This is a genomic window from Hyphobacterium vulgare, assembly GCF_042643335.1.
Classification (GTDB): Bacteria; Pseudomonadota; Alphaproteobacteria; order Caulobacterales; family Maricaulaceae; genus Hyphobacterium; species Hyphobacterium vulgare.
In genome coordinates this window covers 167,994-221,702 of the sequence record NZ_JBHRSV010000001.1, presented here as the reverse complement: position 1 = coordinate 221,702, position 53,709 = coordinate 167,994, and the positions used below count along the sequence as shown (strand labels likewise).

Below are 53,709 nucleotides of genomic sequence, written 5' to 3'. Positions count from 1 at the left end.
CGCACAGGCGGGCCTTGCTGCCGGGGCGCACTGGACGATCGCGCTCCTGACCGGCGTGATGAGCGCGGCCTTTGGCGGTCTGATCCGCGACATCATCGTCAACGATGTGCCGCTGGTGCTGCGCGAAGACGTCTATGCGCTCGCGGCGCTGGCCGGAGCGGCGGCTTATGTTGCGGCGCTGGCGCTCGGCATTGGCCCCAGCTTCGCGGCGGTTGGCGGAGCGCTCATCGCCTTCGTGCTGCGCGGCTGCGCGATTCAGTTCAAATGGTCGCTGCCGCCGATTGGGAAGGTTTAGCGCTACATTCTCCCTCTCCCCTCGGGGGAGAGGGCCGGGGTGAGGGGTGAGTCTTGGAAAACCCCTCATCCGCCCTTCGGGCACCTTCTCCCCCGAGGGGAGAAGGGCTTCAATTTGATCCCTGCCTTCGCGGGAACCCCCATCTCTCACAACCGGTCCAGCACGCCCTTCAGATCCGCGATCATTTCATCGGCCGGTTCGATGCCGCAGGACAGGCGGACGAGATCGCCCGGCGTCGTGGTCTGCGGGCCTTCGACCGGGGCGCGATGCTCGATGAGGCTTTCCACGCCGCCGAGCGAGGTCGCCTGGATGAAGAGTTTCGTGCCGGCGGCCAGTTTCCGCGCGCCGTCGAACCCGCCTTTCAGCCGCAGCGAGAGCATACCGCCGAAGCCGCCGGTCATCTGCCGGGCCGCGATGGCGTGGCCGGGATGGGTGGTCAGGCCGGGATAGAGGACGGCGCTCACAGCCGGATGGCCCGTCATCGCCTCGGCCACAGCCATGGCATTGGCGCTCTGGCGCTCGAAGCGGACGAAGAGCGTGCGCAGGCCGCGCATCAACAGCCAGGATTCGAACGCGCCCGGGATGGCGCCGGTCTTGTTGTGGACCTCGCAGATTTCCGCCCAGCGGTCTCCCGTGTCGCGGGTCGCCAGAACGCCAGCGAGCACGTCGGAATGACCATTGAGATACTTGGTCGCGGAATGCATCACGATATCGGCGCCGAGATCGAGCGCGCGCGTGGTGCAGGGCGGGGCGCAGGTACCGTCAACAGCGAGCGTGGCTCCGGCGGCGTGCGCGATCTCCGCCGAAGCGGCAATATCCACCACGTCCCAGGCCGGGTTGGCGGGCGTTTCGATCCAGACGAGATCGGTGTGGCGGGCGGCGACGGCTTCCTTCAGCTCCGCCGTGTCGCCCGGTTCGACGAGGGTGAGGGCGATGCGGCCCTTCGCGGCCGCGCGCTCCATCAGCGCCTTGGCGCCGTAATACATCCGCGTCTGCGCCACGACATGGCCGCCCGCCGGGATGCTCTCCACCACTGCGGCGCCGGCCGCCATGCCGGAGGAGAAGAGGCGGGCGTCGCTCGCACCTTCGAGCGCGGCGAGCACCTCCGCGACATGCTGCTCGGTCGGCCCTTCGGGGCGGCGGTAATCAACCGCACCGATGAGGGCATTGTCCGCGCCGCGCGCATAGGTCGAGGCGGGGTGGATGGGCGGGATGACCGCGCCGGTCCCGGCGTCGATCCGGTGCATCGCCTGCACGGCCAGCGTTTCGGGGGAGGGTTTGCCTGTCATTTCATCGATCCCGATCGAAGAGTTCGGGGTCCCCATGAAAATGGGGACCTGAAGTTGGCGCCCGGTTTCGGGTCCCCGCATTCGCGGGGAACCCATGTCCTAGTTACTGAGAAGCCTCGCAGCCCTCGGCGCGAAATAGGTGACGATCCCGCTGGCCCCGGCGCGGCGGAAGGCGAGCAGGGTTTCGAGCATCACCCGTTCGCCGTCGATCCAGCCATTGGCCGCCGCCGCCTCGATCATTGCGTATTCGCCCGACACCTGGAAGGCGAGGACCGGCACCGCGAAAGTGTCGGAGACGGATTTGACGATGTCGAGATAGGGCAGGCCGGGTTTCACCATCACCATGTCGGCGCCTTCATCGAGATCGAGTTCGACCTCGCGCAGCGCCTCGGAAATATTGCCCGGGTCCATCTGGTAGGTCTTCTTGTCCCCGGTCAGCACGCCGGCTGAGCCGATCGCCTCCCGGTAGGGACCGTAAAAGCCCGAGGCGTATTTTGCTGCGTAGGACAGTATGAGTGTGTCGGTGTGGCCGTCGCCTTCCAGTGCATCGCGCACCGCGCCGATCCGCCCGTCCATCATGTCGGACGGGGCGATGACGTCGCAGCCGGCGCGGGCCTGTACCAGCGCCTGTTCGACGAGGCGTTCGACCGTTTCGTCATTAAGGATGACACCGTCCTTCAGAACGCCGTCATGGCCGTGGCTGGTGAAGGGATCGAGCGCGACATCGCAGATGATGCCGATGTCCGGCACGGCGTCCTTGATCGCCTTGATCGCGGTCGGGACGAGGCCGTCGGGATTCAGCGCCTCGGTTCCGTGCTCGTCCTTCTTCGCCGGGTCGATATGGGGAAACATGGCGATGGCGGGGATGCCGAGATCGCGGGCGATCTTCGCTTCCTTCACGAGTTCCTTGACCGAAAAGCGTTCGACGCCCGGCATGGCGCCGACCGGGTCGCGGTCCTTGCCGGAATCGGTGACGACCACCGACCAGACCAGATCGTCGGGCGTGACATGACGCTCGCGGACCAGACGCCGCGTCCAGTCCGACTGACGTAGCCGCCGCATGCGGGTTGCCGGGAATGCGCCCATGTATCAACTCCCTCTCGCAAGCTTGCCCGCGCGGGTGTGCCGCGCTAGGCCTTCGCCGCCCTTCCTAGACCAACGGAGACGTGCTTTGAACTTCGCCCTCACGGAAGACCAGAGCCTGATACAGGACGCCGCCCGAAACTTCGCCGAAGATCGGATGGCGCCGAACGCGGCGGAATGGGACGAAAAGAAGCATTTCCCGGTCGATGTGCTGCAGGAAGCCGCGGCGATGGGCTTTGCCGGCATCTATGTCGGCGAGGAGCATGGCGGCTCCGGCATGACGCGGCTCGACGCAGCGCTGATCTTCGAACAGCTGGCGCGCGGCTGCACCTCCACGGCGGCCTATATCTCCATCCACAACATGTGCGCCTGGATGATCGACACCTGGGGCGATGACGAACAGCGGGCGAGATTCCTGCCCAGCCTCATGTCGATGGAGCATTTCGCGAGCTATTGCCTGACCGAGCCGGGAGCCGGGTCCGACGCCGCATCGCTGCGCACCAAGGCGGTGCGCGACGGCGAGGATTACGTCCTCAACGGCTCGAAAGCCTTCATCTCCGGTGGCGGGCGCAGCGACATCTATGTGGTGATGGCGCGCACGGGCGGTGAAGGGCCGTCCGGCATTTCCACCTTCGTGGTCGAAAACGGCACCAAGGGCCTCTCCTTCGGCGCGAACGAGAAAAAGATGGGTTGGAATTCCCAGCCGACGGCGGTGGTCAGTTTCGAGGACTGCCGCATCCCCGCTGCCAACCGGCTGGGCGAGGAAGGCATCGGTTTCAAGATCGCGATGAAGGGCCTCAATGGCGGCCGGGTGAATATCGGCGCGTGCTCGCTCGGCGGCGCGGCCCAGGCGTTCGACGTGGCGAACGAGTACGTGAAATCGCGCACCCAGTTCGGCAAGCCGATCGCCGGCTTCCAGGTGACGCAGTTCAAGCTGGCCGACATGGCGACGGACATCGAGGCAGCGCGCCTGATGCTCTACCGCGCGGCGGCGTCGATCGATGCGAAAGACCCGTCGGCGCCGAAATATTGCGCGATGGCGAAACGCTTCGCGACTGATGCGTGTTTCGATGTGACGAACCAGGCGCTGCAGCTGCATGGCGGCTATGGCTATCTGAAGGATTATCCGATCGAGCGCATTTTGCGGGATCTCCGGGTTCACCAGATCCTTGAAGGCACGAACGAGATCATGCGCGTGATCATCGCCAAGGACGTGATGAAGTAGGGGTTCCGTTCCAGTAGAAATCTGACTATATTTATGGTCAGAAATGGGAGGCCGGAAATGCGTGAAGTCGGCGTGCTGGAAGCCAAGACGCACCTGTCGAAGCTGATCGAGGAGATCGAGGCTTCGGGCGAGGACATCGTAATTACCCGACACGGCAAGCCGGTGGTGCGGCTCTCAAGAGCAACAGGGGCTGGCCGGCCATTGAGTTCGGATGAATTGCTCGCCAAGCTGAAAGCGTTCCGGAATAGCCAAATGGCGGTTGCGGATCTTGATCAGCAAAGTTGGGAAGAGCTGAAGGAGACTATCCGGTCGTGAGGCCGGTCGTTGTCGATGCGTCTGTGGCCGCTGCCTGGCTGATCAGGTCGCAGGCCTCCGCAAATGCGGACGCATTCATGTCGTCCTCTGGAATGCGGTTGATAGCCCCAAATATTTTTGCGTGGGAAATGTGCAATCTGTTGAGGTTGTTCGCGTCACGTGGCGCGTTCGAACTCGATGCAGGGCTGGCTTCACTGGACGCTTTGGGTGTGGTCCTGGAGCCAGCTATTTCCGAGGAACGTATCAGCGAACTCACGCGGTTCGCGCATGGCGTCAGGCTGAGCCTCTTTGATGCTGCCTATCTGGCGCTGGCGTTGGAAGCCGAGGCGGAGCTGGTATCCCGAGACGGTCACCTGTTGACCGTGGCGCTGGCGAACGGCATCCCATGCCATGACCTCAGAGACCGGAGCTGACATGACAGACGAAATCTTCGCCCGGAAGATTGGCCAGGTCGGGCGGATCACGCTCAACCGCCCCAAGGCGCTGAACGCGCTGAATACGGCCATGGTCCATGCCATGACGCGCGCTTTGCTCGCCTGGAAGCACGACGACAGCGTGAAGGCGGTTGCCGTCGATGGCGAGGGCGAGAAGGGGTTCTGCGCCGGCGGGGATATCCGCATGCTGCACGACAGCGGCAAGGCGGGCACGGACGAGGCCTGGCGCTTCTGGCACGACGAATACCAGCTCAACACGCTGATCAAGCGCTACCCGAAACCCTATGTCGCGCTGATCGACGGCATCACGATGGGCGGCGGTGTCGGCATTTCGGTCCATGGTTCGCACCGCGTGGCGGGCGACCGCACCATGCTGGCCATGCCGGAGACGGGGATCGGCTTCTTCCCCGATGTCGGCGGCACCTATTTCCTGCCGCGGCTCGAGGGCGAGCTCGGCATGTGGATGGGGCTGACGGGTGCGCGTCTGAAGGCCGCGGATTCGCTCGCGGCCGGGATCGCGACGCACTACGTACCGTCCGGCAAGCATGACGATCTCGTCGGGGCGCTGGAAAGCGCCGAGTTGGACGCCGATGGCGAGGCACTGGAAGACATTCTCGACGCCCATGCCGGCGATCCGGGCCATTCCCAGCTGGCGCATACGCGCGGCCTGATCGACCGGGCCTTCGCGGGCGACGACGTGGCGGAGATGGTCTCGCGCATGGAAGATGCCCGCGACCCGTGGTCGACCGAGCAGGCGGCGATCCTCGCCAAGAAGTCCCCCACCGCGATGGTGCTGACCGCCATGGCACTTCGCAAGGGCGCGGACATGGAGTTCGAGGACGTGATGCGCCAGGAGTTGCGCATCTCTGTGCGCTGTCTCGGCGGCCATGACTTCTATGAGGGCGTGCGCGCCGTCATCATCGACAAGGACAATGCACCCGCGTGGCGTCCGGCGACGCTCGGCGGTGTCGGCGAGCTGCGCATTGAGCGCTATTTCGAACCCCTGCCGGCGGAGCAGGAACTGACGTTTCTGGATGGGTAGCTACTGGGCGATTTTCACGGAAGGCATGGCCCTGTCGTTCGAGTTTTCCGGCAGGATGAAGCGCCGCAATTATTGGCTGTTCGTGGTGATGCTACACCTCCTGATGGTCGGATTGGTGATCCTTTATGCTCCACTGGAGCAGTTGTTCGGGCCGATATCTGAGCGCGCGCTTTTAGCGGCGTTTCTGAACTCGACATCGCTTGCAATCGGTATGTGGTGGGCAATAGCCATCATAGCTGCGAGCGCGCGTCGGCTGCGCGATGCCGGTCGATCGCCCTACTGCTTGCTGTACAACTTCGTGCCCATCGCGAACCTGTATCTGCTTTACCTGCTTTCGGAGCCGTCAAAGGCTCACTTCACTTCTCACAAGGAGACCACGCCATGAGCCATATCGCATTCATCGGCCTCGGGAATATGGGTTCGGGCATGGCGGCGAACCTCGCCAAGGCCGGGCATACCGTCCACGCCTTCGACCTGTCGCCCGAAGCGGTGAAGCGCGCCGAGGCGGCGGGCGCCAGGGGCGTCGACAGTGCGGCGAATGCCGTGGCGGGGGCGGCGGCGGTCGTGACGATGCTGCCTGCGGGCAAGCATGTCCGCGCCGTCTACGAAAACGAGATCTTCCCGAACGCCAAGCCCGGCACGCTGATGATGGATTGCTCGACGATCGACGTCGCCACGGCGCGCTCGGTCGGCGAGGCCGCGGCGGCCAAGGGCTTTGATTTCGTTGATGCGCCGGTGTCGGGCGGCGTCGCGGCGGCCGAGGGCGGTACGCTGACCTTCATGGTCGGCGGGCCGGAAGCGGCGTTCGGAAAGGCCGAGGCCTATCTGTCGAAGATGGGCAAGGCCGTGATCCATGCCGGTGATGCCGGCACGGGGCAGGCGGCCAAGATCTGCAACAACATGCTGCTGGCGATCCACATGATCGGTACGTGCGAGGCCTTCGCGCTGGCCGACAAGCTGGGGCTCGACCGGCAGAAATTCTTCGACATCGCATCGAAGGCGTCGGGTCAGAACTGGTCGCTGACCAGCTATTGTCCGGTGCCGGGTCCGCTGCCGACGTCTGCGGCGAACCGCGACTACACGCCGGGCTTCGCGACCGCGATGATGCTGAAGGATCTGAAGCTGGCGATGGATGCCGCAGCGACCGCCGGGGCGTCGACGCCGCTCGGCGCGCAGGCCGAGGCACTTTACGCCATGTTCGACGGCCTGGGTGGCCGCGAGAAGGATTTCTCGGGCATTTTCAAGATGATCGACGGCAGCTGGCGGGGCTGAGCACACGCTTAAGCGGTTTCTTTACCCCTGTCTGGCATTCTGTCCGCAAACAAGAAGAAATCTTGGGTGGATTGGAGTGCGGGATATGGCAATCGCCGAAGTCCTGTCCAGTGGCGCGATAGTGCGCCCGGACTATCTGGAAATGCTGCAGCGCGTGGAGCGTCTGCACCGTCACCTGCTCGATGTCGTCAAGGACGAGCTCGACCGGGAAGGCATGGGCGACCTGACGAGCGTGCAGGCGCTGTTGCTCTTCAATATCGGTGACGCGGTGCTGACCGCCGGCGAGCTGCGCACGCGCGGTCATTATCTCGGCTCGAACGTGTCGTACAATCTCAAGAAGCTCGTTGATCTCGGCTATATCGACCAGAACCGGTCGGAAGACGACCGGCGAACGGTGCAGATTGCCCTGACCGACAAGGGGGATGCGGTGCGCAGCCTGCTGGTCGGTCTGTTTGCGCGCCAGTCGGCGGCGCTCGGTCCGTCGGGTGGTCTGGAAGAGAACAAGGTCGAGGCGACGAACCTGGCACTCGGCCGCCTGGAACGCTTCTGGACCGATCACATCCGCTTCCGGCTGTAGTTTCCGCAACCTGCGGCCATCTGTCCGTCTCGCCACGCGGCCAATGCCGTGTTTAAAAGACGGTGATGGAATCGTGACGGCTTTGCCGTTCAACGGGCAGGACGATGATGGACTACACAGCCGCCTTTACCAGCGCCGTGGCGCGTGTTCGCGCCGAAGGCCGGTACCGTGTCTTCGCCAACCTGCTGCGCCGCAAGGGTGAATTCCCGCGGGCACGCTGGCGGACGCCGGACGGCGACACGCGCGATGTGACGGTGTGGTGTTCCAACGACTATCTCGGCATGGGGCAGAGCGCCTGCGTGACGGAGTCGATGAAGAAGGCGATCGACGAGGTCGGCGCCGGCGCGGGCGGTACGCGCAACATCTCCGGCACTACGAATTACCATGTCGAGCTGGAGCGTTCGCTGGCCGACCTGCACGGCAAGGAAGCCGCGCTGCTGTTCACGTCCGGCTATATTTCCAACGAGGCGACGATCGCCACGCTCGGCAAGATATTGCCGAACCTGATCATCTATTCCGATGCGCTGAACCACGCTTCGATGATCGAGGGCGTGCGGGGCGCGAAGTGCGAAAAGCATGTCTGGCGACACAATGATGTCGCTCATCTCGAGGAATTGCTGAAGGCCGCGCCGAAGGATGCGCCGAAACTGATCGCGTTCGAGTCCGTCTACTCGATGGACGGCGATATCGGTCCGATCAAAGCGGTGTGTGATCTCGCCGACAAGTATGGCGCGATGACCTATCTCGACGAAGTGCACGCTGTCGGCCTTTACGGGCTGCGCGGCGGCGGCATTTCGGAGCGGGAAGGGCTGGCCGACCGGCTGACCATCATCGAGGGCACGCTCGGCAAGGCCTATGGCGTGATGGGCGGCTATATCGCCGCCGATGCGGTGATCGTCGACGCCATCCGGTCCTGGGCGCCCGGCTTCATCTTCACGACCTCGCTGGCCCCTGCGCTGGCGGCCGGGGCGCGGGCCAGTGTCGAATACCTGAAGTCCGACCACGCCTTGCGCGAAAAGCATCAGGAACGCGCGGCCACGCTGAAGGCGAAGCTGGCCGATGCCGGCCTGCCGGTGATGGACACGCCGACGCATATCGTGCCGGTGAAGGTTGGCGATCCGGTGCTGTGCAAGCGGCTGAGCGATGCTCTGCTCGAAGAGCACGGCATCTATGTCCAGCCGATCAACTATCCGACCGTGCCGCGCGGCACCGAGCGTCTGCGCTTCACGCCGTCGCCGCTGCACACTGACGCGATGATGGACGAACTCGTCGATGCCCTGCGCGCTGTCTATCAGCGATATTCCAACGTCAGGGTCGCATGAGCGGCGCGTCCGGCGGAAACGGGCGCGAATATCTGATCGAATTCATCGATATGGGCCACGCCGTGCGCGTGGCGGCGATCGACGTCGAAACCGGCGAGGAAGTTGTCATCCAGGCGCCGAAATCCGCGAGCGAGGCGGAAATGAAGCGCGTCGCGGTGGCCAAGCTCGACCGCAAGCTCGGCCTGTCCGGCCAGCCGAAAGCCGAAAAGAAACGGCCGGGCACAGGGCCCGGCCGCGGTATCAAGGTCTGAACCGACCGATTACTTCTTCTTGGCCGCCTTGCCGCCACGGCCGAGGCCGATCTGCTTGGCGAACTGGGAACGGCGCTTGGAATAGTTCGGCGCGACCATCGGATAGTCGGCGGGCAGGCCCCACTTGCGGCGGTAGTCTTCCGGCGACATGTCGTATTGCGAGCGCAGATAGCGCTTCAGCATTTTCAGCTTCTTGCCGTCTTCGAGACAGATGATGAAGTCGTCCGTGACGGACTTCGAAACCGGGACGGCCGGCTTTTGCTTCACTTCCGGCTTGGCTCCAGAACCGGAAATATCATTCATGGTCGCATGAACATTGCGAATCAGTTCCGGAAGCGATTCAGACGGGATCGAATTGTTCGCAACAAAGGACGCCACGATGTCGGTCGTCATGCGCAGAAGTTCTTCGTTGTCGATAACTGGGGAGGTTTCTTCGGTCATTGGTGTGCCTGCTCTTTGTAACGGTTTCAAACTCGGCAAGAAAAGCCTGACCGTGTGGTAGTCCTCCACAAAGCAGCTTTCAAGTCAGTATTTCGGTAAAATTTGATGATCTGCACTTAGCGCGTGCAGGCCGATCGATGTTCGCGTTTGCGGTGACCGCGCGTTGCCAGCGCGCCGCCGCGTCCGTATCTAGGGTGGACGGTGAAGGGAGTCACATGATGTCGGGTTCGATCGCGCAGACGCAGCAGTTTTTCACACAATCCCTGGCGGATCGGGATCCGGACCTCGCGCAGGCGATCCGGCAGGAAGTCCGGCGTCAGCAGGACCAGATCGAACTGATCGCGTCCGAGAACATCGTGTCGCGCGCCGTCCTTGAGGCCCAGGGCTCGCCGCTGACCAACAAGTATGCCGAAGGCTATCCGGGCAAACGCTATTACGGCGGCTGTGAATTCGTCGACATCGCCGAAGAACTGGCGATCGAGCGGGCCAGGCAATTGTTCGGCGCAGCCTATGTCAATGTTCAGCCCAGCTCCGGCAGCCAGGCCAATCAGGGCGTCTTCCTGGCACTGCTGCGCCCGGGCGACAGGATTCTCGGCATGGGACTCGATGCCGGCGGTCACCTGACCCACGGCGCGAAGCCGAACATGTCCGGCAAATGGTTTGAAGCCCATGCTTACGGTGTGCGCGAGGACAACGCGCTGATCGACTATGACAAGCTACGCGAACAGGCCAAGGAGGTTCAGCCGAAAATGATCATCGCGGGCGGCTCGGCCTATCCGCGGGTGATCGATTTCGAGGCCTTCCGTTCGATCGCGGACGAGGTCGGGGCCTATCTCATGGTCGACATGGCGCATTTTGCTGGTCTCGTGGCCGGCGGCGTCTACCCGAACCCCTTGCCGCATGCCGACGTCGTGACCACGACCACGCACAAGACGCTGCGCGGTCCGCGCGGCGGCATGATCCTGTCGCGTGACGTGGAGCTTGGGAAAAAATTCAATTCCGCAATCTTCCCGGGTCTGCAGGGCGGGCCGCTGATGCATGTCATCGCCGGCAAGGCGGTGGCGTTCGGCGAAGCGCTGAAGCCCGAGTTCAAGGACTACGCCAGGGCCGTTGTCGAGAATTGCAGGGTGATGGCCGATGCGGTTCAGGCTGCGGGTTATGCCGTCGTGTCCGGCGGCACGGACAGCCACCTTGCGCTCATCGATCTGCGCCCGAAGTCGCTGACCGGCGATATCGGCGAAAAGGCGCTCGAACGCGCAGGCATGACCTGCAACAAGAATGGCGTACCGTTCGACCCGGAAAAGCCGACCGTCACGTCGGGGCTGCGCGTCGGCTCGCCCGCCGGAACGACGCGTGGCTTCGGCACGGACGAATTCCGCCAGATCGGCGTGTGGATGGGTGAAGTGCTCGACGCGCTGGCGGCCAACCGGTCCGGTGATGCGGCGGTGGAAAAACGCGTGCGCGATGCGGTCACCGAACTGACCGGGCGATTCCCGATCTATCCCGAACTGACCTGAGGAGACGCAATTTGCGCTGCCCCTTCTGTTCGCATGACGACACCCAGGTGAAGGACAGCCGTCCGGCCGAAGACGGGGCGGCGATCCGCCGTCGGCGGCAATGCCCGTCCTGTGCGGCCCGCTTCACGACGTTCGAACGGGTGCAGTTGCGTGAGCTGACCGTGCTGAAGAAGGGCGGGCGGCGTGCGCCCTTCGACCGGAACAAGCTGGAACGCTCGGTCCAGCTGGCGGCGCAGAAACGCAATATCGACCCGGAACGGATCGAGCAGATGGTTTCGGGTATCGTCCGGCGGCTGGAAAGTCTCGGCGAGCCGGAAATCCCGTCCGACAAGATCGGCGAGCTGGTCATGGACGCGTTGAAGAATCTCGATCCGGTCGCCTATGTCCGTTACGCGTCAGTCTATCGCGACTTCCGCGAAGTCGGTGATTTCAGCCAGTTCATCAGCGGCGAGAAGCTGAGCCCGAAGGGCAAGGCCGCGAAGCCGAAGGATGCCGAATGACGCGTCCGCGCGTCACACTCAAACTCGCGACCTCGCTCGACGGCCGGATCGCCCTGTCCAACGGGGCGTCGAAGTGGATTACCGGGGCGGAATCGCGGGCCGAAGTGCATCGGCTTCGGGCCAGTCATGATGTGGTGATCACCGGGATCGGGACGGTTCTGGCAGACGATCCGCTGTTGTCGGCCCGGATCGCGGGTGAGATGCCGGACCAGCCGCGGCGGGTCGTGCTCGACACGCATCTCAAGATTTCTCCGGAGGCGAAGCTTCTGAACGATGTCGAGGGCGGGCCGGTGACGGTGTTCTGCGGCGGCAGTGTGCCCGTGCATCTGCGCGACCGGATTGCGGCGAAGGCGGAGGTGGTCGCGGTCAACCGGTATGACGGCCCGTCGATCCGCCTGAAGACCGTGCTTGAACACCTCGCGGGCGACGGGGTCGAGACGGTTATGATCGAGGCGGGCGGCAAGTTGGCGGGGGCGGCGATGCGGTCCGGCCTGGTCGACCGGATCGAATGGTTTCGCGCGCCGATACTGCTCGGCGGCGAGGCGCGCAGCGCGATCGACAGTCTCGGCCTTGAGCGATTGGACGATGCGCCCATCTTCACCCGCACGGACGTGCGCGACTGTGGCGGCGACCTCTGGGAATCCTACGAGCGGGCGGACGACTGAATGTTTACGGGACTGGTCAGCGCGGTCGGCGAGATCGTTTCGGTCGAAGCGGGCGACGTGCATCGCTTCGCGGTTCGCAGCCCTTATGCTGCGGGTGGCATCGAACTCGGCGCGTCGATCAGCCACGCCGGGGCCTGCCTGACGGTCACCTCGGTGAAAGCGGACGGTGAGGGCGCGATCCACACTGTCGAAGTCTCGCCGGAAACCCTGGCGCGCACGACGCTCGGCCAGTGGTGCCAAGGATCGAGGGTCAATCTCGAACGCTCGCTGAAGATGGGCGACGAACTCGGCGGTCACCTCGTGACGGGCCATGTCGACGGAATCGGCATGGTTCGCGTTGTCGAGCGCGACGGCGAGTGGACAAGAATCGGGATCGCGATGCCGGAGGCGCTCGCGCGTTTCATCGCCGAGAAGGGCTCGATCGCGGTCGACGGGGTGTCACTGACCGTAAACACGGCCAGTGCCGAGACGTTCTCCGTCATGATCATCCCACATACCGCGACTGTGACCACGCTCGGCGCGCTGAAGGCCGGGGATGCGGTCAATCTGGAAGTCGACCTGTTGGCGCGCTATGCCGCGCGCCTTGCGCAATTCGAAAAGGCCGCGAAGTGAGCCAGACCTCCGACACGCCGCTCTCGCCGATCGAGGACATCATCGAGGATGCCCGCAATGGCAGGATGTTCATCCTGGTCGACGCGGACGACCGCGAGAATGAAGGCGATCTCGTCATTCCGGCGCAGTTTGCGACGCCGGATGCGGTAAATTTCATGGCCAAGCACGGGCGCGGCCTGATCTGCCTGTCGCTCACGAGCGAACGTGCGAACACGCTCGGCCTGAAGCTGATGAGTTCGGACAATCGCTCGCGTCATCAGACCGCCTTTACCGTCTCGATCGAGGCACGCGACGGCATTTCCACCGGTATTTCCGCTCATGACCGCGCCCGGACGATTTCGGTCGCGACCGACCCGTCGAAGGGCGCGGACGACATTGTCTCACCGGGACATGTCTTTCCTCTTGTGGCGCGCGATGGCGGCGTGCTGGTGCGCGCGGGGCATACCGAGGCTGCCGTCGACGTGTCCCGTCTCGCCGGTCTCGGTCCGGCCGGTGTGATCTGCGAGATCATGAATGAGGATGGCACGATGGCCCGGATGCCGGACCTCGTGGCCTTCGCCCAGTTGCATGGGCTGAAAATCGGCACGATCGCGGACCTGATCGCGTATCGGCGCCAACATGACCGCTTCATCGAGCGGCGGCTGGAAACGCCGTTCGAGAGCCGGTGGGGCGGGACGTTCGACCTCGTCGTCTTCCGCAACACGATCGATGGCGCCGAGCATGTCGCGCTGGTCAAGGGCAAGCCGACCGCCAAGGCGCCGACGCTGGTTCGGATGCACAAGGTCAGCTTCGCGGACGACGTGATCGGCGCGGCGGGTGACCGGTCAGGCCTCGTCGAGGAGGGTATTCGCGTGCTCGCCGCGCATGACGGCCCGGCGGTGATGGTCTGCATCCGGGAAACCAACCCCAATGCGATCATCGAGCGGCTCGGTGCGGCCCCGGTCGAGCCGACCTCGCAGCGCGAGGAGCGCCGGCTGCGCGAATACGGGATCGGTGCGCAGATCCTGCTCGATCTGGGTGTGCGCGAGATGATCCTGCTCTCGACTGCGCCGCAGACGATTGTCGGCCTTGACGGGTACGGCCTGACGGTGAAGGAGGTGCGGGACATCCGCAGCGAGGCGTCATGAAACCCCGTATCCTGATCATCACCGCCGTTTTCTACCGCGATGTGGCCGACGCCCTCACCAAGGGCGCGACCGAAGCGCTGGAAGACTGCGATGTCGACACTGCCGAAGTGCCGGGTGCGCTGGAACTGCCGGGCGCGATCACGATCGCTGCGTCCTCGGGCGCGGGCTATGACGGCTATGTTGCACTCGGCTGCGTGATCCGCGGCGAGACCAGCCATTACGACTATGTCTGCGGGGAATCCGCGCGCGGCCTGATGGAATTGTCGCTGATGGGCGTGCCGGTCGGGAACGGCATTCTGACTGTGAACAGTCATCAGCAGGCGATGGAGCGCGCCGTGAAGCGCAACAAGGGCGCGGCGGCGGCACATGCGGTGCTGTCCCTGATCGCGCTCAGGGACCGGTTCGAGGCGGCCAATGACTGACCGCAAGGAAAACGACAGCGAGGAACGTGCGCGCCTCCGGGCAGCGTCGCGTCTTGCCGCGGTTCAGGCGCTCTACCAGATGGATCTGTCCGGTCGCGGCGCGAAGGCCGTCGCCGATGAGTTTCTCGAAGTCCGTTTCCGTGAGGAGGGCGCCGAACGCCCGATCGTCGAGGCCGACGAAGACCTGTTTGCCGACATTCTTTCCGGTGTCGTCGCGGTTCAGGCCGAAGTCGATGGCGCCGTCAGGGACGCGCTGGCCTCGGGCTGGACGCTGAAGCGCCTCGACGCCACCGTCCGGGCCATACTGCGCGCCGGCGCCTATGAGCTGATGAAGCGGCCGGACGTGCCGGCGCGCGTCGTGATCGACCAGTATGTCGATGTCGCGCATGCCTTCTTCGAAGGCCCGGAACCGGGCTTCGTGAATGCCGCGCTCGATACCTGCGCACGCAAGGTCCGCGCCGACGAGCTGAAGGCGAAATGACTTGAACGAATTCGGTTTCATCCGGGACAGGCTGGCGGCGCTGAGCCGCGGCTTCCCGGGTGCGCTGGATCTCAAGGACGACGCCGCGCTGCTGTCGTGCGGGCCGGACGAGGAGCTCGTCCTGACCCAGGACATGCTGGTGGCCGGCGTGCATTTCCTCGACTTCGACCCGGCCGATCTCGTGGCGCGCAAGGCGCTGCGGGTGAATCTGTCCGATCTCGCGGCGATGGGGGCGATGCCGGTGGCGGTCATGGCGTCCGTGGCGTGGCCGCGCGAGGGCGGCGAGGCGCTTCGCGAGGACTGGGTGAAGGGGCTGGCCGAGGATCTGAGCGGCGCCGAACTCCCGCTGATCGGAGGCGACACGACGGTCACACCGGGCCCGTGGACGATGACGATCACGGCGATCGGCACGACGCCGAAGGGTGCAGCGCTCAAGCGTTCCGGCGCGCGTCCGGGCGATCTGGTCTGTGTGACCGGCACGATTGGCGATGCGGGACTCGGCCTGAAACTCCTGCGAGGCGAGATCGACCTGTCTGACGGGTCTCGCGATTTCGTTGCCACGCGCTACCGCGTTCCTGCGCCGCGGCTCGAGATGGGGCTGGCGCTGCGCCGTACGGCGACGGCCTGTATCGATGTCTCGGACGGGCTGCTGGCCGATGCCGGGCATGTCGCGGCGGCGAGCGGTGTCGGACTGACGCTCAATCTGGGAGACCTGCCGCGTTCGGATGCGGTGGCGGAGTGGCTGGAAGGCGAGGCCGATCTCGACGCTGCGCTGGTCGCGCTGGCCAGTGCCGGCGACGACTACGAACTCCTCTTCACGCTCCCGCCCGGAGCGTTCGACGCGGCCTATATGGCGGCGCTGCAATCGGGTGTGCGCCTCACCCAGATCGGCGAGGTCACGGAGGGTGAGGGCGTCACCGCGCTCGGCATGACCGGTCAGACGCTTTCAATCGAATCGGGTGGCTTCACCCATTTTTGACCCCTTCATGCCTATGCTGCGCGTGGATGGAGGTGGTTCATGCGCGTTTCAGCACTGGCACTGGCGTTTGCTTCGGCTGTCTGCCTGACCGCTCCGGCGTTCGCCGGGGGCGGTGGAGGCGGCGGCGGGTCCGGTTCGGGCTCGAGCGCGGGAAACCGCATCCAGGCTGGCTTTACCATCGGCGAGGATGGCACGATCTCGACCGGCTCCGGCAATTCCGGCGGTCATGGCGCACCGGCCGGTGACGGGCACGGAGCGCCGGCGGCTGATGACGGGCATGGCGCACCGTCCGGCAGTCCGGGCGAAGGCATCGCCGACGACAATCCGCGCATGGTCTCGCTGCCGATGCTGGTCGTCCCGCTCAGCCGGGACAATCACCTGACGGGCTATGGTTTCGTTACAGTGCGGTTCGTGGTGTCCAGCGGGTTCGACCATTGGGACATCCGCGAGCACGCGCATTTCGCGCTCGACCGGCTGATCCGGGCGAGCCATCGCAATTCGATCGCGACCGCCGACGGTCTCAACATCGATGCCGCGCGCGCCGAAGAAGTCTGGCGCGAGGCGCTGTCGGAGGAATTCGGCGCCGGCGTGGTCGACACGATGAGCTTCGATGTGCCGGATATCCGCCGTGTCGGGCGGTAGAATTTCCCTCAACTGACATTCCTGCGGCGGCCCGCCACGCCTTTTGTTGCGCGGTCCAAGGCCATCGGCCATATTCCGGCCCTCTTTGGGAGGGGGTGCACTGATTCACATGTCGGTGCAGGACCGGGGAGGTGCCCTCTCTCATTCCTGAAGAACGAGCGGGGAGCATAGCTCAGGACATGACACTCATTCTGGTAATCGTCGCCGGACTGCTGGCCGTTGTTTACGGCATCTGGCAGAGCCGCGCGATCCTGTCGGCGAGCGCCGGCAACGACAAGATGAAAGAGATCGCCGCGGCGATCCAGGAAGGCGCCAACGCCTATCTGAAGCGGCAGTACATGACGATCGGCATCGTGGGTGCCGTGATCTTCGTCATCGTCTTCCTGCTTCTGGGCTGGCAGGTGGCCCTCGGCTTCCTGATCGGTGCGGTGCTGTCCGGCGCGGCCGGCTTCATCGGCATGCTGATCTCGGTACGCGCCAATGTCCGCACCACCGAAGCCGCCTCGAAATCGCTGGCCGCCGGCCTGTCAATGGCGTTCCGCTCCGGGGCCGTCACGGGCATGCTCGTGGCCGGTCTCGCCCTGCTGGGCGTGGCGGTCTATTACTACCTCCTGACCAATGTCCTGCCGGTCGAGTCCGATCGCACGGTGATCGACGCGCTCGTTGCGCTCGGTTTCGGCGCCTCGCTGATCTCGATCTTCGCCCGTCTCGGCGGCGGCATCTTCACCAAGGGTGCGGATGTCGGCGGCGACATGGTCGGCAAGGTGGAAGCCGGCATTCCGGAAGACGACCCCCGCAACGCCGCGACGATCGCGGACAATGTCGGCGACAATGTCGGCGACTGCGCGGGCATGGCGGCGGACCTGTTCGAAACCTATGCGGTGACGATCGTCGCCACGATGGTTCTGGCCTCGATCTTCTTCACCGGTGGTGAATCGACGGCGATGATGCTCCTGCCTCTCGCCATCGGCGGGGTCTGCATCGTGACCTCGATCATCGGCACCTTCTTCGTGAAGCTCGGCAAGTCGAACAACATCATGAACGCCCTGTACAAGGGTTTCGTGGTGTCGGCGGTGCTGTCGCTGTTCGCGATCGGCGGGCTGATCTATCAGACGGTCGGTTTCGACACCGTGTTCACCACGAATGCCGGGCTCGAAATCACCGGTATGGAACTCTTCCTGTGCGGCTTCATCGGTCTGGTCGTCACCGGCCTGATCATCTGGATCACCGAATACTATACCGGCGTCAGCGCGCGCCCGGTCCGCTCGGTGGCCCAGGCCTCGGTTTCCGGTCACGGCACCAACGTGATCCAGGGTCTCGCCGTGTCGCTTGAAGCGACGGCGCTTCCGGCCCTCGTGATCATCGCGGGCATCATCACCACCTATGTGCTGGCCGGCCTGTTCGGCATTGCCATCGCGGTGACGACGATGCTGGCGCTGGCGGGCATGGTCGTGGCGCTCGACGCGTTCGGCCCGGTCACCGACAATGCCGGCGGCATCGCCGAAATGGCCGGACTGCCGGAAGACGTGCGCAAGACGACTGACGCGCTCGACGCGGTGGGCAACACCACGAAGGCCGTCACCAAGGGCTATGCCATCGGGTCCGCGGGCCTCGGCGCGCTGGTGCTGTTTGCCGCCTACACCGCCGATATCGAGCATTTCATCGGGACGGCGACTGAAGGCAGCTTCTTCTCCGGCCTGATCTATGGCGGCACGGAAGTCGCGGCCAATGTCGTGAACTTCTCGCTGTCGAACCCGTATGTGGTGGTCGGCCTTCTGTTCGGCGGCCTTCTACCCTTCCTGTTCGGCGGCATGTCGATGATGGCGGTGGGCCGTGCGGCCCAGGCGGTCGTCGTTGAAGTGCGCCGTCAGTTCCGCGAGATCCCGGGCATCATGGATTTCACGGCCAAGCCCGACTATGGCAAGGCGGTTGACCTGCTGACCAAGGCAGCGATCAAGGAAATGATCATTCCGTCGCTGCTTCCCGTGGCGTCTCCGATCGTCCTGTTCTTTGCGATCCGGGGTATTGCCGGTGTCGGTCCGGCCCTGTCGGCCGTCGGTGCGATGCTGCTCGGCGTGATTGTCACCGGACTGTTCGTCGCCATCTCGATGACGTCGGGCGGCGGTGCCTGGGACAATGCCAAGAAGGCGATCGAGGACGGTTTCACCGACTCTGACGGTGTCCTTCACGAGAAGGGTTCCGACGCCCACAAGGCGGCGGTGACCGGCGATACGGTTGGCGATCCCTACAAGGATACGGCCGGTCCGGCGGTGAACCCGATGATCAAGATCACGAACATCGTGGCGCTGTTGATGCTGGCGGTTCTCGCCCGCATGGGGTGATCCGGACGACAATCCGTAACGGAAAAGCCCCGGCCTTGCGCCGGGGCTTTTTTGTTGGCCGCAGCCGGGGACAAATGAAAAGGCCCCGGTCGATGCCGGGGCCTGATCAGTCTGAAATCATGAAATTCGTCAGTCGTCACGGCGCGGGCCGCCGGCGCCGCCGGGCAGGTTCTCTTCGCCGGTGAAGGAGCCGGCCGGCAGGCGGCCGATATTGCCGAGAACCTGTTCAAGGAAGGTCAGCTCACGGCCGCGGGTCGGGGTTTCACGGCGCACCAGATTCACCCGGCGCCCGTCGTCGAGGCCGTATTCCTCGACCGCGGTCACCATGCCGGCCTCGTCAAACTCGACCGCGAGTATGCGGCGTTCGCGTGTTTGCGGCAGCTGGTAGGCCAGCGTCTCGCGCGTCGTTGAAATATAGTACCAGGTCGAGTCCTCGAAGACGCCGACGGTCGACGGATTGCCCAGACGCGATAGCAGGCTCGACTGGGTGTCCTGGCCGGGCGTGATGACCGGCGTTTCGCCATTCACATAGGCATAGCCATGGTTACGGAGCGTCGGCGTGCAGGCGGCGAGGCCGGCAGCACACAGAGCGATCGCGGCGGCAAAACGGGTAGGGGTCATACGAACTTGTCCTGTCTTCGGGGCACGCGGTGTGTCCGCGCGTTGACCTAGCCGGGCGCGACCTTAGCTTCAAGTCCCGCGATTGAGGAGAGGGGGCTGCATGTTCGGCTCACTGAAACGGCGATACGCCCAGAAAGAGCGCGCCGAGGCGCTGTACTGGGCCTGCGTGGAACAGGCCAGGTCACCCGAATTCTATGCCGAGCTGGGCATTCCCGACACGGTCGAGGGCCGGTTCGAACTGATTTCGCTTCACGTCGGGTTGCTCATTCGCCGCCTCAACGCGGAGGGCGAAACGGGCAAGGCCGTGGCACAGGACGTGTTCGACGCCATGTTCCGCGAACTTGATTCGGCGCTGCGCGAGATGGCCGTGGGCGACATGAGTGTCGGCAAGCAGATCAAGGCGATGGGCGAGGCCTTCTACGGCCGCATGAAAGCCTATGATGCGGGGCTGTCCGCCGGCGATGCGCGCCAGCTTGATGCGCCGTTCGCGCGAAATCTCCTGGCCGAGAATTCATGCGAATCCGATGCCCGGCCCCTGTCGGACTATGCGCTCGCCTCCCAGGCCGCGCTCGCGGAACAGAGCGGCGAAACTCTGATGTTCACAGGCCTGCCCCAATTCGCTGTGATCCCGGTGCGGGCGGGCGCTTGAATCCGGTCTCTCTTCGGCTAAGGTCCGCCCGACGCCGGGGGCGGTCCCCCGCCACACCGTCAACAGCCGGACCTTCCTGATGAGCCAGCCTCTAATCGTATCCGTGGACGCCATGGGCGGCGATCATGGACCGGGCATTGCCATCGCGGCGGTCGATATCGCCTTGAAAAAGCGTCCGGGTGTGAACGCCCGTTTTCTGGTCCACGGCGACGCGGCCCAGCTGACGCCGATGCTCGACAAGGTCAGCGAACGCGCCCGGGCCTCCATCGAGATCCGGCACACCGACAGCGAAGTGCGCATGACCGACAAGCCGAGCGAGGCGGTGCGCCGCGCCCGAGGCTCGTCGATGTGGAATGCGATCATGGCGGTGCGCGACGGCGAGGCCAGCATCGCTGTGTCATGCGGCAATACCGGCGCGCTGATGGCGATTTCCAAGGTCGTTCTGCGCATGAAAAAGGGCGTTCATCGCCCGGCGATCGCAGCGAGCTGGCCGACCGTGCGTGGCCATACGGTCGTGCTGGACGTTGGCGCGAACGTGGAGTGCGGACCGGCTCAGCTGGTCGAATTCGCGATCATGGGCGAAGCCTTCCATCGCGCCGTGCATGGTTCGACCGAACCGACGGTGGGTCTGCTCAATGTCGGGCAGGAAGAGCTCAAGGGCAATGACACGGTGCGCGAAGCCGACCGGCTGGTGCGCGCCGCCAATCTCGATCTGAACTATCTGGGTTTCGTCGAGGGCGACGACATTTCGCTCGGCCGGACCGATGTGGTCGTTACCGACGGTTTCAGCGGCAATATCGCGCTGAAAACCGCCGAGGGTACCGCGAAGCTCGTTGCAGCCTGGATGCGCGAATCCTTCACCAGTTCGTTGCTGGCGAAGCTGGGCGCGGCCTATATGAACGCGGTCGGGGCGCTCGACCTTCTGCGTGACCGGATGGATCCGCGGAAGATCAATGCCGGCGTCCTGTTGGGTCTCAATGGCATGGTGGTGAAAAGTCATGGCGGGGCCGACGAGGTCGGGTTCGCCACGGCGCTTTGTACCGGGCTTGATCTCGCGCCGTCGAGCTTCACGAGCGAGATCGAGAAGAATCTGGCGCGCCTGGCGCGCACCGAAGCCGCCGAAATGGAGGCAGAGCCTCAATCGTGACCGATGTCGTCACCCGCATCGCCGGGTCGGGCAGTTTCCTGCCTGGCCGGGTGCTCACAAATGACGAACTGGCCAAACGTGTCGACACGAGCGATGCCTGGATCCGTGAACGGACGGGGATCGCGCAGCGTCATATCGCGTCCGACGGCGAAACCACGGCAAGTCTCAGCGAGGCCGCGGCGCGCCGGGCGCTGGACGATGCCGGACTGACGGCGGCGGACATCGACCTGATCGTCGTGGCGACGACGACGCCCGACCTCGTCTTTCCCTCGACGGCGACGCTGATCCAGGCGCGAATCGGGATGGAGCAGGGGGCGGCATTCGACGTCCAGGCGGTCTGTTCGGGCTTCGTCTATGCGTTGTCCGTTGCCGACGCATTGCTGCGTACCGGTCAGCACCGGCGCGCGCTGGTGATCGGTGCCGAGACGATGTCGCGCATCCTGAACTGGGACGACCGGGCGACGTGCGTGCTGTTCGGTGATGGGGCCGGGGCCTGGGTCCTGGAAGCCGTCGAAGGCAAAGCCGGGCAGGGCGTACTCGGCTGCTATCTGCGCAGTGACGGCCGGTTGAAGGACCTGCTTCACACGACAGGCGGGCCGTCATCGACGCAGAGTTCCGGCTATCTCGTCATGCAGGGCAATGCCGTGTTCAAGCACGCGGTCGTGAATATCTCCGAAGCGATGACGACGCTGATGGCCCAACACGGCTTCTCGGGCGACGACATCGACTGGTTCGTCCCGCACCAGGCCAATCAGCGGATCCTCGAGGCTGTGGCCAAGCGCCTCGGAATAGCGCCGGGAAAAGTTGTCTCAACGGTGGCCTTGCACGGGAATACTTCCGCCGCGTCGGTGCCGTTGGCGTTTGATGTTGCGGTGAAGGACGGGCGCATCAAGCGCGGCGACCTGTGTCTTCTCGAAGCACTCGGCGGCGGGCTGACTTGGGGCTCGGCCCTTGTAAGATACTGATCTTGACCGCATGGTGCGTTGACGCGGGCCTGTTCACGGGACTAGCCTGCTTTCTTCTGCCGGGGGAATGACATGGCGGGTAAAACCCTAACGCGAGCCGATCTGGCCGAAGCCGTCCACCGGGATGTCGGCCTGACACGGCAAGAGTCGGCTGACATGGTCCAGGCCGTGTTTCAAACGCTCTCTGACACGCTGGCCAGCGGTGATTCGGTCAAGCTTTCCTCTTTCGGGTCGTTCCAGCTGCGCGACAAGACCGGCCGCGTCGGCCGGAATCCGAAGACCGGAGAGGAAGTGCCGATCGATCCGCGCCGGGTGCTGGTGTTCAAGCCGTCGCAGGTCCTGAAGGACCAGATCGACAAGGCCTTGTCGAAGAAGAGCTGAGCGGATGACCAAGGACAAGGGTCCGGACGCCTACCGCACGATCAGCGAGGCGGCCGAGGAACTCGATCTGCCTGCACACGTCCTTCGCTTCTGGGAAGGCAAGTTTCCGCAATTGCGCCCGGTCAAGCGGGCCGGTGGCCGCCGCTTCTACCGTCCCGGGGACATCGCGTTGCTGCGCGGGCTGAAGGCGCTGCTCTACGAGGACGGCTACACGATCAAGGGCGCGCAGAAATTCCTGCGCGAGAACGGGGCGGCATCGGCCTCGGCGCGGGGCGAGGAGGGCGTTCAGCGCCCGGTTCCGAAACCCATCGCCGAGCAATATGTGCAGCGCCGCGAAGCGGTCTCGGGTCATGCCGACCGGGGGCCGGACATGATCGCCCGGCTCGAAGCGGCGAAGGCCCGGCTCGATGCCGCGATCGCCGCCAGCCGAGCGGCGGGCTAGGCGCCGTCAAGCACGGTTGCGGGCACCGCCGCACGCCCCTATAAGCGGCTTCCCCAACGGCGCGCTTGCGCCGGAAATGTCGGAGCGTAGCGCAGCCCGGTAGCGCACTTGTCTGGGGGACAAGGGGTCGTGGGTTCGAATCCCGCCGCTCCGACCATTTTCCTTCATTCTGCGAGTTTTTTGTGCGCCGCTGCGATCCGTCCGGATGCCAGCATCAGCATGAGTGCGGCGAAGGTGAAGAACCAGACGCCCGGCTGTTCGCCGAGGCTCGACAGGCCGCCGCGTCCGATCGTGAAGACGAAAAGCGCGGCGATGAGCACGTCCATCATCGTCCACTTTCCCAGCATCTCGATCCAGTAGAGCGCCCGCTTCGAAACCCGCGCCGACGACGCGACGTGGAGCCAGATCAGTGCGAACAGCTTGGCCACGGGAAAGATCATCGAGAACACGATGACCGTACCGGCGAGGAGATAGCTGCGTCCGTCGAGCAGCGATTGCGCGACATCGAACAACGAATAGGACTCGTGGAAAAAGACGAGGCGCTGCGCCTCCAGCATCGGCAGCCAGATCCCGAGCGGCAGCGCGATTGCCGCCAGGATCAGGCAGGCGCGGGCCAAAGCCCCGCCAGCGCCGTGCGGGTCACGCATTGCGGTTGCCGAGCCCGAAGTGATCTCCGCTGGAATCGTCCTGTCCATGACGGAATGGGGCCGCTCAATTCGGGCGATTCATGGGCAGAATTCCCGCGCGGCGCGAATTTTGACCCGAAGCTAGTTTCCGCCGCGGGGACGCGGCGGCAGCGTCCTGGGTTCGGGGCGGATGGGCCGCATGCCGCCGACCATCGGGCTGCGGCGGCCGGGGACTGTGCGAGCCTCCAGCGCGGCATCCAGCATCGTTTCGAACGTGCCCGGAACACCGTCTGCCGTCAGCGCCGAGTTCTCGCGGTATGCTGTCGCACCGATAGCGGACGCGAGGGCTTCGCCTTCGGCGGTCGAGACCGGATCGGACAATGCGGCGTACGTGTTCGTGCGCAAATCGGTCTTCAGGCCGATCAGAACGATCGGCGCATCGGGCAGCGTTGCGCGGATTTCCGGAACCCAGACCGTCGAGACGTCTTCGAAGCTGCGCCGGCTGTTGACTGCGAAACACAGGCCGGCAACGTCGCTGCCGGCATAGCTGAGCGGGCGCAGCCTGGCATATTCAGACGAGCCCGGCGTGTCCCGGAGTTGCATTTCCTGAATGCCGTCTGCGCGCCGGACATTGGCCTGGTAATTGTCAAACACGCTCGGGACGTATTCGCCGGGAAAGACATTGCTTGTGTAGGCAATCAGCAAGGTGGTCTTGCCCACGGCCGAACTGCCGGCAAAGACCATCCTGACCGGAGCCGAGCCCGTCCTTCCCAGCGCGCTGCCGGGCACGACGAGTGAGAGCGCCGTTCCGCCCAGCGCGGTGAGAAGGCTCCGCCGGTTCATGCTGCCCTCCTGGGACTGACCGGCGGAACGCTAGCACGGTTTTGCGAGGCTCAATATCCGCTCGTGGTCGCGACCTTTTCGGCGTGGAACCGGTCGTCGCCCATGAATTCGCCGGCGGCGCGGGCGCGCTTGAAGAAGAAGCCGATTTCGTGCTCGTCGGTCATGCCGATGCCGCCATGCATCTGGATGGCCTCACCGGTGACGTGGCGCGAGACCTCGGTCGCCTTGGCCTTGGCTGCGGCGATCCACAGCGGAGCCTGGGACGGATTCTCGTCAAGCGTGCGCAGCGCCTTCATGACGAGGGAGTGCGCGAGTTCGATCTCGCCGAGCATGTGCGCGGCGCGGTGCTGCAGGCCCTGGAAGCTGCCGATCGGCTGGCCGAACTGGCTGCGGTCCTTGAGATAGGAGAGGGTGCGGTCGAACGCTTCCTCCGCCGTGCCGAGCTGTTCGGCCGCAAGGCAAGCGCGGCCGACATCGAGGACGTGTTCGAAGGTCGCCTGACCATCCGCCCCGCCCGACAGCATGGCGTCGCCGTCGAGTTTCACGTCGTTGAAGTCGATATCCGCCGGGACATGGCTGTCGACCGTGCGGCGCATCGTCTTCGAAACGCCCGCTGCTTTCGGGTCGACGAGGAAGAAGCCGACGCTGTCATCCTCGAGCCGGGCCGCGACGATCAGCATGTCGGCGCCGTTGCCGCAGGCGACGAAGCGCTTCGCGCCATTGAGGCGGAAGCCGTTACCGTCCTTGGTGGCCCGTGTGTCGATCGTGCCGGGGTCGTGGCGGGCCTTTTCGTCGAAGGCGAATGCGTAGACCGCTTCGCCCGCGGCGATCTTCGGCAGGTGTTCGCCTTTCTGCGCGTCCGATCCGGCGAGACGGAGAAGCGTGGCCGACAGGATGGCCGACGGGATGAAGGGCGTCGCGGCGAGGGTGCGGCCCATTTCGCGCAGCAGCACGCCCGCGGCGGTGAATCCCATGTCGACGCCGCCGAATTCTTCCTCGATGACGATGCCGTTCCAGCCCATTTCGGCCATGCTGCGCCATACCGCATGCCGGAATCCGTCCTTGCAGCCTTCGTCGCGCAGGCGGCGTAGCTCGGAGACGGGCGACTTGGCAGCGAGGAAGTCCTTCGCGGAGTCCCGCAGCATCTGTTCTTCTTCGGTGAGTACGAAGCTCATGGATCAATTCCGTGTCTTGATGCGGTCGCTCAGGCGCCCGGCAGGTTGAGAACGCGCTTGGCGAGGATGTTCAGCTGGATCTCGGACGTGCCGCCCTCGATCGAGTTGGCGCGAGACCGCAACCAGTCGCGGGCCGGTCCGCCGTCGGACGGGTCCGGTCCTTCCCAGAGCAGGCCGTCTGCCCCCATGGCCGACAGGTTCAGCTCGTGGCGGCGTTTGTTCAGTTCGGTCCCGATATATTTCAGCATCGAGGCTCGCGCGCCGACACCGTGACCGGCATCGCTTTCATCCTTCACCCGGCGCATCGTCGCCTCGAAGGCGAGCGCGTCGATCGTCAGGCGCGCCACGTCGGCGCGCAGGATCGGGTCGGCGATGCGGCCCTTCGCGTCGACCTCGCCGGACTTGTGCGCGGCGACGACCGGATTGAGCCCGCCTGACATGCCGCCGGCACCCACGATATTGGTGCGCTCATGCGACAGCAGGTATTTGGCGATGTCCCAGCCCTTGCCGGCGGTGCCGATCAGGTGGGATTTCGGAACCTTCACCTCGTCGAAGAAGGTCTCGCAGAAGGGCGATTTGCCTGAAATCAGCTTGATCGGCTTGGTCGTGACGCCTTCGGACTCCATGTCGATCAGCAGGAAGGAAATGCCTTCATGCTTCGGCTTGTCCGGTTCGGTGCGGACCAGGGCGAAGATCCAGTCTGCCTGATCGGCATAGCTGGTCCACACCTTCTGGCCGGTCACCTCGTAATGGTCGCCCTTGTCGACCCCCTTGGTGCGCAGCGATGCCAGGTCGGACCCGGCCCCCGGTTCGGAATAACCCTGGCACCAGCGGATCTCGCCGCGGGTGATCTGCGGCAGGTAGTGCCGCTTCTGCTCCTCGGTGCCGTATTTCAGAAGCGCCGGTCCGAGCATCCAGATGCCGAAGGAGGTGAGGGGATCGCGGGCACTGATCGCCTTCAGCTCTTCCTTCAACACCTGTGCCTCGTCGCCCGACAGGCCGCCACCGCCGTATTCCTTCGGCCATTGCGGCGCGGTCCAGCCCTTTTCGGCCATGCGACCCAGCCAGAGTTTCTGGTCGTCACTGGCGAATTCGAACTTCCTGCCGCCCCAGCAGACGTCTTTCTCGTCCTTCACGGGCTGGCGCATGCTGGCCGGGCAGTTGGCCTCCAGCCATTCGCGGGTTTCCTTGCGGAAGGAATCCAGATTGCTCATGTCTCTCCCCGAACAAACTCTTTGTTCGAAACATTAGCGCACTCGGCGCGATTGGCGAGAGGCAGACGCGGTGCGGCGCATCGGCGCGGGTGGCTTGCTTTAACGCGCGCCTGGGGTAAGTCCGCCTCGACATTGAACAGGACGTGCCGATGACGACTGCCCCGGAAACCAGCAAGGCCGTGTCGAACTGGCTCATCGTGGTCGCGATCATGGTCATCGCGATGATCCTCGTCGGCGGAGCCACGCGCCTGACGGACTCCGGCCTGTCCATTACTGAATGGCGGCCCGTCACCGGTGTTGTGCCGCCGCTGACCCATGAAGGCTGGCTGGATGAGTTCGAGAAATACCGGTCGAGCCCGGAATACCAGCTTCAGAATGCCGGCATGACGCTCGGAGAGTTCGAATTCATCTACTGGTGGGAGTGGGGTCACCGCTTCCTCGGCCGGATGATCGGGCTGGTCTTCGCGCTGCCGCTGTTCGTCTTCTGGGTTCGGGGCATGATCCCGGCGGGCATGAAGCCGAAACTGCTCGGCCTGCTGGCGCTTGGCGGCCTTCAGGGCTTTGTCGGCTGGTGGATGGTCGCGAGCGGTCTCGTCGACCGGGTCGATGTCAGCCAGTACCGGCTGGCTGCGCACCTCTCGCTGGCCTTTGTCATTCTCGGCGTGACGCTCTGGCTCGCCCTGTCGGCCCGTTTCGGGACGGCCCCGGGCAAGACCGGACGGCTGACGCCGCTGGCGCTCGCCTTCTGGGCTGCGGTGATGGTCCAGATTGCGCTCGGCGCCTTCGTGGCGGGGCTCGATGCCGGGCGGATCTACACCACCTGGCCGGGCATGGAGGGACGGATCATCCCGGACGGCTATCTCGCCGGTCTGCCCTGGTATCAGGCGATTTTCGAAAGCCACGCGGCGGTCCAGATGCACCATCGCTGGATGGGCTATCTGGTCGGCCTGTTCGCTTTCGTCGTGGCCTTCGCCTTCTGGCGTTCGAGCGACCGGACGCTGAAGGGGCTGTCGCACGCCATCGCGGCGATGGTCGTCATCCAGATCGCGCTCGGCATCGTGACGCTCGTGCATGCCGCGCCGCTGTCACTGTCGCTGATCCACCAGCTGGGCGCGGTCGTGCTCTTCCTGCTTGCAGGAAGCGCGGCCTGGCGCGCGCGGCGCGCGGCCTAGCCGCCGAGGCTGTCGGGTCCAGCATTCGGGGCGAGGGCGCGTGCAAACGTCTCGCGCGCGATGAAGCGGATGCGATTGTCCGCGCCGTCGACCACGGCAACGATGCCGGACTGGTAGGCCGTGCCGCCATAGGACTCCGCCGACATCGTCACGGAGGCGGGCTGTTCGACCCCCGGTGTCGACATGCCGTCAACGATCCGCACATTCTGCAGCACCGTCAGGTCGCGCCCGTCGAGAATGGCCAGTCCGCCCGTCGTGCCGCCGGCTGCGATGACGACCGGCCGGCCAAGCAGCATTCCGGCTGTCAGGCCTTCAGCGCTCGGTCCGCCGCGCGCCTCGACCGTGCCGGCGGCGCTGATGCGCGTGACCGACAGGGTCGGACCCGCGACGTAGAGTTCGTCCTGGAAGCTGGCGCAGGTGCGGGCCGGGGCGGGCAGGGTGTAGCTGCCGGTCTGTTCGGCGCCGATCAGGTCACCGCCGGTATCGCGGATGCGCCATGTGGTGACGCGCGCCTCACGGCCGAGCACGGCGATGTCGAGATGGCCGGGCGCTTCCTCGATGAAGCAGACGGCCGCTGCGCCGCCGTTCGGCTCGATCGCGGCAAGGGGGGCTTCGATCGCGGTCGGCTCGGATCGCACCAGGACGTAGCCGCGCACGCTGCCGGTCGACGGTTCGACGCCGACGATCAGCGGCAGGCTTTCACCGCGCAAGGCAAAGCCGGGGGATACGGCCAGCGAGTTCAGGCGCGGGCCCGTCACACGCTCCAGCGCTTCCCCGTCGACGTTGAAGATGTCGAGTCCGCCATCGACCGGTGCCGACACGATCAGGCCGGCCCAGGGCGTTTCCGCATTCGGCACGAAGGCCACCGCGCCGGACCCGCCGGCGACCGCGTCCATTGCTGCCGTGACAGTCACCTCGACCGCGTCGATGTCCTGTTCGGGTTGGTCGCTGACCTCGCCCGGGTCGCAGGCGGTCAGGCCGAGCGCGGCTCCGAGGAGCGCTGCTGCCAGGGCCCGCGGATGGCGAAGGTACGCGAAGGACTGGATTGCACGTTCAGGAAAAGCACCGAACCGTCGGGAGAAAAGCATGGACCGCAAAACTCGCTGTAGCTGACCTCGTCGCCTTCGGCGGACGGGACCGCAAAGGCATTGCGCGCAATGGTATAGATGCGTCCTTCCGGCGTCACGCCGCGAATGTACTGCTCGAACGGGCCGTCCTCGGCGATGATGACGTCGCCCCAAGGCGCGATCGTGAGATTGTCGCAATATTCCATCAGATTCGTGTCGCCACTCTCGACGAAGAGCTGGAGCCGCCCGCCCTCGCCATCGGGCTGGAAGCGGAAGATCTGTCCCACGCGCAGCGCGCCGCCATCGGTACAGGTGAAATAGAGCTCGTTCTCGCCCCACCAGCAGCCTTCGCCGCGGGTGAATTGCGCCGCGCCGGCAGCGACATGGCGCGGGGCGATGTCGTTGTCGGGGTTGTCGATGCCCTCGACATCGATCCACTCGCATTCATACCACTCGCCCGGCGACATCGAGGCAGCGGACCAGTTGCGGGTGTCGAAACCGGGGCGGCCCCGGATCGCCAGCGCCTGCAGGCGGCCTCCGCGCCACAACTGGCCCGGCACGTCGGGGATGAAGCGGTAGAACAGGCAGGACTCGTTGGCGTCCTCGGTCTGGTAGACGATGCCGGTCGCGGGATCGATGGCGCAGGCTTCGTGGCGGAACCGCCCGAGGCCGCGCAGCGGGATCGCCTCGACCAGTTCGTCGGCGTCTGCGGGCACTTCGAAGACATAGCCGTGGTCGCGGCTGTTGGTTTCGCCGGCGCGGACGGTGGTCTCCTCGCAGGTCAGCCAGCTGCCCCACGGGGTCGGGCCGCCGGCGCAATTGTCGTAGGTCCCGCCCAGCGACAGGAATTGGCGTTCGATCTCCAGCGTTTCGGGATCGAGGACCAGCGTCGTGGTGCCGCCATGGTGCGGTGTGCCGTCCGGCGCGACGTCATAGAGCTTGCCGGCGTCGATAAGGGAGAGGCGCGCATTGCCCGGGCCGAAAGGCGAGCGGTCCTGCTGCGTGAAGCGAAGCTCGTGATTGCGGATCAGGGCAATGCGGCCGTCGGCGCGTTCGAAGGCCGCCATGCCGTCGAAATCACCGGGGGTGAGAAGGCCGTCGGACATTTCCTCGCCCTCGGTCGAAATCACCTGGTAGGAGAAGCCGCGCGGCAGATCGAGCAGGCCGTCCGGGTCGCGGTAGAGCGGACCAAAGCCTTCCAGCTCCGCGCCGACGCCGTCGAGCGGTTCGCGGCGGCTGCAGCCAGACAGGGCCAGAAGGCCGGCGAAGGCGGTGGTCGTGGCGGCGGAAGTCCGCAGGAAATTACGGCGCGACAGCTTCATGGTCGTGGTCCTCTCTCTTGCGACCGGAGTTAAGGCAAAACCGGGCAAATGGGGAGACAGTCACGGAAATTTCGTGGATACGGTAACTAAATACCGCATGGCTAACCCCCTGTGACTGCGTTTGTTTTCGCGCCGGTGTTGACCGAAGTGCGAACTGCGTCTAGATGGCGCGCTTCCGCAGAGAGGGATCGCTCCCTCCAAGCACAAGAGACACGTCATGAAGACCTATTCCGCCAAGCCCGCGGACGTGGTGAACAACTGGATCGTCGTCGACGCGCAGGACGCTGTCGTCGGCCGTCTGGCGGCGTTCATTGCCACGCGCCTGCGCGGCAAGCATCGCCCGGACTACACGCCGCACGTCGATCTGGGCGACCACGTCATCGTCATCAATGCCGAGAAGGTCCGCTTCACCGGCCGCAAGATGGGCGACAAGCGCTACTACCGTCACACCGGTTACCCGGGCGGTATCAAGGAAACCTCCCCGGAGAAGATCCTGGGCGGCAAACACCCGGAACGCGTTGTCGAACTCGCCGTGAAGCGCATGCTGCCGAAAGACAGCCCGCTGGCGCGTGACCAGTTCTCCAAGCTGCGCGTCTATGCCGGCTCGGATCACCCCCATGAAGCGCAGAAGCCCGAAGCGATCGACTTCAAGGCGCTCAACACCAAGAATGCGCGGAGCTGATCATGGCTGAGCAAACCCGTTCCCTCGAGGACCTGAAGGACGCGCTGAAGAAGTCCGACGCCCCGGTTTCCGCCGCGGTCGCCGAAGAAGCGCTTCCCGAGCCGAAGATCGACGCGCTTGGCCGCGCCTACGCGACCGGCAAGCGCAAGAACGCCATCGCGCGCGTCTGGATCAAGCGCGGCAATGGCAAGGTCACGGTCAATGGCCGCGACCAGGAAGTCTATTTCGCCCGCCCTGTGCTGCGGATGATGATCCGCCAGCCGTTCGAGGCGGCCGAGCGCGTCAACGAGTTCGACGTGATCTGCACGGTCACCGGCGGTGGCCTGTCGGGCCAGGCCGGCGCGGTGCGTCACGGCATCTCCAAGGCGCTGACCTATTTCGAGCCGGAACTGCGCAAGCCCCTGAAGGCGCGCGGCTTCCTGACCCGCGACAGCCGCGTGGTCGAGCGCAAGAAGTACGGCCGGGCCAAGGCACGCCGCAGCTTCCAGTTCTCGAAGCGCTAAACTTCCGACGATTGTTGGAAATGGAACGGGCGGCTCCCAATGGGCCGCCCGTTTTGTTTTTGTGCGTTACCGCTATTCTGCAATTGAATGTTCGGGTTCGGTGCAGAAGAGGGACGGGCCACCGATGCAGCGAAAGCACGCCTTCTTACTGACCACGGCGTTCTTGCCAGTATCGATCTTACTGGCCGTGCTCGTCGGGGTATTTGTCGGACCCGAATGGTATCTGATCCTGTGGGCCGTGATTTTCCTAGGAGCTTGGGGACTGCGGCAGGCTTGGAAGTCGGTTGGTGACGCTGCCGCGAAAGAGATGGACGATGAGCGATGATGCCGTTCAAGCAATGACCCAAAGTCAACGTGACGCTTGGATGGCGTTTTGCGAACAGTTCAACCTCAGTTGGGAGTTTGTTGACCTTGAAGATTTTGGGGTGACGAGCAGTCAGCCGGTCCTGAAAATCAGTAGCGCGAAAAGCCCGGCCGGAATTCTCATTTTACCGCCGGGATCCAAAGTCATGCAGTTTTCGGATCGAATAATCGCTGCCGGTTATGGCTTCTCGGTAGTTGATGTCCCGATGGTTGCCGATGATCTTGAGCGGTTTCGAGGTGAGGAGATGCTTGCTGACTGGGGGCTGATCTGACAGGCACCACGACCGCTCACGTCAGAAAGTAGAGGCTCCGACCTTCCCGGCCATATCAACTCCGCACCTTCACGTATTCGCCGGGGGCATCGCAGATCGGGGGGTACTTCTTGCTGCCGGCCTGGCGGGCGGGGACGTCTTTGCCCGAGCGGGTGTAGAGCCAGTCGCGCCAGTGCATCCACCAGGAGCCGGGATGCTCCTCGGCGCCCTTGATCCAGTCCTCGACCGTTCCGGGCAGGCCGGCATTGGTCCAGTGCTGGTATTTGTTGGCGCCGGGGTGGTTGATCACGCCGGCGATGTGGCCGGAGCCGGCCATCATGAACTCGACCGGGCCGCCGAACAGCTTCGCGCCGCGATAGACGGACGGGTAGGGGGCGATGTGGTCGTCCTTGCTGGCTTGCATGAAGATCGGCGTTTTCACTTTCGACAGGTCGAGCGTGTGGCCGCCCAATTCGACCTCGCCCTTCGACAGCTTGTTGTTCCGGTACATCGTGTCGAGATACCAGAGGTGCAGCGCCTTGGGCATGCGCGTCTGGTCGGCATTCCAGAACAGCAGGTCGAAGGCCTGCGGCTGGCGGCCGAGCAGGTAGTTCGACACCACGAAGGACCAGACGAGATCGTTCGACCGGAGGAGGTTGAAGGTGTCGGCCATGGTCCGCCCGTCGAGCACGCCGCCCTGGGCGTCCATCAGCCGCTCGATCTCGGCGATCCAGGCCTCGTCGACGAAGAGAAGGAGGTCGCCGGCCAGTTCGAAATCGGTCTGGGCGGCGAAGAAGGTCGCGGTCTCGATCCGGTCCGCTTCGCCGCGCGCTTCCAGCAAAGCGAGGGCGGAGGCGAGCATCGTCCCGCCGATGCAATAGCCCACCGTGTGGGCGCTTTTCTCGCCGGTAATCTCCTCGACCACGTCGAGGGCGGTGAACAGGCCCTCATGGATATAGTCGGCGAAAGTCTTGTCCTTCAGGCTGGCGTCGGGATTGACCCAGGAAATGAGGAAGACGGTGAAGCCCTGCTCGGTGAGCCATTTCACCATCGAACTCTTCTCGCGCATGTCGAGAATGTAGAATTTGTTGATCCAGGGCGGCGCGAACAGGATGGGGCGCTGCTTCACCGTTTCGGTGACCGGCGCGTACTGGATCAGCTCCATCACCGCGTTGCGGAAGACAACCTTGCCCGGCGTCGTGGCGAGATCCTCGCCGATGCGGAAGCCTTCCAGATCGGTCTGGCTGAGCGCCAGGCGGCCGCCGCCGCGTTCGAGGTCCGCCATCAGATTGGCGAGGCCCTTGGTGAGGTTCTCGCCCTTCGACTGCATCGTCTCGCGCAGCACATCGGGATTGGTCAGCGCGAAATTGGTCGGCGCCATCGCATCGGTCATCTGCTTGGTCAGGAATTCGACCTTGCGTTTGGTCGCGTCGTCGACGCCGTCCACCCCGTGGACGAGGCCCATCATGAAATTCTGGTTCAGGAGGTAGGACTGCTTGATGGCGTCAAAGACGGGATGCGAGGTCCAGTCGGCGCTGCGCCAGCGCTTGTCGGACGGGTCGGGTTTGACGACATCCTCGGCCTCGCCGGAGACCATCTTCTTCGTGGTCGAGGTCCACAAGTCGAGATAGCCCTTGAGGAGGCCGGCCTGGGCCTGCATCAGCTTGTTTGGATCGGAGACGATCTGGCTCCAGACCTCGCTGAATTCAGGGGCGTTGTTGAACGCGTCCGCGCGCGGCATCGAGACTTCGCCAGAGAGCGCCTGACGCATCACGTCCGTCACCAGTTTCTGCGACTTCAGCGAGGCCTGCATCAGATTGCGCGACATGTGGTCGAGCGCTTCGAGATCGGCTTCCGACAGCGATTCCCAATTGGGCAGGGGCGGCACGGCGGCTTCGGCTTCGGGGGCCGGTTTCGCCCTGGCTGCGGTTTCGGGCTTCGGGGCGGCCTTGGCTTTCGGCGCGGCCTTCTTCACGGACTTCGCAGCCGGTTTGCGGGCCGGGTTGGCCTTTGCGGGCTTCTTGGCGGGCTTGCGGGCCATGTGGACTTGTCCCTCATGTCTGCCGGGCGCAAGCGGCGGGTGACAGCGCGGTTCCAGAGCGTATAGATAGCACCGCGCGCGTCCAGCGCCGGAGAGGCCGCATGACCCGATTCTTCCTGCTTTCGTCAGCCCTGCTTGTTGCAGCGTGCGCGACGCCGGACCTGCCTGACGGGCCGGACGGCGCGCCGCAATGGTATGACGAACAGCTGGAAACCGCCGACCGCACCGCCACCGCGCCGCAGACCATCCCGTCGCGCAGCCTCGACCCGGCCGAGGATTCGCGCCGCGCCGCGTCGATGGAAGACGTGCTCGACGCGCGCGACGCGCTGAACGAGGCCGATCGCGCCCAGCCTGTGGATGCGCAGACCGAGGCCTATGCGAACGCGCAGCGTCCGCTTACGACGCCGCCGGACCGCGACGACTGATTCCCGCCCCTGACGGAGACGCCCTGACGATGAGCGACGCCTACGCCCTGCAATCCCTTGCCTTTGCCGCTGCCCGCGCGGCCGAGTCCGCGGCCATCGCCGCCCACGCACTTGTCGGCCGCGGCGACAAGGAAGCCGCCGATCAGGCGGCCGTCGATGCGCTGCGCACCGGACTGAATGCCATGCCGATGCGCGGCCGGATCGTGATCGGCGAGGGCGAACGCGACGAAGCGCCAATGCTCTATATCGGCGAGGAAGTCGGCACGGGTCAGGGGCCGGAGATCGACATTGCGCTCGATCCGCTGGAAGGCACGTCGCTGACCGCCAAGGGCCAGCCGAATGCGCTGGCCGTGCTGTCGCTCAGCCCGCGCGGCGGCCTCCTGCACGCGCCGGACACCTATATGGACAAGATTGCGGTCGGGCCGGGCCTGCCGCGCGGCGTCGTCGATCTCGACAATTCGGTCGAGGACAATATCCGCTCGCTCGCCAAGGCGAAGGATTGCGACGTGACCGAGATCACCGCCTGCGTCCTCGAGCGCGAACGCCATGCGAAAATCCTGTCGGAACTGAAGCGGCTCGGTTGCCGCGTCATCCTGATTCCGGACGGCGATGTGGCGGGCGTGATCGCGACGACCGATCCCGATACCGGCATCGACATCTATATGGGCCAGGGCGGCGCGCCCGAAGGCGTGCTCGCCGCGTCGGCGCTGCGCTGTGTCGGCGGTCAGATGCAGACGCGTCTCTTCTTCCGCAATGACGACGAACGCGCACGCGCCGCCAAGCACGGCGTTTCGGATCTCAATCGCAAGTATTCGCTCAACGATCTGGCGTCGAAGGACTGCATGTTCATCGCGACCGGCGTGACCGATGGTTCGCTGCTCGACGGCGTGCATTTCACCGGCGAATTCGTCGAGACCGAGACGCTGATCATGCAAAGCTCCGACAAGTCGGTGCGGCGCCTCTTCTCGCGCAAGCCGAAGGGCTGATGGCGGCGGAGACGATAACCGCCCCCCACGGCGCCTTTCTCGGCGTCGAAACCTCGCTCGCCGGTCAGGCCTGGCGGCTGCGCATCGCGGACGAGGCGCAGGTGCGCGACATCGCCCGTATGGCCGGCGTCAGCGACCTTGTCGCCCGGGTGCTGGCGGCGCGCGGCGTCGCGCCCGATGCCGCCGCCCGCCATCTTGATCCGCGCCTGCGCGACTTCTTCCCCGATCCGTCCAGCTTTCAGGACATGGATCTCGCCGCGGCAAAGATCTGGGACGCGGTGGAGGCCGGACGGTCGATCACCGTGTTTGCCGACTACGACGTCGATGGCGGCACCTCGGCGGCACAGCTGATCCGCTGGTTCCGCCAGGTTGGCGTCGATGCCGGCATCTATGTTCCAGACCGGATCAATGAAGGCTACGGCCCGTCCGCCGAAGCGTTCGAGACGCTCAAAGCGCACGGGACGGATTTCGTCATCACGGTGGATTGCGGGGCCACGGCCGGTGCCGCGCTTGATGCCGCACGCGCGCTCGGGCTCGGCGTCGTGGTGGTCGATCACCACCTGATGGGGGCGGACCTTCCCGTCGCCGATGCGGTGGTCAATCCGAACCGGCTGGACTGCGCCTCCGGGCAGGGGCATCTGGCCGCCGCCGGTGTCGTGTTCGTCCTGCTCGCCGCGCTCAACCGGGAGGGCCGCAAGCGCGGCAGTTTCGAAGGACACAGCGAGCCGGACATTCTGGCGCTATCGGATCTCGCCGCGCTCGGCACGGTCTGCGACGTGGTCGCGCTCAGCGGGTTCAATCGCTCGGTGGTCACGCAGGGCCTGAAAGTCATGGGCTGTTGGGCCAATCCCGGCCTGCGCGCGCTGGCTGAAGTGTCCGGCGTCAAGACGGCGCCCGGCGTCTACCACGCCGGATTCCTGCTTGGCCCGCGGATCAATGCCGGCGGCCGGGTCGGGCGTTCCGATCTCGGCGCACGCCTGCTCTCGACCGACGATTTCGACGAAGCGATGGAAATCGCGGTCGAGCTCGACCGGCTGAACGCCGAACGCAAGGCCATCGAGGCCGATGTGATCGAACAGGCCACGGCGCAGATCGAACGCAGCGGGCACAATGCCGGTCCGGTCCTGGTCGTCGACGGGCCGGGCTGGCATCCCGGCGTGATCGGAATCGCGGCAGGCCGGATCAAGGATCGCTATGGCCGGCCGACAGTGGTGATCGGGGTCGAGAACGGCCTCGGAAAGGGATCGGGACGGTCGGTACCCGGCGTCGATCTGGGCCGGGCCGTGTCCGAAGCGCGGGCTGACGGGCTGCTGGTCGCCGGCGGGGGGCACCCGATGGCGGCCGGCCTGACCATCGAGGAAGGCCGGATCGCCGATTTCACCGAATTCCTGAATGCCTGTCTGGCGCCGGAATGGGACAAGGCGGCCGATGCGCGTGCGCTGAAGCTCGACGGGCTGATGTCTCCGGCCGGAGCGACGCAGGCCTTCGTGGATGAACTCCAGCGCGCAGGGCCCTTCGGACAAGGCTATTCCGAGCCGCGATTCGCGATCGGACCGGTTCGCGTGGCCTATGCCGAACGGGTTGGCGGAGCGCATGTGCGCTTCTCGCTGGCGGGCGAAAGCGGGGACCGGGTTTCCGGCGTGGCATTCCGTTCGGCCGACACGCCGATCGGTGAGGCATTGCTGGGCGGTGATGGTCAGCGCTGGTATGCGGCCGGGCGTATCAAGCTCGATGAATGGCGGGGCCGGAAGCGGGTCGAATTCCACCTCGAAGACCTCGCTGCAACGGAGTGAAAATCGGCCGGACTGGGTGCTTGCATCCGAAAAACTGCCGCTATATAGAAACGCCTCTCGTGACCGCGGGCCCTTCGTCTATCGGTTAGGACGCTAGGTTTTCAACCTGGAAAGAGGGGTTCGATTCCCCTAGGGCCTGCCACGCGACCCCCCGAGACAAATCCATGCCGGACCCCATTTGCCGGGGTCGGTCCGGTGACGAGATCCATGCACCCGTGAGCAGCCGGCATTCGCCGCGCTTGTGCCGCATAACCTTCCGTTCCCGGAAGGTCTTCCCGTATTTGGTTAATTCATGTTAAGACTTCCCCTGTGAGTTGTGCGGGGGAGTTGATCATGGCGCTTGAAACACTGGTCTGCGGTGAAAACGCTGGACCGCAGCGTGTGGCTGGTACGGTGAAATGGTTCGATCCGGCCCGGGGCTACGGGTTCCTCGAATCGGACGATGGCGAAGGCGACGTCCTGCTGCACGCGACGCGTCTGCGCGCGGCCGGACATGCCTATGCGCCGGAAGGCGCGCGGGTCGACTGCCTCGCCGTTAAAGGCCCCAAGGGGCGGCAGGCGCTGCAGATCCTGCACATGACGGGCGGCACGGCGGAACCGCCGCGGCCGCGCCGTTTTCATCCCGATTCCGAGGGGCATGATCCGCTGGTCGCCGCCACGGTGAAATGGTTCGACAACGGCAAGGGTTACGGCTTCCTGACCTGTGACGGGGTCGAGGGCGACGTGTTCGTCCATGCCGTGACCCTGCACCGGGCCGGCTTCGACGATGTGCGTGCCGGCGACAATCTGCAGGCCCGCTGCACGAATGGGCCGAAGGGATTGCTGGCGTCCGAGATCCGGCCGGCGGCGAGCGCCTGACACCGCCGAAGCACCGTCATCGCCGATTGCGCGGAAGACCTGTCGCGGCTAGCGTGCGCGCCATGCTGAAACACGCCCTTACCGCACTCGTTCTGCTGACCAGCGCGCCTGCGCTGGCGCAGCTGCCCGACGCCCGCCTGGAGGCCCAGCCGGGCGATCCGGCGCATCCCGAAACCGTCATCGATTTCGGCGACCCCCAGCCGCTGACGATCGTTACCGACGAGGCGGAAATCGCGATGTCGGTGCTGTTCGCCGACACCGATCCCGAGCGTGCGCGCGGACTGATGTTCCGCGAGGAACTCGCCGACGATTCCGGCATGCTTTTCGACTTCGAGACCGTCCGCCCGGTGTCGATGTGGATGCGCAACACGCTGATTCCGCTGGATATCGTCTTCCTGTCGGAAGAGGGCGTGATCGTGAAGATTGTCGCCAATGCGCGGCCGCACTCGCTGCGCCAGCTGTTGTCGGATTTCCCGGTTCGCGCCGTGCTGGAAGTACGCGGCGGTCTGACCGGTGAACTCGGCGTCATGCCGGGCGACCGGGTCGAACACGCCATGTTCCCGATGCCGGAGACGGATGAGACCCCTGAAGAGGAGGCGCCGGCTGACGACGCCGGAACCGACGCGCCAGCCGAGACCGAGCCCGGGGCAGCGGAAGAGGAATGAGCGGCTTGCGCCCCGGCGCGGTGCTTTCTAAGAAGCGGACAGTTCGGGGCGTGGCGCAGTCTGGTAGCGCATCTGCTTTGGGAGCAGAGGGTCGTTGGTTCGAATCCAGCCGCCCCGACCAATAACAGGCGAGGCAACGGGCATGTTCGCGACCATCTACAGACCGTCCAGAAACGCGATGCAGTCGGGCCAGGCGAAGATCCGCCACTGGGTGCTCGATTTTCCGCAAGGCGCGGCGCGCCGTCCGGACCCGTTGATGGGCTGGACCAGTTCGACCGACACCAAGGCGCAGCTGAAGCTGAAATTCGACACCAAGGAAGAAGCCATCGCCTATGCGAAGAAGCATGGCATTCCCTTCCGGGTGACCGAGAAGCCGGAGACCAAGCGCGTCGGGAAATCCTACGCCGCGAATTTCTCGGCCGATCGCCGCGAGCCCTGGTCGCACTAGACGCCCTGGCGCGATTTCGCGTTGGCCCCGTCGCCCGGCGGGGCTAGACCTTTGCCCACGCCTCCGTAGCTCAACCGGATAGAGCACCCGCCTTCTAAGCGGACGGTTGCAGGTTCGAGTCCTGCCGGGGGCGCCAGGACTTTTGGCATGCGGTGGTTATGGTCATGGCCCAGCTCGTTTATGCATTGAACCAGTCGCTCGACGGTGTGGTCGATCACACGGCGTTCGCGCCCGGCCCGCTCATGTTCCGCCATTTCATCGAAGAGGTGCGCACTCTGTCCGGAAGCCTTTACGGCCGCACGATGTATGAGGTCATGCGCTACTGGGACGAGACGCAGGCGGATTGGGATCAGGACGAGAGGGAATACGCGACGGCCTGGCGAAAACAGTCCAAATGGGTCGTTTCGCAATCTCTTGAAGCCGTCGGTCCGAATGCCACGCTTGTCAAAGGCGATCTGGGGGCTGCGGTGCGCCGGCTGAAAGCGGAAAGACCAGGCGAGATCGAAGTGGCCGGCCCAACTCTGGCGGGCAGTCTGTCCCGGCTCGGCCTGATCGACGAATACCGGATCTATCTCCATCCGGTCGTGGCCGGTGAGGGCAAACGGTATTTCGATAACACCCGGCCAACTTTGCGGCTGACCTCGCATGAGGAAATCGCTGAAGGCGTTGTGCGGCTGACCTACGCGCCAGCCTAGGCCTTGACCGCCGCAAACGCCGCTTCGATGTCCGCGATCAGGTCGCCCGGGTCTTCGAGGCCGATGGCAAAGCGGATGAGCGTGCCCACCGGCTTGCCGTGATTGCGTTTGATCTGCGGGTCGCAGTGAATGGCGAGGCTTTCAAATCCCCCCCATGAGAATCCGAGGCCGAAAAGTTTAAGAGCGTCGAGGAAGGCCTCGGTGCGCGCCCGGTCGAAATTCTTCAGCGTGACAGCGAAGAGGCCGCTGGCGCCGGTGAAGTCGCGCTGGAAGAGGGCGTGATCGGGATGGTCGCGCCGGGCTGGATGGATCACCGAGGAAACTTCCGGGCGATCCGCGAGCCAGTCGGCAATCTTCAAGGCACTCTCGCCCGAACGGGCGAGGCGGACACCCAGCGTGCGCAGGCCGCGCAGGGCGAGCCAGGCATCGTCCGGCGAGACGTGGCAACCGATCGTGCGCTCGTAATCCTTCAGCTTCTCCGCCGTTTCGCCGCGTGCCAGCGCGGCGCCCAGCAGGATGTCGGAATGTCCGCCGACATATTTGGTCAGGGCCTGGGCCGCGATCCCGGCCCCGAGGTCGAGCGGGTTCATCAACAGGCCCGCGCTCCAGGTGTCGTCGGCGATGACGACGGCGCCTACCTTTGCGGCAGCCTTTGAGATGGCGGGAATGTCCTGAAGCTCGAAGCTGAGTGATCCGGGCGATTCCACGAAGACGGCCTGAGTCTTCTCGTCGATCAGATCGGCAATGCCTGCGCCGATGCCGGGCGCGAAGAAGTCCGCTTGGACGCCATGGCGCGGCAGGATTTCGGTGATGAATTTCCGGGTCGGTCCGTAGACGCAGTCGGCAGCCAGAACGCGTCCGCCGGTCGAGGTGCAGGCCAGGAGGGGCAGGGTCATCGCCGACAGGCCGGATGGCGTCAGCATGCACCAGTCGGCGCCGTAGAGTTCGCACAGGGCTTCGCGCAGCGCGGTCTGCGAGGACAGTCCCATGCGCCCGTAATGCGGTTTCCCCGGCGGGGCGTCGTAGAGCGAGGCGGCACTTTCGGCGAGTACGGTCGAGCCGCGTTCCACGGACGGATTGACGAGACCACGGCCATCATGCGGCCGTCCGATGCGGGTAAGTCGGGTCTCCGGCTTCATTTTGCCCTCGCAGGTCTGTAGTAGTGGTGCGACAGCCTTAGAAGGCTCTGTGCCGTGACGCCAGTCTCACTCCTGTTTCCGGGCAAGCTGCGCCGGATCGTGTCTTTCATGACCGGCGCCCTCGCGGGCTTCGCGATGGACGCGCAGGAAGTCGCGAATTCCGGGGAGACGCTGCGGCTCATAGAATCGCGCGGCTATCTGCGCTGTGGTGTCGATGTCGGTCTCAGCGGCTTTGCCGAACGCGGCGCGGACGGGGTCTGGCGCGGTTTCGATGTCGATCTCTGCCATGCTTATGCCGCGGCAATCCTGGGCCGGGAAAGTGCGGTGCGCTTCGTGCCCCTGACGACGGCTGAGCGCTTCGACGCTTTGGCGGCCGAAGAGGTCGACATCCTGATCCGGAATACGAGCTGGACGTTCGAACGCGATGTGGGCATGGGCTTCGACTTTGCCGGCATCGCCTATTTCGACGGGCAGGGCTTCATGGCCCCCGCGGACCTCGGAATTACCAGCGCGCGCGATCTGCACGGCGCGCGTGTCTGCGTGCAGGGCGCGACGACAAGCGCACTCAATCTTGCCGACTATTCCGCGACGCACAGCCTCGACATGCAGACGTTGGAATATCCGACGGCGACCGCCGGCCTTGAGGCCTATGCGGCAGGCGAATGCGATGTCTACACCAATGATTTGTCGTCGCTGGCCGGGTTGCGCGCGAGCCTCGAAAACCGCGACGACCACATCCTTTTGCCCGACGTGATCTCGAAGGAGCCACTCGGCCCGGTGATCCGCGAAGGCGATGCCGCGTTCGAGGACGTCGCCCGCTGGATTCTCATCTCGCTGATCGCCGCCGAGGAATTGGGCGTGACGGCGGAGAATGCCCGCGCGCAGGCCGAGAACAATCCGAACCGGGAAATCCGCCGCCTGCTCGGCGCTGAAGGGAATTTCGGCGACCGCCTCGGGCTCGACAACCGTTTCGCGTTGCGGGCCATCGAAGCAGGCGGCAATTACGGGCAGATATTCGACCGCAATCTCGGGTCGGCATCACCGTTGCAGCTGCGCCGTGGTCTGAATGCGCAATGGACCGAAGGCGGTCTGCTTTACGCGCCGCCCTTCCGCTGAGGCCCGGTCTCGACCGGCGTATCGGGGCGCGATCCCCACTCCGCCCATGACCCGTCATAGACCGCCGCAATTATCCCCTCGCGCTCCAGCGCCAGAGCCAGAAGGCTCGCCGTCACACCCGATCCGCAGGTCGTGATCACCGGCTTGCCGGGTTCGAATCCCGGTGTCTGCGAAACCTTGCGGTCGCGCCGCATTGCCCTTTCCGGGGTCCAGAGGTCGAGGAAGGCGTGGCAGATGGCGCCGGGTATATGCCCGCTGCGCATGCCCTCGCGAGGCTCTGGAGACGCACCCTCGAACCGGGCGCGGGGCCGGGCATCGATGATGTTGGCACTGTCGGACTGGCTGGCGGCCAGGACAGCAATTCGATCCGCGACCCGTTCCGGGCGGAAAGTCGCAACATAGCCGGAAGAGGGGGTGGCTACTCCCGGTTCATCGGTGACCGGCCCACCGGCTGCGAGCCAGGCGTGAAGGCCGCCGTCGAGTACGCGGATGTCGTCATGCCCCATGACCTTGAACATCCACCAGACGCGCGGCGCGCTGAACAGGCCGATCCAGTCATACACGATGACCGGTGTGTCATTGGTGATGCCCAGCGCGTCCATGTGTGCCGCGAAGACTCCCGTCGAAGGCAGCATGTGGGGCAGGGGATTGCCCGTGTCCTTCACCGTGTCGATGTCGAGCGGAACAGCGCCGGGGATGTATCCGTCGTGAGCCGGTTGCGGCCCGGCCGGGAAGGTCCAGGTCGCGTCGATGAAGACGGTCCGGCCGTCGCCGTGACGGTCGAGCGCTTCCTCGGCGGCGACAAGAGGATCAGTCATTGAGCCAGTCCGGAACCGGCATTCCCTTTTCCTTCAGGAATTCCGGGTTGTAGAGCTTCGACTGATAGCGCGAGCCGTGGTCACACAGTATGGTCACGATGGTGTGGCCCGGCCCCATATCCTTCGCCAGCCGCATCGCTCCGGCGATGTTCACGCCCGAAGAACCGCCCAGGCACAGGCCTTCCTCCTTCACCAGGTTGAACAGGATGGGCAGGGCTTCCTCGTCCGGGATGCGGAAGGCGGTGTCGACCTCCACGCCTTCGAGATTCTTCGTGATCCGGCTCTGACCGATGCCCTCGGTGATCGAATTGCCCGAGGCGCACAACTCGCCTTCGGCATAATAGCCGTAGAGCGCCGCGCCTCCCGGGTCGGCCAGACCGATCCGGATATCCCTGTTCTTCGCCTTGAGCGCCATTGAGACACCGCCCAGCGTGCCGCCGGACCCCACCGCGCAGATGAAGCCGTCGACCTTGCCTTCGGTCTGGTTCCAGATTTCCGGAGCGGTGGTCTCGGCGTGGGCGGCGCGGTTGTCGGTGTTGTCGAACTGGTTGGCCCAGATCGCACCATGGGGTTCGGTCCTGTTCAGCTCCTCGGCCAGCGTGCCGGAATAGCGGGCGTAGTGGTTCGGGTTGGCATAGGGGACGGCGTCCACCTCGATCAGTTCCGCGCCGAGCAGCCGGATCGCGTCCTTCTTTTCCTTCGACTGGGTGCGGGGAAAGACGATGACGGTGCGGTAGCCCAACGCGCCGGCCACCAGCGCCAGTCCGATGCCGGTATTGCCGGCCGTGCCCTCAACGATCGTACCGCCTGGTTTGAGCGCACCCGAAGCTTCCGCCTTGCGGATGATGCCGAGCGCGGCGCGGTCCTTCACCGAGCCCCCTGGGTTGAGGAATTCGCACTTGCCGAGAATGGTGCAGCCGGTCTCTTCCGAGGCCCGCTTCAATTTGAGAAGCGGCGTGTTTCCGATGAGATCGATGACGCTTTCGGCCGGTGCGGTCATGGCAAAATTCCTCGCTGTCTGTTCGGCAAGCTAGGGAGCGGTTTGGCCTGCCGCAATGCGCGCCTGGCGAATTGATCCAATTCACCCCCTGCTGCGTAAACCCTGCAGACAGCATGGAGACTGCCTGCGTGACCGCCATACCTGATGATAGCTGGTTCGCGGATTACGCCGCCGGAGCGGGTCCGGCGGCGGTTCGCACGCTGATATCCGCCCAGATCGAGATCAATTCTGCCGCGGCGCGACGCGCCGCCTTCTTTGAAGCTGTTGCCAGCGAATTCGCCTTCCGAGACACAGTCACGACCGAAGCCGTACCGGACCTGCTCGACGAGCATCTCCGCATTCCCGAGCCGCAGCCCGATCCGATCTATCCCGCCGCCTTGGCGCGTTATGGCTTCACGAGCGACCGAAAGCCCTGGCGCAGCCATCTGGGCGGGGTCAGTGCACGCAAGATCAAGCGATTGTGCCAACCGGGCGTCGATGCCCGGCTGTTCCGGTTTGCGCCGGGGGCGGCAATTCCGCAGCACGATCACGGCGGTGAGGAACTGACCCTCGTCCTCACCGGCGGCTTTGCCGACGAGAAGGGCGTGTATCACCGCGGCGACGTCGCCATCGGCCGGGCCGGCGAGGCACACACGCCCATGGGGCTGCCCGGCGAGCCCTGCGTCTGTTTCGCGGTCTCCGTCGGTGGATACCGTTTCCGCAACCCGATCATGTCGCTCGCCGCACGCTGGCTGGAGTAGTCCGATGACCACGTTGATCTTCGGCGCCACCGGCGGAGTTGGCGCGGCTCTCGCCCGGCGCTTGTCTGCGCGCGGCAAGCGTCTCCACCTGGCGGGCCGCGACGGCGCGAAGCTATCGGCGCTTGCATCGGAACTGGGGACCCAGGGGACGGTCTGCGACGTTCTCGACGACGATGAGCTCGCCGCTGCGGCCGATGCCGCCGGACCGGATCTGTCGGGTCTGGCCTTCTGCGTCGGATCGATCGATCTGGCGCCGCTGCGCCGGGTCGAACGCGAGCTGATGCGCAAGAGTGTCGAACTGAACGCCATCAGCGCAGCGATGGCCCTGAAAGCGGCTGAGGGCGTCCTGAAGAAGAATGGAGGCTCTGCCGTATTGTTCTCTTCGGTCGCCGTGGCACAGGGCTTTGCCCAGCACGCCGCGATCTCCGCGGCCAAGGGGGCGGTCGAGGGTCTCGTGCGCGCCGTTGCCGCGGAATGGGCGCCCAAGGCACGGATCAACGCCATCGCGCCAAGCCTGATGAAGACCGGGATTGCCGAACCGATGACCGCGAACGCGGCGGTCGCGGAGGGTATTGCGAAAATGCATCCGATGGCACGGCTGGGTGAGGCTGACGACGCCGCCGCGCTGGCGGATTTCCTGCTGTCGGAGGACGCAGGATGGATTTGCGGTGAAGTGTTTGCCGTCGACGGGGGACGTGGACGGGTCAGAAGCAGAGGATGACCTGATGAAACGCCTGATGATTTCCGCGGCGATGCTGCCATTCCTGGCCGCTCCCGCCCTGAGTGCCGACTACGCCCCGCGCGCGGGCTCCGTGATTGCCTTCGACGTCATGCGCGGCGACAGCCCGATGGGCACGCACACGATCACGTTTGAACGCGAGGGCGAGCGCCTGGTGGCCACCACCGACGTGGACCTGCGCGTCAGTTTCGGTCCCGTCACCTTCTTTCGATACGCGCACGAAGCCCGCGAAGTCTGGATCGGAGACCGCCTTGTCTCGTTTCGTTCCGAGACGTTCAAGGACGGCAACGACCTTGATGTCGAAGCCGAACGCACCGGTGACCAGCTCGCCATCGACGGCATGACCTATGACGAGGAGCCGGTGTCACTGACGCTGCCCGCAACGCTTGCGCTGTCGAGCCACTGGCGCGGCTATGACCCGTCCGCCGACGTGATCTTCAACACCGAAACCGGCCAGGAAATGGAGGTCGAGATCGAAGAGCTCGGCACCGAAACGGTCACGGTGATGGGGCGGGAAATCGAAGCCAGGCGCATTCGCATGGCCGGCTCGCTGACGGTCGATCTGTGGTACGGGCCAGACGGAGAGTGGGTCAGGTGCGCGTTCGAGGCGCGCGGCGAAACCATCACCTATGTCCGCCGGGATGCCTGATCCGTGGCCGTGCTGCGGCTGATCCTCGGTGATCAGCTCGATCCCCATGTCGCCGCGCTGAAGGACACGGACAAAGACGCCGACCTGATCCTCATCGCGGAGGTGATGGAAGAGGCGAGCTATGTCCGTCATCACAAGAAGAAGATTGCCTTCCTCTTCTCCGCAATGCGCCATTTCGCGGCCGAACTCGAACACACGGGACATGACGTCCGCTATGTGACGCTCGATGCCAAGGGCAATTCCGGTTCGCTCAAGGGCGAGGTCGCGCGGGCGCTGACATGCGGATCTTTCGACAGGCTGGTCGTGACCGAGCCGGGCGAATACCGGCTCAGGGCCGATATGGAGACCTGGTCAGACGCGCTCGGCCTGCCGGTCGAGATCCGCGAGGATGATCGTTTCATCTGTCCGCACGAGGACTTCCGCAACTGGGCGCGGGGCCGCCAGCGCCTGACAATGGAGTATTTCTATCGCGAGATGCGGCGCAAAACCGGCCTGCTGATGGACGGCGACCAACCGGTGGGCGGGCAGTGGAATTACGACCGGGAAAACCGCAAACCGCCGAAGAAGGGGCTGAGCTATCCCCGGCGTGCCGCTTGCCGCATCGACGACAAAACGGCGGAGGTGCTTGCCCTCGTCGCCGAGCGGTTTGCTGATCATCCGGGCGACCTCGAGCCCTTCGGCTTCGCAGTGACGCGCGAGGAAGCGATGCGCGAGCGCGATGCCTTTATGGAGAAGGCGCTGCCGCATTTCGGCGATTATCAGGACGCGATGGTGGCTGGGGAGCCTTGGCTCTACCACTCGGTCCTGGCGCTCTACATGAATTGCGGACTGCTCGACCCGCGCGATGTCTGCGAGCGCGCCGAGCAGGCCTGGCGAGACGGGCATGCGCCGCTCAATGCGGTCGAGGGCTTCATCCGGCAGGTTCTCGGCTGGCGGGAATATGTCCGCGGCCTCTACTGGCTGAAAATGCCGGACTATGCCGAGAGCAATTTCCTCGATGCCCAACGCACGTTGCCGGACTTCTACTGGACGGGTGAAACGGATATGGCGTGCCTGGCCGATGCGATCGGTACGACGCTGAAACATGCCTATGCGCACCACATCCAGCGGCTGACGATCACCGGAGCTTTCGCGCTGATGGCAGGCATTCGCCCCAGCGCGGTCGAGGCGTGGTATCTCCTGATCTATGCCGACGCCTATGAATGGGTCGAATTGCCGAACACGCACGGCATGGCGCTGTTCGCTGATGGCGGGCTGATGGCGACGAAGCCCTATGCGGTGTCCGGCAGCTACATCAACAAGATGAGCGACTATTGCGGGTCATGCGCCTACAATGTGAAGGACAAGACCGGCAAAAAGGCGTGTCCGTTCAATTATCTCTACTGGGATTTTCTGTCGCGAAATGAGGAGCGCCTGAGGGACAATCACCGGCTGGCAATGCCCTACAGGACGCTCGAAAAGATGGATCCGGCACTGGTCGCGGCGATGCGCGCCGAGGCGGCACGCTTTCTCGACGCTCTATGACTTCGCCAGTGCGTATTGCGCGACGTCGATCCGGCCCGTCCTGAAGCCGGCCTCGCAATAGCTGAGGTAGAATTTCCACATCCGGCGGAAGCGTTCGTCGAACCCCATCGGCTGGATCGACTCCCACCGAGCCTCGAAGCGCTCATGCCATTCTGCCAGCGTGCGGGCATAGTCGAGTGCGAAGCTCTCGACCGTCTTCAGCGCCAGCTTCGCCCGGTCGAATTCCTCGTTCAGCTTGTCCTTTGACGGCAGAATGCCGCCCGGGAAAATATAGCGCTGGATGAAGTCGGCGCGCCTGGAATAGGCCTCGAAGATGTCGTCGCGGATCGAGATGATCTGAAGGCCGGCCTTTCCGCCCGGCTTCAGCACTTCGGAGACCTTCGCGAAGAAGGACGGCCAGTATTCCTGGCCAACCGCTTCGAACATCTCGATTGACGCAACCCGGTCGTAAGTGCCGGTTTCGTCGCGGTAATCCTGAAGCTTGATCTCGACCCGGTCGGAAAGCTGCAACCGCTCCATCCGTTCGATCGCGTATTCGCGCTGCGAGGGGGAGAGGGTGAGGCAGGTGACCCGGGCGCCGACATCACGCGCGGCGTATTCGGCGAAACCGCCCCAGCCGCAACCGATCTCGAGCACGTGGTGGTCTTTCTCAAGCCCGATCATCTCGGCGAGCTGGCGGTATTTCGACCGCTGCGCGTCCTCCAGTGACTGGCTGTCGCTTTCAAATCGCGCCGAGGAATAGGTCATCGTCGGGTCGAGCCACTGCTCGTAGAAATCATTCCCGAGGTCGTAGTGCGCCTCGATATTCTTCCTGGCACCCTTGCGCGTGTTCGGCCGCATGCGGTGGTAGATCCAGTGCACGAAGCGCTGCACCGGCCCGCCCTTGGCGAGATTCGGTTCGTTGTCGAGATTGGACGAGAAGAGTTCGAGGAGGGCGGTCAGGTCGGGTGTGTCCCACTGATTGGCCATATAACCTTCGGCGAAGCCGATATCACCGCCGGCGGCTGCGCGGCCGATGCAGCGATAGTCGTGAATGACGAATTCGGCGTCGGGGCCGGGTTGCCCGCCCTCGAACATCAGCGCCTTGCCGTTCGGCAATGTGACCGTCAGCGTCCCGATGCGGATTTTCAGCAGCATCCGGAAGGCGATCCGGGCGGTCGCCGGGACTTGTCTGAGACGCGAAAGAACCTCGCGCGTGGCGATTTCCACATTCGAGGCGCGGGCGGTCATCGTGACGTCGGCCATGAGCAGATATTACTCCGAAACAGGCCCGGATCCAAACCGGGCAGACGTGAGCGGGCGGGCCGGCGGGGCGGGCCTGGGGTGATATCGCGCGCCCTTGAGCCACAGTTTCAGGGCCTCGAAATGGATCGCGGCGATCGTCTTGTGGGTCGAAAAAGGCTGACGCAGGAAGAGCGTCCAGATCGATTTCGACGTCGCCGGGTGGCGCAGCAGCGTCATGGATGCCGTGAAGTCTGTCTCACCGCCAACCGATTTGACGATGGACAGGCCAAGGCGGTCCTCGCCGGGTTTCAGCGAAAATCCGTACTGCCCTTCGACCCCGAAGAAGGGCGAAACGTGGAAGCTTTTCGCGGCGCGGTGATGCAGGTCGTCGCCGGTGTTGATGCGGACGCCGTAGGAGTGGGCGTCGCCGAATGTGTTGTGGACCTCGTAGAGCGCACCGCGCAGATCGCCCTCGGGGCCGTAACCCAGCCAGACCGAGATCGGGTTGAATTGATAACCGAGCACGCGAGGCTGGCAGATCAGGCGGATCGTTCCGCCTTCGAGATCAACGCCGACTTCGCCGAAACGCCTGATCGCCCAATCGCGCAGGTCGCTGCCGTCGCGCGCGCCATGATCGCCCGGATGGAAGCTGAACAGGTTGAGCTTGCCGACGCTGAACCAGCGCGACTGGCGTCCCGCCTCATCGAGACGGTCGAGATCGAGGCCGATATAGGCGATCCGGTAGCCGAAACGGTGCGTGAACGGCTTGGTCCGCGCATGCACTGTCCGGCCGGGCCAGAGCGAGAGGGCGGGGAGGGTCACTCGGCCGCGACCCAGGCCGGTGCGGCTGCCGGACCGGACGCGGTTTCCGGCCACGGACCGCCATCGACATCGCCTTCGGCGAATTGCCACGGGATCAGACCCCCGAGCTTCAAAGCGACACGCAGACCCGCACGCAGGCCGTCCTCGTGGAAGCCGTATCCGAGCCAGGCACCGGCGAACCAGACCTGCCGCCGGCCCTGAATGCGATTGAAGGTGCGTTGTGCCGCGAGGCCGGTCCGATTGAATTGCGGGTGATCGTATTCATATACGCCGAAAGTCAACGCCGGATCGGGCAGGCGATCGGGGTTGAGCGTCACATAGACGGGCGTCTGAGCCGGAATGCCCTGCAGACGGTTCATGTCATAGGTGACGCATGCCGGAGCATCCGGTTCCCGCCGGATGTAATTCCACGCTGCATGCGCCGACCTGCGATCAGGCATGAAGGACGGGTCGCGGTGCAGCGCCACGCGATTGGGGGCGTAGGGGATGGCCGACAGCAGGTCGCGTTCCTCATGGTCGGCGTCGGCCAGCATGGCAAGCGCCTGATCGCTGTGGCAGGCCAGGATGACTTCGTCATAGACCGCACTGGTGCCGTCTTCGGTGACGACGATGACCTTGCCGCTCGCGCGCCGGACTTCACGGACCGGGCTGGACAGGCGGATCCGGTCACCCAGATCGCGGCCGATGGCCTCGACATAGGTGCGGCTGCCGCCGGTGACGGTCCGCCATTGCGGGCGGTTCATGTTCATCAGGCGGTGATTCTTGAAGAAGCGGACCAGCGCGTCGGCGGGATAGTCGAGCATGCCGTCTTCGGTGGACGACCAGATCGCCGCGCCCATCGGAAGCAGGTAGTTGATGCGGAAACGCGCCCCGAAGCGGTGACGATCGAGAAAATCGCCGATGCTCAACCCGTCGAGCTGGCCCGACGCAAGTGCTGCAGGCGCGAGCTCGTTGAAGCGGAGAATGTCCCGCAACATGGCGAGATAGGTCGGTTTGACGAGGTTGCGCTTCTGCGCGAACACGCCACCGAGGCCGTTCGAACACCACTCGAACTCACCCTTCAGTGCAAATCCGAAACTCATGTCGGCTTCGGTGGAAGCGATACCGAGATGTTCAAAAAGGCCGCACAGATTGGGATAGTTCAGCGGATTGAAGACGATGAAGCCGGTATCGACCGCAATTGGCGTGCCGTCATAGTCGATGTCGACGGTGGCCGAATGACCGCCGAGCCGGGCGCGCTTTTCGTAAAGTGTCACGTCGTGACTGTCGCGCAGAGCCCATGCGGCCCCGAGACCGGCAATGCCCGAGCCGATGACGGCGATGCGTTTGCGATCGTCGGGACTTGCCAGGTTCACGAGTTCGGTCATGCGGCCTCCTTCAGGCCCTTGAAGGCCGCCAGCGCGCGGTCGCGCGCCTCTGAATGATCAATGATGGGTTCGGGATAGGTGGTGCCGAGCCTGATGCCGGCCTGTGCCAGAACGGATTCCGGCGCGGTCCACGGGGCGTGGATGTACTTCACGGGCAGCTTCGCCAGCTCCGGTACGAAGCGTTTCACATACTTGCCGTCCGGGTCGAATTTCTCGCCCTGGGTGACCGGGTTGAAGATACGGAAATAAGGGGCCGCGTCGGCGCCGGACCCGGCGACCCACTGCCAGCTGGCCGAATTGTTCGCGAGATCGGCGTCGACCAGCGTGTCCCAGAACCAGTCCTGGCCGCGCCGCCAATCGATCATCAGATCCTTGATCAGGAAGGATGCGGTGATCATCCGGACGCGGTTATGCATCGAGCCGGTCTGCCACAGCTGGCGCATGCCGGCGTCGACGATGGGGTAGCCCGTCATGCCGCGCGTCCAGGCGGAGAAGCCCGCCTCATTGTCGGCCCAGGGAAAGGCGTCAAACCTGTCCTGGTAGTTCCGGTCCGGGAAGTGCGGGAAGTGGAAGAGCAGGTTGTACGAGAATTCACGCCAACCGACCTCGGAGAGGAATTTGTCGGCATTGCGGCCTTCCGCGGCGCGGCGAGTCGCGTGCCAGACCTGACGCGGCGAGACCTCTCCCCAGTGCAGGTGCGGACTGAGGCCGCTGGTGTCGTCCCGGTCCGGCCGGTCGCGTCCGTCGGCGTAGGACGCGAGGCGTTCGTCGAGGAAGCTGGCAAGCCGCGCGCGCGCGCCGGATTCTCCGGGCGTCCAGACTTGCGTGAACCCGTTGGCCCAATCGGGCCTCGACGGTGTCAGCGCCCAATCAGCCAGATCGTCGGATGCAATCGACTTCCAGGGCTTGAGCGATTTCGGAGCCGGCAGCGGATCGGCGGGATCGATCACTTCGCGTTCCGCGCGCCAGAACGGCGTGAAGACGCGATAGGGATCGCCGGCCCTGGTCCTGATCGTCCAAGGCTCTGCGAGCAGGGCGCCGTTGAAGCTGGCCACGTCCACGCCCTTGTCCTTCAACGCGGACTTGATGGCCTCGTCGCGCGTGCGCGCGAAGGGTTCATAGCACCGGTTCCAGAAGACAGCCGATGCGCCCGTCTCCTCGACCAGCTCGGCGATCACGGTGTCCGACCGGCCGCTGCGCAGGACGAGGTGGACGCCGCAGGTTTCAAGGCTGGCGGCGAGGGCGGTCAGCGAGTGATGCAGCCACCAGCGGGATGCGCCGCCCCAACGCCACCGCCCGGGTGTGTCATCATCGAGGATGAAGACCGGGATCACCGGTTGGCCGGAATCGACGGCCTGGTGCAGGGCCGGATTGTCGCAAAGGCGCAAATCCTGCCGGAACCAGACGATTACCGGACCAGGCGAGGTGGAGGCGGATGGGGACAAGAGCGCGGGGGCCTTCTATTCTTCTTGCTCGAAATTACGTAAGAGGCCCGAAACTGGATCAGGCCGAACATGCCTGAAGGAGCCCGACCCGTGTCCGAACCCAATTCCGTCATTTCCATTCCGCGCCCCGGCCGCGATCCGCTGCAAATCGGCAATCACCTGCCACTGGTGATGATTGCAGGGCCGTGCGCGCTGGAAAGCCGGGAACATGCGCTGGACGTTTCAGGTCAACTCCGGGAGATCGCCGACCGCCTCGGTATCGGCCTCATCTACAAGACATCGTTCGACAAGGCGAACCGGACGAGCCTGTCGAGCGCGCGCGGCATCGGTCTGGAAAATGCTCTGCCGATCTTCCGTGAAATCCGCGAGACATCCGGGTTGCCGGTTCTCACCGACGTCCACACCGCCGAGCAGTGCGCGATCGCGGCGCAGGCCGTCGACGTGCTGCAGATCCCGGCCTTCCTTTGCCGGCAGACCGATCTGCTCATCGCCGCGGCGGAAACCGGCAAGCCGGTGAATGTGAAGAAAGGCCAGTTCCTGGCACCTTGGGACATGAAGAATGTCGTGTCCAAACTTACCGGGGCGGGCAATCCGAACGTGATGGCGTGCGAGCGCGGTGTCAGCTTCGGTTACAACACGCTGGTGTCCGACATGCGCGCGATCCCGATCATGCGCGATATCGGCTGCCCCATCGTGTTTGACGCGACCCATTCCGTGCAGCAACCCGGCGGGCAGGGCGGCACCAGCGGCGGTCAGCGCGAATTCGTGCCCACGCTCGCGACCGCCGCGGTCTCGATCGGTGTTGCGGCCGTGTTCATGGAAACCCATCCGGACCCGGCCAATGCGCCCTCGGACGGGCCGAACATGGTCCCCCTCAACGAATTTGAAAGCCTCGTTGGCCGACTGATGGAATTCGACGCGCTCGCCAAGAAGCGCGCCTGACCCGAATCCGGGGCGAG

At 64.8% G+C, this 53,709-nt stretch carries 60 protein-coding genes and 4 tRNA genes (1 of these 64 cut by a window edge); 46 read left to right on the top strand and 18 right to left on the bottom strand.

Annotated features, from left to right (window positions below; translation table 11 throughout):
- On the top strand, nt 1-295 hold the end of the coding sequence (locus tag ACFOOR_RS01160; RefSeq protein ID WP_343163583.1) for a trimeric intracellular cation channel family protein. It extends 332 nt beyond the left edge of the window; the window shows 295 of its 627 coding nt (coding positions 333-627); its start codon lies off the left edge, out of view; its stop codon occupies nt 293-295.
- A gap of 146 nt (nt 296-441) precedes the next feature.
- Here the strand turns inward: ACFOOR_RS01160 and ACFOOR_RS01155 are convergent, their stop codons facing one another.
- Both ACFOOR_RS01155 and hemB read right to left on the bottom strand, forming a co-directional pair.
- Nucleotides 442-1,584, bottom strand: coding sequence for a trans-sulfuration enzyme family protein (locus tag ACFOOR_RS01155; protein WP_343163584.1), 1,143 nt, complete (start codon nt 1,582-1,584; stop codon nt 442-444).
- 99 nt (nt 1,585-1,683) lie between these two features.
- Nucleotides 1,684-2,670 (bottom strand): porphobilinogen synthase, encoded by a 987-nt coding sequence (hemB, locus tag ACFOOR_RS01150; protein WP_343163585.1) that lies wholly within the window; start codon nt 2,668-2,670, stop codon nt 1,684-1,686.
- 85 nt (nt 2,671-2,755) lie between these two features.
- Between hemB and ACFOOR_RS01145 the strand changes: the two genes are divergently transcribed.
- From ACFOOR_RS01145 to ACFOOR_RS01105, 9 genes are all read left to right on the top strand, one after another.
- The gene (locus ACFOOR_RS01145) at nt 2,756-3,892 is read left to right on the top strand and encodes an isobutyryl-CoA dehydrogenase (RefSeq protein ID WP_343163586.1); all 1,137 of its coding nucleotides are present in this window, start codon (nt 2,756-2,758) and stop codon (nt 3,890-3,892) included.
- A gap of 57 nt (nt 3,893-3,949) precedes the next feature.
- Complete coding sequence (locus ACFOOR_RS01140; RefSeq protein ID WP_343163587.1) at nt 3,950-4,207, top strand: type II toxin-antitoxin system Phd/YefM family antitoxin; 258 nt, start codon at nt 3,950-3,952, stop codon at nt 4,205-4,207.
- On the top strand, nt 4,204-4,620 hold the full coding sequence (locus ACFOOR_RS01135; protein ID WP_343163588.1) for a PIN domain-containing protein: 417 nt from the start codon (nt 4,204-4,206) through the stop codon (nt 4,618-4,620). Before ACFOOR_RS01140 ends, ACFOOR_RS01135 begins: the two co-directional genes overlap by 4 nt.
- A gap of 1 nt (nt 4,621) precedes the next feature.
- Nucleotides 4,622-5,683: an enoyl-CoA hydratase/isomerase family protein gene (locus ACFOOR_RS01130; RefSeq protein ID WP_343163589.1), complete on the top strand. Its 1,062-nt coding sequence runs from the start codon at nt 4,622-4,624 to the stop codon at nt 5,681-5,683.
- On the top strand, nt 5,676-6,068 hold the full coding sequence (locus ACFOOR_RS01125) for a DUF805 domain-containing protein (RefSeq protein ID WP_343163590.1): 393 nt from the start codon (nt 5,676-5,678) through the stop codon (nt 6,066-6,068). Before ACFOOR_RS01130 ends, ACFOOR_RS01125 begins: the two co-directional genes overlap by 8 nt.
- A complete protein-coding gene (gene mmsB, locus ACFOOR_RS01120) occupies nt 6,065-6,955 on the top strand; it encodes a 3-hydroxyisobutyrate dehydrogenase (RefSeq protein ID WP_343163591.1) in 891 nt (296 codons plus the stop codon). The genes ACFOOR_RS01125 and mmsB overlap by 4 nt, the downstream gene beginning before the upstream one ends.
- An 85-nt stretch (nt 6,956-7,040) precedes the next feature.
- A complete protein-coding gene (locus tag ACFOOR_RS01115; protein ID WP_343163592.1) occupies nt 7,041-7,532 on the top strand; it encodes a MarR family winged helix-turn-helix transcriptional regulator in 492 nt (163 codons plus the stop codon).
- Between the two features lie 107 nt (nt 7,533-7,639).
- Nucleotides 7,640-8,854, top strand: a complete 1,215-nt coding sequence (hemA, locus tag ACFOOR_RS01110) for a 5-aminolevulinate synthase (protein ID WP_343163806.1) — start codon at nt 7,640-7,642, stop codon at nt 8,852-8,854.
- On the top strand, nt 8,851-9,105 hold the full coding sequence (locus ACFOOR_RS01105; protein WP_343163593.1) for a DUF6898 family protein: 255 nt from the start codon (nt 8,851-8,853) through the stop codon (nt 9,103-9,105). The genes hemA and ACFOOR_RS01105 overlap by 4 nt, the downstream gene beginning before the upstream one ends.
- 9 nt (nt 9,106-9,114) lie before the next feature.
- On the opposite strand, the gene ACFOOR_RS01100 is transcribed toward ACFOOR_RS01105, so the two are convergent.
- Nucleotides 9,115-9,546, bottom strand: a complete 432-nt coding sequence (locus ACFOOR_RS01100) for a MucR family transcriptional regulator (RefSeq protein WP_343163594.1) — start codon at nt 9,544-9,546, stop codon at nt 9,115-9,117.
- A gap of 218 nt (nt 9,547-9,764) precedes the next feature.
- Between ACFOOR_RS01100 and glyA the strand changes: the two genes are divergently transcribed.
- From glyA to ACFOOR_RS01050, 10 genes are all read left to right on the top strand, one after another.
- The gene (glyA, locus tag ACFOOR_RS01095) at nt 9,765-11,063 is read left to right on the top strand and encodes a serine hydroxymethyltransferase (protein WP_343163595.1); all 1,299 of its coding nucleotides are present in this window, start codon (nt 9,765-9,767) and stop codon (nt 11,061-11,063) included.
- A gap of 11 nt (nt 11,064-11,074) precedes the next feature.
- On the top strand, nt 11,075-11,563 hold the full coding sequence (nrdR, locus tag ACFOOR_RS01090) for a transcriptional regulator NrdR (protein WP_343163596.1): 489 nt from the start codon (nt 11,075-11,077) through the stop codon (nt 11,561-11,563).
- Complete coding sequence (locus ACFOOR_RS01085) at nt 11,560-12,228, top strand: RibD family protein (RefSeq protein WP_343163597.1); 669 nt, start codon at nt 11,560-11,562, stop codon at nt 12,226-12,228. Before nrdR ends, ACFOOR_RS01085 begins: the two co-directional genes overlap by 4 nt.
- Nucleotides 12,229-12,840 carry a riboflavin synthase gene (locus ACFOOR_RS01080; RefSeq protein ID WP_343163598.1) on the top strand — a complete coding sequence of 204 codons (612 nt, stop codon included), beginning with the start codon at nt 12,229-12,231 and terminating at the stop codon, nt 12,838-12,840. It abuts the gene before it with no gap.
- Nucleotides 12,837-13,967, top strand: coding sequence for a 3,4-dihydroxy-2-butanone-4-phosphate synthase (gene ribB, locus ACFOOR_RS01075; RefSeq protein ID WP_343163599.1), 1,131 nt, complete (start codon nt 12,837-12,839; stop codon nt 13,965-13,967). The genes ACFOOR_RS01080 and ribB overlap by 4 nt, the downstream gene beginning before the upstream one ends.
- Nucleotides 13,964-14,389 (top strand): 6,7-dimethyl-8-ribityllumazine synthase, encoded by a 426-nt coding sequence (gene ribH, locus ACFOOR_RS01070; RefSeq protein ID WP_343163600.1) that lies wholly within the window; start codon nt 13,964-13,966, stop codon nt 14,387-14,389. Before ribB ends, ribH begins: the two co-directional genes overlap by 4 nt.
- Nucleotides 14,382-14,870: a transcription antitermination factor NusB gene (gene nusB / locus ACFOOR_RS01065; protein ID WP_343163601.1), complete on the top strand. Its 489-nt coding sequence runs from the start codon at nt 14,382-14,384 to the stop codon at nt 14,868-14,870. Before ribH ends, nusB begins: the two co-directional genes overlap by 8 nt.
- Before the next feature lies 1 nt (nt 14,871).
- Nucleotides 14,872-15,849, top strand: a complete 978-nt coding sequence (thiL, locus tag ACFOOR_RS01060) for a thiamine-phosphate kinase (protein ID WP_343163602.1) — start codon at nt 14,872-14,874, stop codon at nt 15,847-15,849.
- Between the two features lie 39 nt (nt 15,850-15,888).
- Nucleotides 15,889-16,491: a hypothetical protein gene (locus ACFOOR_RS01055; RefSeq protein ID WP_343163603.1), complete on the top strand. Its 603-nt coding sequence runs from the start codon at nt 15,889-15,891 to the stop codon at nt 16,489-16,491.
- Nucleotides 16,492-16,670: 179 nt separating this feature from the next.
- Nucleotides 16,671-18,833 carry a sodium-translocating pyrophosphatase gene (locus ACFOOR_RS01050; RefSeq protein ID WP_343163604.1) on the top strand — a complete coding sequence of 721 codons (2,163 nt, stop codon included), beginning with the start codon at nt 16,671-16,673 and terminating at the stop codon, nt 18,831-18,833.
- A gap of 129 nt (nt 18,834-18,962) precedes the next feature.
- Here the strand turns inward: ACFOOR_RS01050 and ACFOOR_RS01045 are convergent, their stop codons facing one another.
- Nucleotides 18,963-19,454 (bottom strand): outer membrane protein assembly factor BamE, encoded by a 492-nt coding sequence (locus tag ACFOOR_RS01045; protein ID WP_343163605.1) that lies wholly within the window; start codon nt 19,452-19,454, stop codon nt 18,963-18,965.
- Nucleotides 19,455-19,554: 100 nt separating this feature from the next.
- Between ACFOOR_RS01045 and ACFOOR_RS01040 the strand changes: the two genes are divergently transcribed.
- The 6 genes from ACFOOR_RS01040 (at nt 19,555) to ACFOOR_RS01015 (ending at nt 23,195) form a co-directional block, all read left to right on the top strand.
- A complete protein-coding gene (locus ACFOOR_RS01040; RefSeq protein WP_343163606.1) occupies nt 19,555-20,103 on the top strand; it encodes a ubiquinol-cytochrome C chaperone family protein in 549 nt (182 codons plus the stop codon).
- A gap of 79 nt (nt 20,104-20,182) precedes the next feature.
- On the top strand, nt 20,183-21,250 hold the full coding sequence (gene plsX, locus ACFOOR_RS01035) for a phosphate acyltransferase PlsX (protein WP_343163607.1): 1,068 nt from the start codon (nt 20,183-20,185) through the stop codon (nt 21,248-21,250).
- Entirely contained in the window at nt 21,247-22,215 is a 969-nt protein-coding gene (locus ACFOOR_RS01030) for a beta-ketoacyl-ACP synthase III (protein ID WP_343163608.1), read from the top strand. Before plsX ends, ACFOOR_RS01030 begins: the two co-directional genes overlap by 4 nt.
- A gap of 72 nt (nt 22,216-22,287) precedes the next feature.
- Nucleotides 22,288-22,596: an integration host factor subunit alpha gene (locus ACFOOR_RS01025; RefSeq protein WP_343163609.1), complete on the top strand. Its 309-nt coding sequence runs from the start codon at nt 22,288-22,290 to the stop codon at nt 22,594-22,596.
- A gap of 4 nt (nt 22,597-22,600) precedes the next feature.
- Entirely contained in the window at nt 22,601-23,038 is a 438-nt protein-coding gene (locus tag ACFOOR_RS01020; protein WP_343163610.1) for a MerR family transcriptional regulator, read from the top strand.
- 80 nt (nt 23,039-23,118) lie between these two features.
- A tRNA-Pro gene (locus ACFOOR_RS01015) sits at nt 23,119-23,195 on the top strand.
- 7 nt (nt 23,196-23,202) lie between these two features.
- On the opposite strand, the gene ACFOOR_RS01010 is transcribed toward ACFOOR_RS01015, so the two are convergent.
- From ACFOOR_RS01010 to ACFOOR_RS00995, 4 genes are all read right to left on the bottom strand, one after another.
- Nucleotides 23,203-23,685: a paraquat-inducible protein A gene (locus ACFOOR_RS01010; protein WP_343163611.1), complete on the bottom strand. Its 483-nt coding sequence runs from the start codon at nt 23,683-23,685 to the stop codon at nt 23,203-23,205.
- A gap of 120 nt (nt 23,686-23,805) precedes the next feature.
- Entirely contained in the window at nt 23,806-24,507 is a 702-nt protein-coding gene (locus ACFOOR_RS01005) for a GTP-binding protein (RefSeq protein ID WP_343163612.1), read from the bottom strand.
- Between the two features lie 50 nt (nt 24,508-24,557).
- Nucleotides 24,558-25,682, bottom strand: coding sequence for an acyl-CoA dehydrogenase family protein (locus ACFOOR_RS01000; protein ID WP_343163613.1), 1,125 nt, complete (start codon nt 25,680-25,682; stop codon nt 24,558-24,560).
- Between the two features lie 29 nt (nt 25,683-25,711).
- A complete protein-coding gene (locus ACFOOR_RS00995) occupies nt 25,712-26,896 on the bottom strand; it encodes an acyl-CoA dehydrogenase family protein (RefSeq protein ID WP_343163614.1) in 1,185 nt (394 codons plus the stop codon).
- Between the two features lie 149 nt (nt 26,897-27,045).
- On the opposite strand from ACFOOR_RS00995, the gene ACFOOR_RS00990 reads away from it, so the two are divergent.
- Nucleotides 27,046-28,068 carry a COX15/CtaA family protein gene (locus tag ACFOOR_RS00990; RefSeq protein WP_343163615.1) on the top strand — a complete coding sequence of 341 codons (1,023 nt, stop codon included), beginning with the start codon at nt 27,046-27,048 and terminating at the stop codon, nt 28,066-28,068.
- Here ACFOOR_RS00990 and ACFOOR_RS00985 read toward each other — a convergent pair.
- Together ACFOOR_RS00985 and ACFOOR_RS00980 are read right to left on the bottom strand one after the other, a co-directional pair.
- Nucleotides 28,065-28,982: a hypothetical protein gene (locus ACFOOR_RS00985; RefSeq protein ID WP_380213549.1), complete on the bottom strand. Its 918-nt coding sequence runs from the start codon at nt 28,980-28,982 to the stop codon at nt 28,065-28,067. The two genes, ACFOOR_RS00990 and ACFOOR_RS00985, sit on opposite strands and share 4 nt — an antisense overlap.
- Before the next feature lie 59 nt (nt 28,983-29,041).
- Entirely contained in the window at nt 29,042-30,457 is a 1,416-nt protein-coding gene (locus ACFOOR_RS00980; RefSeq protein WP_343163617.1) for an alkaline phosphatase PhoX, read from the bottom strand.
- A gap of 217 nt (nt 30,458-30,674) precedes the next feature.
- On the opposite strand from ACFOOR_RS00980, the gene rplM reads away from it, so the two are divergent.
- From rplM to ACFOOR_RS00965, 3 genes are all read left to right on the top strand, one after another.
- Nucleotides 30,675-31,139, top strand: a complete 465-nt coding sequence (rplM, locus tag ACFOOR_RS00975) for a 50S ribosomal protein L13 (RefSeq protein WP_343163618.1) — start codon at nt 30,675-30,677, stop codon at nt 31,137-31,139.
- A gap of 2 nt (nt 31,140-31,141) precedes the next feature.
- Nucleotides 31,142-31,642, top strand: coding sequence for a 30S ribosomal protein S9 (gene rpsI / locus ACFOOR_RS00970; RefSeq protein ID WP_343163619.1), 501 nt, complete (start codon nt 31,142-31,144; stop codon nt 31,640-31,642).
- Between the two features lie 314 nt (nt 31,643-31,956).
- A complete protein-coding gene (locus ACFOOR_RS00965; RefSeq protein ID WP_343163620.1) occupies nt 31,957-32,277 on the top strand; it encodes a hypothetical protein in 321 nt (106 codons plus the stop codon).
- Between the two features lie 55 nt (nt 32,278-32,332).
- On the opposite strand, the gene phaC is transcribed toward ACFOOR_RS00965, so the two are convergent.
- Nucleotides 32,333-34,297 carry a class I poly(R)-hydroxyalkanoic acid synthase gene (gene phaC, locus ACFOOR_RS00960; RefSeq protein ID WP_343163621.1) on the bottom strand — a complete coding sequence of 655 codons (1,965 nt, stop codon included), beginning with the start codon at nt 34,295-34,297 and terminating at the stop codon, nt 32,333-32,335.
- A 101-nt stretch (nt 34,298-34,398) separates the two neighbouring features.
- Between phaC and ACFOOR_RS00955 the strand changes: the two genes are divergently transcribed.
- The 10 genes from ACFOOR_RS00955 (at nt 34,399) to ACFOOR_RS00910 (ending at nt 40,167) form a co-directional block, all read left to right on the top strand.
- Nucleotides 34,399-34,722, top strand: a complete 324-nt coding sequence (locus tag ACFOOR_RS00955) for a hypothetical protein (RefSeq protein WP_343163622.1) — start codon at nt 34,399-34,401, stop codon at nt 34,720-34,722.
- Nucleotides 34,723-34,751: 29 nt separating this feature from the next.
- Nucleotides 34,752-35,708, top strand: coding sequence for a class II fructose-bisphosphatase (gene glpX / locus ACFOOR_RS00950; RefSeq protein ID WP_343163623.1), 957 nt, complete (start codon nt 34,752-34,754; stop codon nt 35,706-35,708).
- Nucleotides 35,708-37,501: a single-stranded-DNA-specific exonuclease RecJ gene (gene recJ, locus ACFOOR_RS00945; RefSeq protein WP_343163624.1), complete on the top strand. Its 1,794-nt coding sequence runs from the start codon at nt 35,708-35,710 to the stop codon at nt 37,499-37,501. The genes glpX and recJ overlap by 1 nt, the downstream gene beginning before the upstream one ends.
- A gap of 67 nt (nt 37,502-37,568) precedes the next feature.
- A tRNA-Glu gene (locus ACFOOR_RS00940) sits at nt 37,569-37,643 on the top strand.
- Between the two features lie 191 nt (nt 37,644-37,834).
- Entirely contained in the window at nt 37,835-38,359 is a 525-nt protein-coding gene (locus ACFOOR_RS00935) for a cold-shock protein (RefSeq protein WP_343163625.1), read from the top strand.
- 62 nt (nt 38,360-38,421) lie between these two features.
- Nucleotides 38,422-39,024: a DUF192 domain-containing protein gene (locus ACFOOR_RS00930; RefSeq protein WP_343163626.1), complete on the top strand. Its 603-nt coding sequence runs from the start codon at nt 38,422-38,424 to the stop codon at nt 39,022-39,024.
- 44 nt (nt 39,025-39,068) lie between these two features.
- A tRNA-Pro gene (locus ACFOOR_RS00925) sits at nt 39,069-39,145 on the top strand.
- Between the two features lie 21 nt (nt 39,146-39,166).
- Entirely contained in the window at nt 39,167-39,472 is a 306-nt protein-coding gene (locus tag ACFOOR_RS00920) for an ETC complex I subunit (protein WP_343163627.1), read from the top strand.
- Nucleotides 39,473-39,531: 59 nt separating this feature from the next.
- Nucleotides 39,532-39,608, top strand: a tRNA-Arg gene (locus ACFOOR_RS00915).
- Nucleotides 39,609-39,636: 28 nt separating this feature from the next.
- Nucleotides 39,637-40,167, top strand: a complete 531-nt coding sequence (locus ACFOOR_RS00910; RefSeq protein WP_343163628.1) for a dihydrofolate reductase family protein — start codon at nt 39,637-39,639, stop codon at nt 40,165-40,167.
- Here ACFOOR_RS00910 and metC read toward each other — a convergent pair.
- Entirely contained in the window at nt 40,164-41,306 is a 1,143-nt protein-coding gene (metC, locus tag ACFOOR_RS00905; RefSeq protein WP_343163629.1) for a cystathionine beta-lyase, read from the bottom strand. The genes ACFOOR_RS00910 and metC overlap by 4 nt on opposite strands.
- Nucleotides 41,307-41,360: 54 nt before the next feature.
- Here metC and ACFOOR_RS00900 point away from each other — a divergent pair, with 54 nt between their 5' ends.
- On the top strand, nt 41,361-42,422 hold the full coding sequence (locus ACFOOR_RS00900; RefSeq protein WP_343163630.1) for an amino acid ABC transporter substrate-binding protein: 1,062 nt from the start codon (nt 41,361-41,363) through the stop codon (nt 42,420-42,422).
- On the opposite strand, the gene ACFOOR_RS00895 is transcribed toward ACFOOR_RS00900, so the two are convergent.
- On the bottom strand, nt 42,401-43,240 hold the full coding sequence (locus ACFOOR_RS00895; protein WP_343163631.1) for a sulfurtransferase: 840 nt from the start codon (nt 43,238-43,240) through the stop codon (nt 42,401-42,403). The two genes, ACFOOR_RS00900 and ACFOOR_RS00895, sit on opposite strands and share 22 nt — an antisense overlap.
- Nucleotides 43,233-44,240, bottom strand: a complete 1,008-nt coding sequence (locus ACFOOR_RS00890; protein ID WP_343163632.1) for a cysteine synthase A — start codon at nt 44,238-44,240, stop codon at nt 43,233-43,235. The genes ACFOOR_RS00895 and ACFOOR_RS00890 overlap by 8 nt, the downstream gene beginning before the upstream one ends.
- 128 nt (nt 44,241-44,368) lie before the next feature.
- On the opposite strand from ACFOOR_RS00890, the gene ACFOOR_RS00885 reads away from it, so the two are divergent.
- From ACFOOR_RS00885 to ACFOOR_RS00870, 4 genes are read left to right on the top strand one after another with little or no spacing between them, the layout of a single operon-like run.
- On the top strand, nt 44,369-44,980 hold the full coding sequence (locus ACFOOR_RS00885; RefSeq protein WP_343163633.1) for a cupin domain-containing protein: 612 nt from the start codon (nt 44,369-44,371) through the stop codon (nt 44,978-44,980).
- A 4-nt stretch (nt 44,981-44,984) separates the two neighbouring features.
- Nucleotides 44,985-45,701 (top strand): SDR family NAD(P)-dependent oxidoreductase, encoded by a 717-nt coding sequence (locus ACFOOR_RS00880; RefSeq protein WP_343163634.1) that lies wholly within the window; start codon nt 44,985-44,987, stop codon nt 45,699-45,701.
- A gap of 4 nt (nt 45,702-45,705) precedes the next feature.
- Nucleotides 45,706-46,368: a DUF6134 family protein gene (locus ACFOOR_RS00875; protein WP_343163635.1), complete on the top strand. Its 663-nt coding sequence runs from the start codon at nt 45,706-45,708 to the stop codon at nt 46,366-46,368.
- 3 nt (nt 46,369-46,371) lie between these two features.
- Nucleotides 46,372-47,892 carry a cryptochrome/photolyase family protein gene (locus ACFOOR_RS00870; protein ID WP_343163636.1) on the top strand — a complete coding sequence of 507 codons (1,521 nt, stop codon included), beginning with the start codon at nt 46,372-46,374 and terminating at the stop codon, nt 47,890-47,892.
- Here the strand turns inward: ACFOOR_RS00870 and ACFOOR_RS00865 are convergent.
- From ACFOOR_RS00865 to ACFOOR_RS00850, 4 genes are read right to left on the bottom strand one after another with little or no spacing between them, the layout of a single operon-like run.
- A complete protein-coding gene (locus ACFOOR_RS00865; RefSeq protein WP_343163637.1) occupies nt 47,887-49,137 on the bottom strand; it encodes a cyclopropane-fatty-acyl-phospholipid synthase family protein in 1,251 nt (416 codons plus the stop codon). The genes ACFOOR_RS00870 and ACFOOR_RS00865 overlap by 6 nt on opposite strands.
- A 9-nt stretch (nt 49,138-49,146) precedes the next feature.
- Nucleotides 49,147-49,938: a DUF1365 domain-containing protein gene (locus ACFOOR_RS00860; RefSeq protein ID WP_343163638.1), complete on the bottom strand. Its 792-nt coding sequence runs from the start codon at nt 49,936-49,938 to the stop codon at nt 49,147-49,149.
- A complete protein-coding gene (locus ACFOOR_RS00855; protein WP_343163639.1) occupies nt 49,935-51,305 on the bottom strand; it encodes an NAD(P)/FAD-dependent oxidoreductase in 1,371 nt (456 codons plus the stop codon). The genes ACFOOR_RS00860 and ACFOOR_RS00855 overlap by 4 nt, the downstream gene beginning before the upstream one ends.
- Nucleotides 51,302-52,750, bottom strand: coding sequence for a cryptochrome/photolyase family protein (locus ACFOOR_RS00850; RefSeq protein WP_343163640.1), 1,449 nt, complete (start codon nt 52,748-52,750; stop codon nt 51,302-51,304). Before ACFOOR_RS00850 ends, ACFOOR_RS00855 begins: the two co-directional genes overlap by 4 nt.
- 69 nt (nt 52,751-52,819) lie before the next feature.
- Between ACFOOR_RS00850 and kdsA the strand changes: the two genes are divergently transcribed.
- On the top strand, nt 52,820-53,692 hold the full coding sequence (kdsA, locus tag ACFOOR_RS00845) for a 3-deoxy-8-phosphooctulonate synthase (protein WP_380213537.1): 873 nt from the start codon (nt 52,820-52,822) through the stop codon (nt 53,690-53,692).
- Nucleotides 53,693-53,709 lie beyond the last annotated feature (17 nt).

What these genes read in the sequence shown, in the direction of transcription:
- kdsA (WP_380213537.1), top strand. Translation starts at nt 52,820, where the DNA reads ATGCCTGAAGGAGCCCGACCCGTGTCCGAACCCAATTCCGTCATTTCC.
- ACFOOR_RS01155 (WP_343163584.1), bottom strand. Translation starts at nt 1,584, where the DNA reads ATGACAGGCAAACCCTCCCCCGAAACGCTGGCCGTGCAGGCGATGCAC.
- glyA (WP_343163595.1), top strand. Translation starts at nt 9,765, where the DNA reads ATGTCGGGTTCGATCGCGCAGACGCAGCAGTTTTTCACACAATCCCTG.
- ACFOOR_RS00910 (WP_343163628.1), top strand. Translation starts at nt 39,637, where the DNA reads ATGGCCCAGCTCGTTTATGCATTGAACCAGTCGCTCGACGGTGTGGTC.
- ACFOOR_RS01130 (WP_343163589.1), top strand. Translation starts at nt 4,622, where the DNA reads ATGACAGACGAAATCTTCGCCCGGAAGATTGGCCAGGTCGGGCGGATC.
- plsX (WP_343163607.1), top strand. Translation starts at nt 20,183, where the DNA reads ATGAGCCAGCCTCTAATCGTATCCGTGGACGCCATGGGCGGCGATCAT.
- ACFOOR_RS01105 (WP_343163593.1), top strand. Translation starts at nt 8,851, where the DNA reads ATGAGCGGCGCGTCCGGCGGAAACGGGCGCGAATATCTGATCGAATTC.
- ACFOOR_RS00995 (WP_343163614.1), bottom strand. Translation starts at nt 26,896, where the DNA reads ATGAGCAATCTGGATTCCTTCCGCAAGGAAACCCGCGAATGGCTGGAG.
- metC (WP_343163629.1), bottom strand. Translation starts at nt 41,306, where the DNA reads ATGAAGCCGGAGACCCGACTTACCCGCATCGGACGGCCGCATGATGGC.
- ACFOOR_RS00965 (WP_343163620.1), top strand. Translation starts at nt 31,957, where the DNA reads ATGAGCGATGATGCCGTTCAAGCAATGACCCAAAGTCAACGTGACGCT.
- ACFOOR_RS01045 (WP_343163605.1), bottom strand. Translation starts at nt 19,454, where the DNA reads ATGACCCCTACCCGTTTTGCCGCCGCGATCGCTCTGTGTGCTGCCGGC.
- recJ (WP_343163624.1), top strand. Translation starts at nt 35,708, where the DNA reads ATGGCGGCGGAGACGATAACCGCCCCCCACGGCGCCTTTCTCGGCGTC.
- ACFOOR_RS00930 (WP_343163626.1), top strand. Translation starts at nt 38,422, where the DNA reads ATGCTGAAACACGCCCTTACCGCACTCGTTCTGCTGACCAGCGCGCCT.
- ACFOOR_RS01055 (WP_343163603.1), top strand. Translation starts at nt 15,889, where the DNA reads ATGCGCGTTTCAGCACTGGCACTGGCGTTTGCTTCGGCTGTCTGCCTG.
- ACFOOR_RS00920 (WP_343163627.1), top strand. Translation starts at nt 39,167, where the DNA reads ATGTTCGCGACCATCTACAGACCGTCCAGAAACGCGATGCAGTCGGGC.
- ACFOOR_RS00990 (WP_343163615.1), top strand. Translation starts at nt 27,046, where the DNA reads ATGACGACTGCCCCGGAAACCAGCAAGGCCGTGTCGAACTGGCTCATC.
- ACFOOR_RS00895 (WP_343163631.1), bottom strand. Translation starts at nt 43,240, where the DNA reads ATGACTGATCCTCTTGTCGCCGCCGAGGAAGCGCTCGACCGTCACGGC.
- ACFOOR_RS01115 (WP_343163592.1), top strand. Translation starts at nt 7,041, where the DNA reads ATGGCAATCGCCGAAGTCCTGTCCAGTGGCGCGATAGTGCGCCCGGAC.
- ACFOOR_RS00865 (WP_343163637.1), bottom strand. Translation starts at nt 49,137, where the DNA reads ATGGCCGACGTCACGATGACCGCCCGCGCCTCGAATGTGGAAATCGCC.
- ACFOOR_RS01140 (WP_343163587.1), top strand. Translation starts at nt 3,950, where the DNA reads ATGCGTGAAGTCGGCGTGCTGGAAGCCAAGACGCACCTGTCGAAGCTG.
- ACFOOR_RS00935 (WP_343163625.1), top strand. Translation starts at nt 37,835, where the DNA reads ATGGCGCTTGAAACACTGGTCTGCGGTGAAAACGCTGGACCGCAGCGT.
- rpsI (WP_343163619.1), top strand. Translation starts at nt 31,142, where the DNA reads ATGGCTGAGCAAACCCGTTCCCTCGAGGACCTGAAGGACGCGCTGAAG.
- ACFOOR_RS00955 (WP_343163622.1), top strand. Translation starts at nt 34,399, where the DNA reads ATGACCCGATTCTTCCTGCTTTCGTCAGCCCTGCTTGTTGCAGCGTGC.
- ACFOOR_RS01005 (WP_343163612.1), bottom strand. Translation starts at nt 24,507, where the DNA reads ATGAACCGGCGGAGCCTTCTCACCGCGCTGGGCGGAACGGCGCTCTCA.
- hemA (WP_343163806.1), top strand. Translation starts at nt 7,640, where the DNA reads ATGGACTACACAGCCGCCTTTACCAGCGCCGTGGCGCGTGTTCGCGCC.
- ACFOOR_RS00855 (WP_343163639.1), bottom strand. Translation starts at nt 51,305, where the DNA reads ATGACCGAACTCGTGAACCTGGCAAGTCCCGACGATCGCAAACGCATC.
- ACFOOR_RS01025 (WP_343163609.1), top strand. Translation starts at nt 22,288, where the DNA reads ATGGCGGGTAAAACCCTAACGCGAGCCGATCTGGCCGAAGCCGTCCAC.
- ACFOOR_RS01040 (WP_343163606.1), top strand. Translation starts at nt 19,555, where the DNA reads ATGTTCGGCTCACTGAAACGGCGATACGCCCAGAAAGAGCGCGCCGAG.
- mmsB (WP_343163591.1), top strand. Translation starts at nt 6,065, where the DNA reads ATGAGCCATATCGCATTCATCGGCCTCGGGAATATGGGTTCGGGCATG.
- rplM (WP_343163618.1), top strand. Translation starts at nt 30,675, where the DNA reads ATGAAGACCTATTCCGCCAAGCCCGCGGACGTGGTGAACAACTGGATC.
- ACFOOR_RS01050 (WP_343163604.1), top strand. Translation starts at nt 16,671, where the DNA reads ATGACACTCATTCTGGTAATCGTCGCCGGACTGCTGGCCGTTGTTTAC.
- ACFOOR_RS01080 (WP_343163598.1), top strand. Translation starts at nt 12,229, where the DNA reads ATGTTTACGGGACTGGTCAGCGCGGTCGGCGAGATCGTTTCGGTCGAA.
- nusB (WP_343163601.1), top strand. Translation starts at nt 14,382, where the DNA reads ATGACTGACCGCAAGGAAAACGACAGCGAGGAACGTGCGCGCCTCCGG.
- ACFOOR_RS01010 (WP_343163611.1), bottom strand. Translation starts at nt 23,685, where the DNA reads ATGCGTGACCCGCACGGCGCTGGCGGGGCTTTGGCCCGCGCCTGCCTG.
- phaC (WP_343163621.1), bottom strand. Translation starts at nt 34,297, where the DNA reads ATGGCCCGCAAGCCCGCCAAGAAGCCCGCAAAGGCCAACCCGGCCCGC.
- ACFOOR_RS00890 (WP_343163632.1), bottom strand. Translation starts at nt 44,240, where the DNA reads ATGACCGCACCGGCCGAAAGCGTCATCGATCTCATCGGAAACACGCCG.
- ribH (WP_343163600.1), top strand. Translation starts at nt 13,964, where the DNA reads ATGAAACCCCGTATCCTGATCATCACCGCCGTTTTCTACCGCGATGTG.
- ACFOOR_RS01000 (WP_343163613.1), bottom strand. Translation starts at nt 25,682, where the DNA reads ATGAGCTTCGTACTCACCGAAGAAGAACAGATGCTGCGGGACTCCGCG.
- ACFOOR_RS01125 (WP_343163590.1), top strand. Translation starts at nt 5,676, where the DNA reads ATGGGTAGCTACTGGGCGATTTTCACGGAAGGCATGGCCCTGTCGTTC.
- ACFOOR_RS01020 (WP_343163610.1), top strand. Translation starts at nt 22,601, where the DNA reads ATGACCAAGGACAAGGGTCCGGACGCCTACCGCACGATCAGCGAGGCG.
- ACFOOR_RS00880 (WP_343163634.1), top strand. Translation starts at nt 44,985, where the DNA reads ATGACCACGTTGATCTTCGGCGCCACCGGCGGAGTTGGCGCGGCTCTC.
- ACFOOR_RS00875 (WP_343163635.1), top strand. Translation starts at nt 45,706, where the DNA reads ATGAAACGCCTGATGATTTCCGCGGCGATGCTGCCATTCCTGGCCGCT.
- ACFOOR_RS01085 (WP_343163597.1), top strand. Translation starts at nt 11,560, where the DNA reads ATGACGCGTCCGCGCGTCACACTCAAACTCGCGACCTCGCTCGACGGC.
- ACFOOR_RS00980 (WP_343163617.1), bottom strand. Translation starts at nt 30,457, where the DNA reads ATGAAGCTGTCGCGCCGTAATTTCCTGCGGACTTCCGCCGCCACGACC.
- ACFOOR_RS01100 (WP_343163594.1), bottom strand. Translation starts at nt 9,546, where the DNA reads ATGACCGAAGAAACCTCCCCAGTTATCGACAACGAAGAACTTCTGCGC.
- hemB (WP_343163585.1), bottom strand. Translation starts at nt 2,670, where the DNA reads ATGGGCGCATTCCCGGCAACCCGCATGCGGCGGCTACGTCAGTCGGAC.
- glpX (WP_343163623.1), top strand. Translation starts at nt 34,752, where the DNA reads ATGAGCGACGCCTACGCCCTGCAATCCCTTGCCTTTGCCGCTGCCCGC.